This is a genomic window from Fibrobacter sp. UWB2 (assembly GCF_002210425.1).
GTDB classification, from domain to species: Bacteria; Fibrobacterota; Fibrobacteria; order Fibrobacterales; family Fibrobacteraceae; genus Fibrobacter; species Fibrobacter elongatus.
The window spans coordinates 288356-346026 of record NZ_MWQK01000003.1; the positions used below are offsets into that span (position 1 = coordinate 288356).

Genomic DNA, 57671 nt, shown 5'->3' on the forward strand with positions numbered 1-57671 from the left:
ACGTGTGCGTAGTGACGGTTAGCGGTGGTGTATTCGACGTGAGAAGTATTGATCGTGATACCACGAGCCTTTTCTTCCGGAGCGTTGTCGATTTCATCGAAACGCTTTGCAGCGGCGAGACCCTTAGCAGCGAGAGTCGTGCAGATTGCTGCAGTAAGAGTGGTTTTACCGTGGTCAACGTGACCGATGGTGCCGATGTTGCAATGCGGCTTACTTCTGTCAAAATGTTCTTTTGCCATTATTCTATCTCCATTTTAGTGAGAGCCCAGATCGGGAGTCGGACCCGAGACCTCTTCCTTACCAAGGAAGTGCTCTACCACTGAGCTACCTGGGCATAAGCCCTACGATGCCTTAGACACCGTAGGGCTGATTGTCGTGGGCCGTCGTGGTTTCGAACCACGGTAGGCGTAAGCCAACGGATTTACAGTCCGTCCCCTTTAACCACTCGGGCAACGACCCATTATGTAAAGCCAAAGATAGGAATCGAACCTACGACCGGCTGATTACAAATCAGCTGCTCTACCAGCTGAGCTACTTTGGCGCTTCTCGCCTCAGTTCACTTGAGGAACTAAAGCGTGGCAAATTTAATAAGATTTACCTGGTCTTGTCAACAAGAATTGCGTTTTTTCTTGAAAAAAAATGAAATTTTTCAAAATACACGTAAACAAACTAGCGTAAAGAGTGTTAGTTGAGTGTTGATAGATTTTTAAGTGAAAAAATGAGCACTAATTTTTGGAAATTTTTCTATATTTGTCTCGTAAATTACACTAACACAAGGAGATGCCCGCCAATTGCAAGTAATGAAAAATAATGGATCCCCTCCCTCACGGTCGAGGATGACGGGCGGGCTTGATTTCTAATTTGTTGTCTGAACTTAATCCACCCTCTATATAATTACACATGGAAAACAACTTTTCTTTCAAGACCCGCATTCAAGTCCGCTATGCAGAAACAGACGCCATGGGCGTCGTGCACCACGCCACCTACCCCATCTGGTTTGAACAGGCCCGCGTGGACTTTTTCCGCGCTGTAGGCGCCCCCTACGACGAAGTGGAACGCGAAGGGTTCGCAAGCCCGGTTCTCGAACTCAACGTGCAGTACAAGCGCCCGTGCCGTTTTGGCGACTTTGTCGATGTTGAAACAAAGCTCGTACACGATGGACGCTGCAAGTACAAGTTCCTCTACCAGGTGACCTTGAACGGCGAACTCTGCACAACCGGTTATTCCGTACACGTATTCACGAAAGGCGGAGTCCCGACACGCGAAAAGCCTGAATGCATCAAGAAAGTCGAAGACAAGATTTTTAGCGATTAATTTTTATATAGTATAACCATGGACGCCCCTTTAGCAGAACGCCTACGCCCGCAAAACCTGGACGAGTTTCTCGGACAGAACAAGATTCTTGGACAGCAGAGTCTGTTGCGCAAGAGTCTTGAAAACGACTCCATCCCCAGCATGATTTTCTGGGGACCTCCGGGTTGCGGAAAGACGAGCCTCGCCCACGTGATCCGCCAGCATACCAAGAAGCGCTTTGTCGCGCTCTCGGCAGTTGCAAGCGGTGTGAAGGAAGTCAAGGAAGTTCTCGCGGACGCTCGCCAGATGAAGAAGGCGTTCATGGACACAATCCTCTTCATCGACGAAATCCACCGCTTTAACAAAGGGCAGCAGGACGCGCTCCTCGGCGCCGTGGAAGACGGCACGGTAACGCTTATTGGCGCGACTACGGAAAACCCGGGTTTCGAGGTGAACGGGGCTTTGCTCAGCCGTTGCCAGCTGATCCTTTTTGCTCCATTAAGCAAAGAAGATTTGCGCACTTTGATTTTTAGCGCATTGCGAGATCACCCGCGCGGCCTCCAGCTCAAGGATGTTGAAGTTGAAGACGCCGTTGTCGACAAACTCATTGCACAGTCCGAAGGCGATGCAAGATTTTTGCTGAACCAGCTCGAATGGATTGGCAAAAACCTCGGCGACAACAAGAAGATCGACGAGAAACTGCTCGAAGAATTCCAGTACAAAAAACCTCTGCGTTACGACAAGAGCGGCGAAGAGCATTACAACCTCATTTCGGCATTGCACAAGTCCGTACGCGGTTCCGACCCGGATGCGGCACTTTACTGGCTCCACAGAATGTTGCAGGGTGGCGAAGACCCGCGATTCATTTTGCGCCGCCTGATGCGCATGAGCATGGAAGATGTAGGCCTTGCAGACCCGAATGCGCTACTGCTTGCAACAAGCGCTCGCGAAGCATACGATTTTATGGGAATCCCAGAAGGTTTGATTGCACTCGACGAGCTCGCGATTTACTTGGCGCTTGCGCCCAAGAGCAACAGCGTTGAACTTGCGGGAATGAAGGCCGATTCCATCGTGAAGCAGACCGGCACGCTCCCCGTGCCGCGTGCCTACCGCAATTCAGTGACACGCGTCGGGAAGCAACTCGGCTACGGAAACGGCTACGAGTACGATCACGACAGTCCGGGCGGCTACTCTGCGCAGGAGCACTTGCCCACGCAACTTGTCGGGACGACGATTTATGAACCCAAGCCTTACGGACGCGAAAAGGCGCTCGGTGAAAAACTCGCGCAGTTGAAGCAACTTAAAAAGGAACGCAACGAGCGAGAAGGTAAGTAAGGGAGATGCCCGCGCGGTGGCGGGCATGACAACGTTCGCGAGAATCGCGGGCATGACAAGAGGAGGGAAGGAAATGGACTTAACAGCAATCAAGAAATACCCGAGTCAAATCTCGACGGCGTTCAAGCGGTTCCCGCTTGCAGCGGCGTTTGCCATTTTCGCGACCATCGCTTTCATTTACGTTTATGAAGGCAACCATGAGCTAACCGATAGCAAATTACTTTATTGGCTGTCTATTTATCCAACTGCAGCCACGATGATAGCCCTCACGATTTCGCTGGTCCAGGAATCCCGAAAAAAATTCAGCGTCATCCCCCATGCCGTCGCCGAGGCCGTATGGTTAGCCATTTCCATCGCACTAGTCTTTTACCATTTTTCGGCCAACAATGATACCGAACGCACTTATGTCTTGGCTACATGGCTATTTATTTACACTACATCGTTCTTGAGCATTTTCGTAGCGCCATTCTTCAAGCAAAAAGACGAAAACGGATTCTGGATATTCCTGATGAAGAACGCCAAAGCCGCTGTCGTCGCCACCGCCATTTCAGCGGTCCTGCTCGCCGCAATTGATGGACTCCTATTCGGATTTTTTAACCTGTTCGACATCAAGGCGTCTGTAAGACCTTTTGTCTATTCGGCGACTATCAGTTCATGCACCATATTCCCCATCTTGTTCTTCTCCGGCATCCCTTCCATTGACGAGAGCCTGCAAGAAACACCCGCATTGAACAAATTCCAGACCAGCACAAACAAATTCATCTTTTTACCTGTCGTCTCACTCTATATTTTACTTCTTTACGCCTACATCGCAAAAATCATCATCCAATGGGAAATGCCCAAAGGAATGGTCTCCTATCTCGTTTCGGCATCCATGTTACTCATGCTTCTGCGAGTCACTCAGATGCTCCCCGAACGCATCAACCCCAAGCCATCTTTCGAAAAGAAACTCCTGAAAATTCTCCCCGCCGCCTGCATCCCCCTCGTCATTTTGATGTCCGTCGGCATTATACGCAGAATCTCCGATTACGGGATTTCAGAAGGCCGCTATTACATCACGGCAATCAACATCTTCTATTACATCATTATTGCCATTTTGCTCATAGACAAAATCAAGTGCAAATCCAGGTACATTGCCATCGTTTTTTGCAGCATGTTCTTTATCGCCACAAACGGCCCGCTGAGCGCCATTAATGTCACGCACCGCGTATGGATAAATAGCATCAAGACCGCTCTCGTCGAAGAAGGCTACAACAAATTTCCGCTAAACGACGAGGACTCCAGAGAATTTATCAACCGATTAGAGGCCAAGAACAACATCCCTCACATAAAAATGGTCCTTTCGCGAATACAAACACTCAATATAAGAGGTGACAAGGAACTCGCCCAATACGTAGATCATGGCATTGTAATATTACATATTGACAGTCCGCATCACACAAAAAAGCAAGCCTCAGTCCTCAAAGCAGCTATTCGTGAGCCCAAAGACAACTATTTCGACATTCCTCAAAACGTATCCAAAGTCTCTTACTTTTACAAGACCTTCCGTCAAGAGGATTACGAATTCCAGGGCGACACGCTCTTTTTCCAGCTCAAGCCCAAAAACCTCGACAAGACTTTGAAGTTTTTCGTAACAAAAGAAGCACTGGAGCAAAAAAACGTGCGATTCCTTGAAACCGAAGGGGCTAAAATCGGAGTCGAAAAATTAGACGTCAATATCATAAAAGACGACAAAAAAGAGAGCTATTTCAACATCCACGGATTCCTCTTCCTGGAGTAAATTATGGACTTTGCAAAAATCAAGAAATACCCGAACCAAATTTCGACGGCGTTCAAGCGATTCCCGCTTGCATCATTATTTGCCGTATTCTCGACCATCGCATTCTTAATTGTTTGTGAAAGCTTTAACATTCCCAGCGAACAATCCGCCAGATTCATACTCTGGCTTGCGATTTATCCCATCGCAGCTATGTTCATCGCCCTCGACACTTCACTCGTTCAAGAAGCCCTAAAAAACAGGAACCCCAAAATCCAAGTCATCACAGGCATCGCATGGTTTGTCATTTCATGGTTGATAGTCCTCTATCCAAACACATTAAACGATTACGAAATGAGCCAGACCATAGGAGCGCTCGTTTTCATACACACGACAATCTTTTTGGGCCTATTCGTCGCACCATTCTTTAAACAAAAAAACGAAAACGCCTTTTGGGTCCACCTGACGAAAACAGTTAAATCTCTCGTCGTCGCCACAATCGTTGCAGGGCTTCTACTTCTTGCAATGGAACTCCTCTTTCTAGGATTCTTCGGCCTATTTGGTTTTACAGACCCTTCCGAAAGACCTTTCTTATACATATTCATTTTCTGTACGAGCACCGTACTTCCGCTCTTGTTCTTTTCGACACTCCCAACCATCGACGAATGCCTGGAGACAACACCCACGTCAAGCAAATTCGTCACAAGCATTTGCCAATTTTTATTCATCCCGGTACTCGCCGTTTCCATAGCGCTCTTTTACTGCTACATCCTCAAATTTTTCATCATACAGGACATTCCGTACGAAGTCATCATTTGGCTCGTCGTCACCTTCATGGTTTTCATGCTGGCGTTAAACATCGTCATGTACCCGTCTCGCCTGAATTCCAATCCGACTCTTGAAAAGAAAGTCCTCGAAATTTTCCCCATCGCCATATCCCCTCTCGTCCTCTTGATGACCTTATCCATATTCCAGTTGATGTCCGACGAAATAGACGAATTGATCATCTACCTTATCGCGACCAACATTTTTTTCTACATCGCCATCGCCATACTGCTCATCAAAAAAATCGAGTGCAAGTCCAAATACATGGCCATCGCCTTTTGCGCCATACTCCTCATCGTCTGCGTAGGGCCACTAAGCGCACCGAATAGCATCAATTACGTTTGGCAAAATAAAATCAAAAACGAACTTACCAAACAAGGCTACACCGAATTTCCGCTGAACGAAGCAAGCACCGAAAAATTCATACAGATGCTCAGGAACAACAACGATTCCGATTCAAGAAAAATCCTTTCGTATATACTCTCGACAAGTAATTCTGAAAACGCAAGCGTTTCCAAATATTTTTCTACAGACCGATCTCTAGAGGACATCGACCGACTCGTCCGAGATGCCATGAAAAAGAGTGCAAGCGAAGACACCACCGAAATATTCGATTCCTTCGAAGCAGGCATCAGCAACGTCAACCAGAATGCGCTTAAGATTCCCCAAGGCGTAAAACAAGCATTCTTCATAAATCTTGATTTCGATAACGACGATTTCCAATACCGTGGCGACACGCTCTCGTTCTTAATCACTATTACAGATGACCAAGACACTTCAAAGCATTCCACTTACGATTTCCGCATCACCAAGCAAGAACTTGAGATAGATTCCTTAAACACCATCGAAACGGACAGCGCTATAATAGGGATTAGGGAATTGCATACGGAGCAATGGTCCAAAACCGGACAATCGCTCAGAATCGACGGGTTACTGTTTATAAAGTAAATATCTATATTAAAAAAACAAATGTTGAAATTACTCAAAGAATACCCAAGCTTGATTTTGGCCGCGTTCAAGCGGTTCCCGCTCGCCATTGCATTTGCGTTCTTGTCGTCAATTGCGTTCTGCTACTTATTTACAATCAGAGACTATAATTTAGTTTCTATTCGCGATCATTTATTCCCATTCTGGGCCACATTTTATCCTGTCGCAGCCATGCTCATCGCCCTCACGACATCGCTCATTCAGGAGTCGCGAAAAAGCACTCGCAAAACGCCGCAAATTCTTACAAGCGTGAGCTGGCTTGTCATTTCATTTACACTCAGTATTCTTTACGTCTCTACTGATAATTTTGGCGACAAACAATCCATAGGCCATACAATCATATACATTTACTGCATTATTGGATTAGCCGCGTGTTTCGGCCCGTTTTGGAATCAAAAAAACGACAACGCATTATGGTTTTTCCATAACAAGATATGCGCCCCAGTCCTCATGTCTTTTTGGGTTACAGTTTTATTTATCATTGTAACATTTGCACTCTTAGTTGCAATTATCGCATTATCTAATGGAAGCAGAGACCCCGGCTTAAGCGCACTGGCGTTAACATTCTTTTTTTCTGTCTTCACAATATTTCCCGTCCTGTGCATGGCGGGCATTCCGTCCATTGACAAATGCATCGAAGAAAATCCGACTTTAAAAAACTTTACAACCACCATAAAATTGAAGATAAAATCAAGGCAATTCAGCTTTTCTTTTGACGGCATCAAACACATATTTTTACCACTTTACGCCATTTATATCGTCGTCGTCCATATTTATGACATCACAGCCCTGCAACAATGGAATCTCCCAACAGGAACAATCTTTTCCCTGGCATACGTAGCCTTAATTTGCGTGCTCATCATCCAAAACGAATATTATCCAGCAATTATAAAACCCGAACATTCTTCTGAAAAGACAATCGCCAGAGTTCTCTCCTACACTTGCATTTTCCCCTTTGTCACAGCAACAATTGCAATTATCCAAAGAATTTCGGAATACGGCATTACACCTAGCCGTTTTAACGCATTAGCATTTTGCATTTTCTCATGCATAGTCGTTATACTTGACTGCATTACCAAAACCATTCCATCTAAATATGTAGCCATCATTCTCTGCGTGATAGCTACAGTATCCTTGATTGGCCCTTTCAGCGAAACAAATATCATCCGCAACGCGTGGCTCAAAAACATCGAGAAAACGCTCGTAAACGAAGGATACAACAAATACCCGCTCAGCGAAAAAGAAGCAAAGAATTTTTTCTCGAACCTCTGGGAAAAGGACGGACACACGGCAAGCATCATCGCCTACCAAGTGAAGAAACTCCATTACAGATCTATCGAAAAACTTTATCAGTATTTTCCCAAGGAAAGTGATCTGGTGGATATTTCCAAAAAGTACCGTTCCATTAGCAGGACTGTTGAAAACGACAAACTCCACACGATGCCCGAAAATTTCAGCAAATTCGCATACGTGGATTACACGTTCAAACACGAAGACCTCATAACGCGAAACGACACGCTATTTTTCGATTATCCGCTCAAGGACATTGACTCGACAAGCAGCAAGGTTTTCAGTTTCTACGTACCAAAGCAAAACTGGCTTGATAAGGACATAAAGGTCCTCGAAACCGAGGGCGCCCGATTCGAAGTAGAATTCATCAAGTTCGCCCAATGGGAAAACGAAAAGCACCAACGCGAAAGGGGCTTGCGCCTCCGCGGGATGCTGTTCATGGAGTAAATCTTGTCATCCTCGACCAACGGGAGGGGATCCATACGACTCGGATTAAATTTTAGGCTTGACCACATTTATGCATATAACTATATTTACGCATAAATAAGAAATGCGCGGTTTGCAGCTATTACGAGATGGTCGCTAAAACCGTGCCGCAAAACAAAGGATTCTTTATGGAATACAAAATTAAGGATATCAACCTTGCGATCGAAGGCCGCAAGGAACTCGACCTCGCCGAAACTGAAATGCCGGGCCTCATGGCTCTCCGCAAGGAATATGCAGGCAAGAAGCCGCTCGCAGGCGCCCGCATCATGGGTAGCCTCCACATGACGGTGCAGACCGCCATCCTCATCGAAACGCTCGTGGACCTCGGCGCAGACGTGCGCTGGGTCTCCTGCAACATTTTCAGTACGCAGGACAACGCCGCAGCCGCCGTCGTGGTTGGCAAGAACGGCAGCGTGAGCAATCCGCAGGGCGTGCCTGTTTTCGCATGGAAGGGTGAATCCTTGGAAGAATACTGGGAAAACACCGCCCGCGCACTCGTATGGCCGGACGGCAAGACCGCAGACCTCATCGTCGATGACGGTGGCGACGCCACCATGCTCGTGACCTGCGGTGCAGAATTCGAAGACGCCGGCAAGGTGCCCGATTTCAACCCGGAAACCGACAGCGAAGAATGGGGCGTGTTCCTCGCCACCTGCCGCAAGATTTTCGAAAAGGATCCGAAGCAGTGGACCCGCGCCCGCGAAGCATTGAAGGGCGTTTCCGAAGAAACCACCACCGGCGTGCATCGCTTGTACCAGATGGCTCAGGCCAAGCGCCTCAAGTTCCCGGCCATCAACGTGAACGATTCCGTGACCAAGTCCAAGTTCGACAACCTCTACGGCTGCCGCCACTCCCTCATCGACGGCATCAACCGCGCCACCGACGTGATGATGGCAGGCAAGATTGCAGTCGTGTGCGGCTACGGCGACGTGGGTAAGGGCTGTGCACAGTCACTGCGCGGTCAAGGCGCCCGCGTGATCATCACCGAAATCGACCCGATTTGCGCACTCCAGGCTGTGATGGAAGGCTACGAAGTCAAGACCCTCGACGAAGTCGTTAGCTACGCCGACATCTTCGTGACCACCACCGGCAACACCGGCATCATCTCTGCCGCCCAGATGGAAAAAATGAAGAACCGCGCTATCGTCGGTAACATCGGTCACTTCGACAACGAAATTGACATGGCTGGCCTCAAGAAGATTCCGGGCATCAAGAGGAACGAAATCAAGCCGCAGTACGACGAATGGATTTTCGCCGACGGTCACAGCATCCTCGTGCTTGCCGAAGGCCGCCTCCTCAACCTCGGCTGCGCTACCGGTCACCCGAGCTTCGTGATGAGCGCAAGCTTCACGAACCAGACCATCGCACAGATCGACCTCTGGCTCAACGCCCAGGGCAAGGACACTGTCGCCGGCATCAAGTACGAAAGCGGCGTCGTCTATACGCTCCCGAAGATCCTCGACGAAAAGGTCGCACGCCTCCACCTCGAAAAGCTCGGCGTTCACCTCACCCGCCTCACGCAGGCCCAGGCCGACTACATCGGCGTGCCTGTTGAAGGCCCGTACAAGGCTGATCACTACCGCTACTAGTCGAGAGGTCGCCAGCTTCGCTGGCTACAGACGAAAGAAGTGTCATGTGAGAATCGCGGCCGGCAAGTGCCGCGAGACGCAAAAGCGAGAAGCGCCGCGCGTTAACGAGATGCGCGCGGATGTCATCCTGGAGGGTTCGCAGAACCCGATAGGATCCAAAAAATATCCCCCGGTTCAAACCGAGGGATTTTTTCATTTATACGTTAACGATTCCAGCCGGAATGCCCATCTCCATAGACGACACCACCACCGCCATCATCATAACCGCCCAACGACGAAGTGCTTTTCACGCCCAACCACCCGCGCATACGCTTGATACGTGCGGAAGAAGGAGTCTGGGACGAAGCGGCAGAGGCTTGCTCCGAGGAAGCAGAGTCTGCGGCAAGGTTCGTGCCAGTTTCAATGCGCTTTTCGTCAAGTAAATTGGCCATACGTTAAAAAGATAGTTTAATACCAGCCAGAAAAGATTATTTTAAAAGCATGAGCGCAAAAATTCGTAACACCTTTTCTGTGGCGATGTTCGTCATTGCGGTCGCCTCGATTGCCCCGGCCGCATTTGCACAGACGGCGGCTGACACCGTCTCGTTCGTAAACTTCGAGAACCGCGAAGTCGGCGTGTACGGCAATGCTGAGGCCAAGGAAGACTTCAAGCGCAACGATTACGACAAAAGCTGGTGGTACGCCATGGACAAGAATAATGGCGAAAACTCCAAGATCGTTTACGACGGCGAGGAACACGGCAACGTACTGCAACTCAAGTACCCCAAGGGCTGCGTAGGCCCGAACGACAACGACACGCCCGCCTGCGCTGGGCAAATCATCCAGCCCCTCGTGAAAACCGCCGACACCATGTGGAGCGCCTACGACATATTTTTTGAAGACGGATTCGAGTTCCAGCTGGGCGGCAAGCTCCCCGGCCTATGCGGCGGCAAGTGCTACACCGGCAACGCCATGCCCGAAACCGGCGACGGCTGGAGTGCGCGCATCATGTGGCGCAAAGACGGCAACGCCGTGCAGCTCATCTACTTTATGGGGCAAGAGTCCGTATACGGTGACGACTTCAAGTGGGACCTGAACGGCACCATTCCGCAAAAAAAATTCACCACCGGTACCTGGCACCGCATTGTGAACAAGGTAAGCATGAATACCATTGCCTCTCCCGGCAACGGCGACAAGAACGGACGCATACAGACATGGTTTGATGGAGAACTCGCGCTGGATGTAGATACCCTCAGGCTCCGCGACTACGACACCGTGAAGGTCGACAAGTTCTACCTTTCCACATTCCACGGCGGAAGCAGCGCCGAATGGGCCCCCACCCACGACTGCTTTATCCGCTACGACAACTTCACCGTATCGACGGATTCCATCGCCGTGACGGCAAGCGCGACCACTGCGGACTCAAGCGCCCGCGATACCAGCGGCGTCGAGCGAATTTGGACGCAGGCACAAGACCGCGTCACCATCGCCCCCGTTGAAACCTACCGCATCGACGGTACTCTCGTTGGCCGCAAGAACACCCACCCCGACGCCACCACGCACCAGCTCAAGAACGGGAAACGGGTGAAGGTTGTGAGGTAGGGGTTTTTCAGGGTAGTTTTTGAGGTAGTTTTCCGTGAACCACTGAAGGTATCCAAGATTTGCAAAATCTAAAATTATTTCTAAATTTCTATACATTTTGTATCGTTTTTGTAAAATATTTTGCAAATTTACAGCGTCAGATGAATTGCGCTCTCCCCATTTCAACCCCGAATCAGACCGTCAAAAATGAAAATATCATTGACTTTCAATACATTTTGTATCATTTTTCAATAATATTTTCATAAAATTTATCTTTTTTTGATACAATTTGCTATTTTCTGTATAGAAATCGGGAATAACACTATGTCAGTCATACAGATACAGTCCATTACGCTAAACAACTTCAAAAACGTGGTCCATGGTTCCGTTGAATTCAAGAACCACGTTCTGGGCGTTTATGGTCAAAATGGTTCCGGCAAAACGGCGATTATCAATGCTCTTGAATTTTTGCAATGTCTCGCCAGAGGGGACTCCCTGAACCCGAAAGCAGCTCACTATATCTTTCGTGGGCAAAAGTCCTCCGAATGCACGTTCCTGTTCAATGTTTTTGAAAATGATGAAATAGTCAAAACACTAAGCTACACCTTTTCTGTAGAATTAAACCAAGAGAGTGGCTTGCAGGTTGTAGCAGAACAGCTAGTCGAAAAAGTTCCTGACAAAAAGCAAACGACTCTTATCAAGTATGAAAAGAACAACGAAACGCAATGGTTGACTCCGGCCGCAGACTGGAAAGCAATTACAACCAATAAAGATTACGCCATCAAGCTCGGCGTTCTTAAAGAACTCGCCGGCAAAGAAAGGCGGTCGTTTATTTTTTCAAACGACTTTTCCAAAATTGCCAGAGAGTCGCAGCTTGTCGATATTGAACGAATTAACACAATTGAGCTACTGAAACATTTTGCTAAAGAAAATCTCTTTGTCATCAGGAACAATGGCAACGGTCCTTTCAATCTTGATTTCTCATTTCCGTTCAACTTCAAACATAAGGAAAAAGAAAATCTTTCGTACGGAACTATCCAGCTGTCTCTAACTAGCCCGACTGTTACCGACAAACCGACATTCAGCATTATCAATAACACCTTCACCGAGTTAAATATCGTTCTTCAAGAAATTGTTCCCGGATTGAAGGTTGTTGTGCAAAACGAAGGTCCGCAACAGACTCCCGATGGAAAAGAAGGCGTCCGCTTCGAGTTGCTCTCCCAAAGGGATGACAATCCCGCCATTCCGCTCTTGTTTGAATCCGAGGGCATCAAAAAGATTATCTCTATCCTTAGTCTGCTCATCTCAGTTTATAACAATCCCTCGACATTCCTAGCCGTTGATGAACTGGATGCGGGTGTTTTCGAATTTCTGTTGGGTGAAATTCTCGAGATTATCGAGGAGAAGGCGAATGGCAAACTGCTGTTCACCTCACACAACCTGCGCCCCTTGGAAATGATCAAGAAGGAATCCCTAATTTTCACGACGACGAACCCCGAAAATCGTTACACACGACTTTCCGGATTACAAACGAACAACAATCCGCGCAGCGTTTATCTGAGAAGCATCAGCCTCGGCGGACAAAAAGACCCCATTTATCAGGAAACTAACCACTTCAAGATTGCCAGAGCGTTCAGAAAGGCGGGGAAAATCGTCAATGGGAAAAACTAAGAAAGTCATCTTGTTCATTGTCGAGGGGATTACCGACAAGACGGCGTTGGGTACAGTCCTTGACACTATTCTCAGCAATGAAAAGATTCACTTCGCCATCACCGAAGGGGACATCACGACGAAAGACGATGTCAACGCATCAAACGTGATTCGCCGTATCAACGAAATTGTGAAGTCCACGCAAGAAAGATACCATTTCAAGGCTTCCGACTTGTTGGAAGTCGTTCACCTGATTGATACCGATGGCGCATTTATTCCCGATGCCGCAGTCATCAATAATCCCGATGCAGCGCACGTCCAATACACGCTACAGAACATTCAAACCAATGATGTTGAAAAAATTGTAGAACGCAACCAAAAGAAGCAAAGTCTTGTAAAACTTCTCAGAAGCAAAACGGAAATCAACAAGAAACCGTACAAGATGTTCTATTTCTCGCGAAACCAGGAACACGTTTTACATAACGAAGCCAAAGAATTAACTACCAGCGAAAAGAACGCATTGGCCGACCAATTCGATGACCTGTATGGCGACGCTCCAGAAGCATTTCTTGAATTTATCAAGTCCAAGAATTTCGCAGTTCCTGGAGATTATGCAGAGACTTGGAATTTCATTGAGAATGGGACGCATTCTCTAGAAAGGTGGAGTAATTTCCATTTATATTTTGAGTAGGACTATTACATGATAACGTTTATAGTCATTCTCGGTGCAATCGTCTTTTGCATGTGGTTCTTCCAGAACCAGATTGTCGGGCACATCGGCGAGAAACACACGGCAAACAGAATCCGCGCCATCAGCAAGGGCACAGTCTTCAGGGATGTCTATGTGGAAGGGAGCCATGGCGTACAGCAAATCGACATTATCGCCGTGACCGAGAAAGGCATCCTCGTCGTAGAAAAAAAGACATACATCGGGCTGATTGTCGGCAGCGCCTACGACAAGCAATGGACGGTAATCGCGGGCTGGGGCAAAAAGAAGTACTCGATGAAGAATCCGCACCACCAGAATTACGGGCATATCATGGCCTTACGTGAAAAGTTCCCGGCACTCAAGGACAAGTTCATCGACCTCGTGATATTCGGGAACAACGCGAAACTCGGCGACAGAATCCCCGAAGGCACCATCTGCGACAGGGATTTCAAGAAGTTCTACAAAAACCTGTCGACACGAATGAACACCCAGGAAATCGAAAGCGCCGCCCGAAACATTGCCGCCCTTAACAGCGACAGGGCAAGGCTCAAGGCGATGCACAAGCAGAAAATACGAGGAAAGAGGAAAGGCTTATGACCCAAAAACTCTGGAACAAATGCAAGAAGTGCGGCTGCGACAAGCCCGAAGACACCGAGAAACTTTGCGTGCAGTGCAAGGCAAAACGGCGACAATTCTGAAGCGACCTCAAGAAAGTCGGCGGAGTAGCCGCTGGCGCGTTGCTGGTGGTGATTGCTGGCGGGAAGATGAGGAAGAGGTAATCTATTTCATTGGCATGAGCACGAAATCATTGAGTTCCTTGCGGACTTCTTGCCAGAAGGGCATGTACTTGTCGAGCAGCGCGATGTAGTCTTTGTTGTGGTGGCGAACTTTCAGGTGCAGGAGTTCGTGCAGTATCACGTAATCCAGACAGCGGATGGGCGTATGCGCCAAATGCAAATTAAACCAGAGTTTCCCTACAGGGTTGCAACTGCCCCATTTGTTTTGCATAATTTTTGTCTGCCAGCCGTTGCACTTTAGGTGCGTTTTCTTTTCCCATGCGGGCAAGCGTTTTTCAATTTCGGCGACAAGCATTTCACGGAGTTTTTCGTTCACGTAGTTTTCGCGCTGTTGTGCGGTACTTGCTTCGCGAACAGTCAGAACCACATTTTGCCCGTCTATTACAAATCCATTTATGCGGTCATGTTCTACACGCAAATAATACTGGCGTCCAAAAATAAATATGGATTCACCGGAAACATATTCACGTTCGCTCAAGCGCGCCTGATTTGCAAATTTTTCTTGTTGGCGCTTAATCCAGGCAACCTTGGTGCGCACAAAAATCTTGATGGATTCGTCAGAAAGGTTCAGCGGTGCAGAAATTCGCACAGCGCCATCGGGCGGCATCACCGAGAGGTGAATGTTCTTGATATCTTTTTTTGTAACGGCAACTGTAATGCCCGACACTTGCATCCGCATTAGAACTCACTCTGCTTGCTGATGAGTTCATAGACGCGGTCAACTTCTGCATCATCGTCCAAGACCTCGGAAAGAGCGCGCTTAATCTTGTTGATTTTCACCGGGCTGTTGCGGAAATCGGCCTGCATGCTACTCATGACGGCGTTGTAAATTGCATTCGTCAATTTCTCATCATTTCCACAGTTATCGTAAATTGCACGCTTTGCGGCACTTCCCTTGACGGAGACCGGATAATCTTCGCTTGCAGCCGAGGAATTCACCTTCTTGGCAAGCTCAATATAGCGTTCCAGCAACTTCTTGTATTCAATCAAGCCGTTCTTGCGCTCTTCTATCAACTGGTCAAGAATCTCTGACATTTTGTTGTAGTACGCAGGGTTGACATTTATCTGGTCAACGATTTTACGGCGGATGTTATTTTCGATTTTTTCGGCAGCGCTTTCGCGAACCTTCTTCTTGCCAGCAGTCAAATCAAACTTGCAAAGTTCAATAATATCCAGCAAGGTCGTGTCGTCAAATTCAATAATCTTTGTCGAATCGCCAGCGGCAATGTAATTGTCAATAAGGTGGCGCATGTCGGGTTCACAAGCTTTCAAATCAACAAAGTCGCCACTCGCCTGCATAATCACCTGACGCAAATTCACGTAATCATTGGTACGCTTTTCTTTTTCGTTCCATTCGGCTTCGGTATAGGGCAACGACAAAATCTGCGATTTCAACTCGGCAAACGCGCGCGCCAAACTACTCGCCAACGAATAGAATCGTTCACGCAGGCGGGCAAGTGCCTCAAATTCTTCCGGATTGTTCAACCAACTGATATTTTCGCCACAGAAAAAGTGAATGTAGTCCGACTGATCCTTAGGTAGCTTCACGTCTTCACAAAGCGTCTCAATTTCTTCAAGAATCTTGTTGAAATATCTCTCGGCTTCAGTCGCACGGTCCTTAATCAAACCATCGACGTCGCTGTCGTCGTAGCCTTCGAATGCACCCGATGTGTATTTGTTCATACTGTCGGTCACATCGTCGAAAAGTTCCTTGTAGTCGATAATGATACCGAAGGGCTTCGTTTCGTCATCCAAACGGTTCACGCGACAAATCGCCTGGAACAAGCCGTGGTCCTGCATCTTTTTGTCGATATACAGATATGTGCAATGAGGAGCATCAAAACCAGTCAATAGCTTATCGACTACAATGAGCAGTTTCATGTTAGCCGGTTCTTCAACGAACTTGCGTTTGGCTTCTTTTTCAAAAGCTTCCACCTTCTTGTCGATGCGGGATGTATCGTCGCCTTCTTCGACTCCGACCATCTTCAGGTAAATCTGGTATTTCCTGAAAGTTTCCGTATCCTCATCGAGGCTAACCGTATCGGTACGCAAGTCGCCCGGATTCGGCGTGTAAGAAGAAATGATAGCGCATTTCTTAAAACCCAATGCCTGAAAAATTTCGTAGAAGCGGCAAGCCGTAAAAATGGAATCCGCAACAAGGATGGCGTTCCCGCGTCCTTCGGCCAAACGGGCATCCTTCGCAAAATCAAGGATGATGTCGTTTGCTATCGCTTTCAGGCGGTCGTAAGACGAATAAACCGTGCGCATATTCGCCCAACGGGCTTTCAGTTTTGCCTTCGCGACAGGCGTCATGCCACGCGTTTTCAAATCAAACCATTCATCAATCTTTTCACGAGAGCGGAGATCTTGCGGAACATCGCGACCTTCGTAACGCAAGTCGAGAATCACGTGGTCGCGCACACCTTCGTCGAATTTATACGTGTGGATGTAACTTCCGAAAACTTCCAGACTCGTCTTCTTGTCTTTCTTCAAAAGCGGCGTGCCGGTAAAGCCCACGAAAATCGCCTTAGGCATCAAAGCCGTCATCGCCTTGTGCAACTTGCCCGATTGTGTGCGGTGGCACTCATCCACGAATACAACGAAATCGCCTTTCACGCTAAAGTTCGGTGGCAGCGAATCCTTGATTTCCTTCAAGAACTTTTCGTAATCGCCGTCAGTAACTTCACCGCCACGGCGACCAAACTTGTGAACCAGCGAACAAATGATAGAACCTTCGGTAGAATTCAAGCGGTTCAGCAAATCACGACCGCTCTTGGTGCGAATAATCTTTTCTTCCACACCCTTGAACAACTGCTCTATTTGGTCGTCAAGTTCATCGCGGTCAGTGACAATCAAAATTCTGCGACTCGGATTGTTCAGCAGCAGGCGCTTGGCAAGCCAGACCATCGTGAGCGATTTGCCCGAACCCTGCGTGTGCCATACAATACCGCCCTTCTTTTGCGTGGTAATCCTGTTGTACGTGCGGTGAATTGCGTAATACTGATTGTAGCGGCAGACCTTCTTTACACCATTATCAAAAATGATAAAGTTATGAATCAAGTCTAGGAAGCGGACCTTGTTGAACAGCGAATAAAGACTCTCGAAGAGAACGCCGTCAAACGACGAACTCTTATCATCGATAATCAAATCGTTGTCGTCAAGTTCTTGCAAGCGTTCGCGGAACGCCTCTTGCTTCCAGGTCAAATACTTCTTCTCTGGCGTGGCGATTGTCCCGTAGCGGACACCCTCGCTTTCGTTTGCCGCCAGGCAATACTGAATCGTGGTAAAGAACGACTCGATGAATTCCTGCTTCTGGTTCGTCAGGTTCTGGCGAATACCATCGGCAACAGAAACGGAACTCTTCTTGAGTTCAATCACCGCAACCGCAATGCCGTTTATATAAACGACAAGATCCGGGCGCTTGGAACCGAAAGAACTGCTAACGGTCACCTCTTCGGCAATGGCAAAATGGTTGTTGGCCGGATTTTCAAAATCAATGTAATAGACGCTGATATTTTCACCATCCGCATCAGAAACAGGGTGCGAATACTTCAGCAAACTGTAAACCGTCTTGTTCGCAGAATATAAACCCTGCTGCAGGTCGCCCGCCGCATGTTGCAAATTGGCGATGGCCTTGCGTGCGACCGTTTCCGAATAGTGCTGCTGGCCCACCAAGAATGCAAACAGATCGTCATCGCGAATATTCTTGTTCGCAACTTCGCACAAATTGCCCAGGTAATCGTAATGCAATTCGTCCTTGAAGAACTTGATTACCTTCGCCTGCGTCTTGCGTTCGGGAATGTTGATATTCGGTTCGGCCATTGTCTAATTCCAATTTTACCAAAATATATATTTTCGACTACTTGGCAATGCACATTCAACAAAAGGCGACGACAGAATTGCCCGAATTTCACCAAAAACGCTCATTTTGGCCTAAAAGTGTCCGAAAGTATTAAATTTTCTACGGCATATTTGCAAAATTGCCGTAAATTTATTATATTAGGGATATGCCCAAATACGACGGAAAAGAAATTGGCAATACCGAAGGCTTCATGGTTCGCGAAAACATGAGCGCCTACCAGTATCACCAAGCCTTGCAAAAAGTCCAGTCCGGCGAACTGCTCCGCCTTCGCCCCGGAGTGTTTGCGGAGCCCGCCACGCTGGCAGATACCATGCTCGACATAGATGTTCTTGTGCCCGGCGGCGTGCTGTGCATGTATTCCGCATGGGAGCATTACGAGCTGACAACGCAAATTCCCTCCGCATTTTGCATCGCCATCCCGCGCAAACGCAAACTCGTTTTGCCCGAATTCCCTCCCGTGACGCTTTACTACTGGTCAGATCATCTGCTGGAGTTTGGAACTACGACAGCGGAGGTTCATGGTCACAAGGTGCGCGTTACCGACCTGGAACGCTCCGTCTGCGACGCCATCAAATACCGCAACAAAATCGGCTTGGATGTATGCGCCGAAATCCTGAAAGCATACCTGCATCGCACCGACAGGAACATCGCGAAACTCATAGAATATGCAAAAAAACTTAGAGTCGCCGCCACCCTGAAAACATATTTGGAAATTGGGATTTAAGATGGTTCAGGATATTGCAAAATCAGTGCGGAATCGCCTGTTAGAGCAGACAAGAAAAACGCACGGGAACTACCAGCAGGTTCTCATACGCTTCTTTCATGAACGCTTGATGTATCGGCTTGCTAAAAGCAAGCACAGGTCTTCGTTTTATTTGAAGGGCGGTTCATTACTGTTCGCTTTGAATCCTATAATTGCACGCCCGACTTTGGATGTGGACTTGCTTGGCATAAATTTCCCTTCAAAGCCAGAACTGCTCCGCTCCATGTTTGCAGATATATGTTCGCAAACGTGTCCTGAAGATGGCATTACTTTCGACATCGATTCCATTCAAGTTGAAGACATCATGAACGACAAGGAATATCTCGGACTTCATGTGAAAATACAAGCAAATCTGGATTCAATTCGCCAGTGGGTTGCCATCGACGTTGGTTTCGGAGATTCGGTTGTTGGCGTAAAAGAAATGGCATACCCCACACTTCTCGACAATTTGCCTAAAGCGAATATTTTCGTCTATTCAATTGAATCAATTGTTGCGGAAAAATTTCACGCCATGATTGCCCGCGACGAAAGCAATAGCCGGATGAAGGATTTCTTTGATGTCTATCAGATTTTGACAAATCACAAGATTGACAATCAGGTTCTTGAATCTGCCATCAAGGCGACTTTCCGCGCAAGGAAAACGAATTACACTCCCAATGCAAACCTTTTTTCTGCCAAATTCGCCCATGACGAATCAAGACTTGCACTCTGGAAAAACTTCTTGCACAAAATCAAATACACAAATCCATTGAATTTTGAAGACGTAATGAATTTGATTCGTGATAGGCTAGGAATGTACTGGACAAAAGAGATGCTGGAGTAAACATGATCATAGAATTCCCAAACTTAAGCAGCCGCTTACGACGCAGGTAAAAAGAAATAGCACGATTAAGCGGCAAAGCCAAATAAAGTAAAAGCGCATCATTCCTTTCTAGGGAATGACGCGCTTAAGTGTTATGTACCTAATATCCCTAAAATTGGCAAGGGGAGTAAGGTAATTTTACGGTTTGCCAGTTTTTTGCACTCTATATCATTTTCTTAATTTTCTCAATTAATTCAGCGGCAACGATTGACAACGATCCGCCATCATATGTTTTTTCAAGAATGATGTTCGGGGATAATTCATCATAAATTTTGGTTTTCTTATCCCAATTTTCGTCATATTCTTCAACGCCCAACATACCAACATGTTCCCAGCACAAAATTTTATCATGTGCACACCTAATGGTAAAGTCAGGAATAATGGCTTGCTTGCCAGAATAGTGTAATTCCTCTTCGTAATTAAAATGAATACCTGCATCATACAACATATTTGCAATCAAGACTTCCGACATGCTGCGAACCGGAATCCCATTTTTTGTTGTATATACCAAAGGCAAATCAAACTTATTCATTCCCAAATATTTGCCAATTTCCTGATGTATTTGGTTAGATTTTGAGCATTTTTCTAAGATCAATAATAGCAGGTCTAACAAGCCGTTTCTATAATTGATTTTTTTCTCTATTGATTCTGCGATTATATCCAAATCCGATTGTTCAATGGTATCCTTATTTTTTTTGACAATGATACATTTATCAATGGTATTGCCTATACTTGCTTGTCCATTTACAATGCTTGAATACACTAATTCAGTGAGTTTTTTGGGGGTTAGATCCTTATTTTTAAAAAGTGTAAAAACAAAATTTTGCGTACTAGTACTCTTGTATATAGCCATTAATTCAGGATTACTTATTTGTTTTAATCCGCTGAACGAAGAAAAACCTTTGCATACATATTCAATTAAACCAGCTTCAATAAAATACGGGAAACAACTTGTTAAAAGTTCATCATCTTGGAAATTTAAAGGAACGTAATCTCCATTTGTATCCGATATCGTCTTGTAGCATTTTGTCAACTCATCCGGTGTTGGGTACGAGTTCTTGATGAAAAAATTTCTTCTGATATCAATATTTTTTGCCGAATAAAGCAAATAGGCATTTGCATCTTTGCCATCTCTCGCAGAACGACCAACTTCCTGATAGTACTGCTCTAGAGATTCCGGTATCATGAAGTGGATAACTACCCTTATATCAGGGATATCTATTCCCATTCCAAACGCATTTGTCGCAAACACAACATCAATATCATTATTTTTGAATTTTTCAACAATATCCATTCTTGTTTGTGCATCCATATCACCATGGAATGCAGTAGCCTTAAATCCATGAGCAATGGCGTCCTCTGAAAGTTCCACAACGCCTCTCTTGAAGTATTTTCGATACACATATACAAGTGTTTTTTCTCCCTTATGCCTAGACAATAATCTCCATAGTTTTTCGGTCTTTGTATTTTCATCGGAGATTTTTTCCTTGACTAAGTGGATGTTTGGCCTAAAGAGAATTCTATCCTTACAAATATTGTTTTTGGAAACTTTAAAGGAATCACAAATATCTTTTATTTCATATGCATTTAAAGTAGCCGTCATGGCTAATATTTTAGGCCATTTCTCTCCAAAAACATCATTAAGGAAATTTGGGATTCGCTTGTAGAATGGTCTAAAGTTATCTCCCCATTGGCTCACGCAATGAACTTCATCTATCACAACTAAATGAATATCGTCCTTTCGTTGCTTTATGCAATATTCAAGCAAACCATCGCATGCCAACTTTTCGGGACTTGCGAATATGAATCTAGGATTAATTTTTTTGTGTGCGAAGTCTAGCATTAACTGCATTTGATTTTTCACACCGCTATGCAATGCCAAAACTTCAACACCTTCTTTCTCCAACTTACTTTTTTGTTCTTCAATTAGAGCAATCAACGGGAAAATTACTATTGCACAGCCTCCCAATTCCATTGCAGATTCCCAATAAACAGAGGATTTTCCGCCTCCTGTGGGCATTATGCAAAGTGTGCTCGTGCCCTCCACTACTTTTTTTATACACTTTTTTTGAATATCTGAGAGGGAATATTTTTGATTAGGAAAATTCCTTGAAAAGTTTTCCTGAATTTGTTCATAAGAAATCATACATAATCCTCGCTCAATCTTGATTGCAACGTCGTAATATCATATTCATTCCTTTTTGCAATATATTCAAAGAAAGAATCTACATAGGCATACCTGTATTTTTGATCTAGTTCTATTCCCAACGCATTGAAATTTTCCTTTAGTATTTTGTATGTTACCAGTGCGTAATACGAGAAAAGAGAATATGGGTAAAAGTAATTTTGAGAAATCTGGTTCTCTTGAATGTTAACCATTATAAATTCTGAATCCATTCGGCATCCAAAAGAATCTTTATCGGTCAGAAAATAAAGGGCCCAAATCGCATTACGGCTCCTACTCGGGAACCACTGCGGGTTACGCATATAAGCGATTAGACTTTTTATTCCGCCTCCAATAACTCCGGACAATGAACAATCATCGGAATCAAGCCTGCCAAGACCAACATCTTCATAAGAAGAAATGTTCAAATACTTACTTTCATTTTCTTCGCCTTTGTAATCAAAAGCAAAATTTACGATATTATTTACTTTCTCCCAAAGTTCTTTACAGTCAGCTTCATTGAACTTTATCTTGAACTTTTTTAGCCCTTTTTGCTTTGACTGTAATGTTTGTCGTATAATAGGGCACTTGTTTTTCAATGTCGTTTTTTTGAAGGTGTTTCGATCAAAAGATTCTTCTTCCATACGTTCTTTAGTAAAAATGTCATTGTATAATGGGGCTTCAGCCTCATAGACATTCTTAGCATTTTCTACTGTATGGGACGCAATATCTCTAAGCGAAAATTTAACAGAATCTAACTTTTCTATCATTTCCTGCAAATTGCCTTTACAATATTCTTCAAAAGACTCGTTTATTCGCTTTACCAATTTATCTTGAACATTCTTTATATGGTCTTGTTCAAAACAACAAGGCTCAACATTCCAGATTTCAGATCCATTTTCTTGTCTATGCATAAAGATATCTCCCTTATAAAAGTCTAATTTTTCCTGTTAATAATTGTTGCATCATGCCGGTTTTGAGGGTGCGGTATTTTGCGAGTTTGGTTTCGAGGGCCGAGATTTCGGCGTCCATGTCGCTGAGGACGTTTGCGATGGCGGTTTGTTCTTCTTTTGATGGCAATGCAATAAATAGATTTGCGAGAATCTTTAAATTCAAGCCTCCACGGCCACCATCGCCAGAAGACAATTCTCGTAATTCTTCATACCTACTATCAATATTATGATAAAGATATTCACTATTATGCGTTTTTGAAGGGAACATTGCCGCAATGGATTGGTTTGTACACAATTCAACATAGTTAATAGCGGCTGTGCCTCTTGTTTTCCCTTGACCAGCTAAACCAACCAATACACAATTTGGAGGAATTAAATGTGTGCTAGAACTATTTAGACCAAGTTCAGTTATTCTACCTGACACGTCATAAATTCTTTTGTTATTTAGTTCTCCTGAATTCATCCACCTAATATTTCCACCCCAAAAATCATCACATAAGGTTGAAGGAGTTCCTCCTGCTTGTAGCTTTGTAAAATCACCTATTTTTTTCACTTCCCAATCGGTAGGAATTTGACCGATTTCGGTTTGTTTGTAGGTGGGTTTGGCGGGGGCGAATCCGGGGAGGCGTTTCTTGCCGGTGAGGAGTTGTTGCATTGCGCCTTGTTTGATGTTTTTCTTTTTGGCGATGAGTTTTTCTAAGTTCGCGATTAGGGTGTCAACGTCGGAGAGGGCGTTTGCAATGCGTTGTTGTTCTTCAATTGTGGGTGGAAGTGGAATTTTTGATTTTACAGCTTGTGGCGCTGTTAACTGCGGAACACCAGTACTTTCAAATACAAATGGAACCCTAAAATTAATTGTCTCTGATACGAAATAACAATCAACATGTTGCTTTGGAGAAAGAACCAGCAATCTCACAATAGCGTCAAAAGCTTCTCGTCTATATTCCGCATGCCCAAGTGAACCGCGTCCCGTTATGGTGACACAATTGGCTCTATAACGCGGATTAGACGTATATCCATATAAGCCTTTATTTTCCAATGAATTTGAATATATCGGCCATTTTATTGTTCCTGATGGGTATTCTGAAAAGCTTTCCTTTTGTAAATCTCCACCTGCAGAAAAGTCAAATAATTCCCCCAATGTTTTCACTTCCCAATCGCTCGGTATCATCCCGACTTCGGTCTGTTTGAATTTCGTTTCTTTCATAAATTAAGCCCTAGATCCTTCGACTCCGTTACGCTCCGCTCAGGATGACACGAGTGGATCCTATCGCTTCGCTCCAGGATGACAATCTTTCGTCTCTTGTCTTGATCATACCTCAAATCCCATTTCTTTGAGGTGGTTCTTGACCTTGGTTTCGTAGTCGGTGACGGTTGTTTCTAGGTCGGGGAGCGTGTTTTCGTAGCGGTCGGCGAGTTCGGTCACGCGGGTTGCAATTTTGTGGCTGGTGGTGTCGTAGAGGCTCTTGATTCCTTCAAAGATGTCAAAGCTCCACTTCTGTTTTACGAGCAGGTCCTTGATTTCTTTTTCGGTGAGTTCGGCATACTTGTTCTTGACGGATTCGTCCAGCGCCTTGTTCAGTTCCTTGACAATGCCTGTCTGATTTTTCGTGGTGGTGGCAAGTTCGGTATATTTGGCGAGCACTTCGTATTCTTCGCTCTTGTTGCTTGCCTTTTGCTTTTTCAGTTCCTTCAGCTTGGCGGCAATTTTCTTTGCGTCCAGGTCTTCGCTTTCTTCCTTGGCATAGTCGGCCAGCACGCTGCCTTCGCCGCTGTTTTCTTCCACGAATTCTTCGAGCCTGGATTCGCTTTCGGCGACAACTTGCTCGGCACGCTCGATTTCGGCCTGTTCCTTGGCAAAGTAAACGCGTTCGATGACGGTCTTGGGCAAGAGTTTGCCTTCCCAGCCGATTTCCTTGGGCTCGGCCTTTTTCTTGCCGTCGTCCTTCTTGGATTCTTTCTTGAAGAGTTTCACGATTTCGGCACCGGCCATGTAGCCGTCGTACTTGAGCACGAAAACGTCGTCGCTCATGGTCTCTTGCCAGTAGGCGAGCAGCACCTGGTAAACGTCGTAAAAGTCCACGAGTTCAATGTGGCGGAATTCGTCTATCAGCGATTCCGAGAGTTCTATGATAAACTTCTTCACATCTACCGAGCCGTCGATGTTCATCAACTTCTTGGAAGACTTCTTGAGCCATGCGTCAAAGGCGTTGTCAATCTGTTCGGCGTAAGCCTTGAATTCTTCGTCGTTGAAGATTGCGCCACGGATTTCGTCTTTTTCTACCTTGAGCTGGTAATAGCCCGCACGGAATTTCTTGAAGAGTTTGCTCTTGAGGCCCGGGAAAATATCCCAGTAGCGTTTTAAGGAATCCACGTCGCCTGCGGGGATGCCGCCATTCAGATGGGCGTCGATGGACTGCTCGTCTTCGGCGTCACCACTGTCGATGTAACGCGGGATGTTCAGGTTGTAGCCGTTCTTGACCTTGATTTCTTCCATCGGGACAAAGCGCGCGTACTTGGGGTCGTCTTCGATGCGGTTCACGAAAGTCTGCACAATCTTGTGGATGTCGCGTTCGCGCAGGCGGTTCTTGGGGCCGTCTTTCACAAAGTCGTGGCTAGCATCAATCATGAATATGCCGCCGTTATTCCCTTGGCGTTCGGCTGCGTCTTCCTTATCCATCACGATGATGCAGGCGGGAATGCCCGTGCCATAGAAAAGGTTCGCAGGGAGCCCGATAATGCCCTTGATGTAGCCGCGATCGATGATGTTCTTGCGGAGGGATTCTTCGGCGTTGCCACGGAAAAGCACGCCGTGGGGCAAAATCACTGCCGCCTTGCCGGTGGGCTTGAGCGACTTGAGGATGTGCAAAAGCCAAGCGTAGTCGCCGTTCTTTTCGGGCGGGCGATCGTCATAGCCGTCGAAGCGGCCAAATTCCTGCAAGCCGTCGGTCCAGTTCTTGAGAGAGAACGGAGGATTCGCGACCACAAAGTCGAAACGTTTCAACGCACCGTTATCCAAATATTGCGGGTTCGAGAACGTGTTGCCCGACTTGATTTCGCCACTTGCCTTGTTGTGGAGAACCAGGTTCATTTTTGCAAGGCCTGCCGTTGTCGTTTCTTTTTCCTGGCCGTAAATGGCGATATCGAAAGGAGCCTCGTCGGCAGCACGAATGAGGAGCGAACCCGAACCGCATGCAGGGTCGTAAATGGTTGTGTTGCGATTCTTGATGGCCCCAAGGCCGATGACTTTCGCCAAGATGCGGCTCACTTCTGCCGGGGTGTAGAACTGCCCCTTGCTCTTGCCGCTTTCGGTGGCGAAGTTGCGCATCAGGTATTCGTAGGCGTCGCCGAGGATGTCGTCGCCGCCGGCCTTGTTGTTGCTGAAATTGAATTCTGGGCGTTCAAAGATAGACACGAGGCCGGTCAAGGTATCGACCATGTCCTTGCCGTTGCCGAATTTAGAATTGTCGAAGAACTTTGCGTTGTCGATGACGCCTGTCAAGTTGTTAGCTTCGGCGAGTTTCGCGATGGCCTTGTCCATCTTTTCGCCAATGTCCTTGTTGTTCTTGAGCGCGACGAGGTCGTCAAAACTACCGCCTGCCGGGACGTTGATATCGGCGTACTTCTGACCCTTGAACTTGTCGGTCACGTACTTCACAAAAAGGAGCGTCAGAATGTAGTCCTTGTACTGGCTTGCGTCCATGCCGCCGCGCAGTTTGTCACAAGATTCCCAGAGAGAAGAGTAGAGTTCATTCTTCTTGATAGCCATATAAAAACGCTAGGTAGAGAGGAGGTTAGATTGTTTTGTAAATATAAAAATGAAGGCGAGGGAAAATCACACTACACTCACCATCCAATGGAGCCCTAAAGCATTACCCAATCTAACCAACTTATCTTTTTTCGTATCATTATTCATATGACAGTTAACAAAATATCCATTACCAATAGGATGCGATTGACCAGGATATTTTTTGTGACGGCCTTTTTTCAATAAGCATTCCCCATCGCAAATAATATTATTATCTCGCATAACTTCAAGCACATTACTGCTGCCATACAAATCTACAGCATACCTAACAGCCTTGCATAACGTATCATTCGCTTTGGATTCTTGTATAATTTGTCCTTTGGAAAGAACAACTTTTAGACCCGTTGTTTGTCGAGGTGTGGGAGAATCATCGAAATCGAAGTCATTCGGAGGTGGAGGATTATCCGTCCCAGAATATTCTCTATAAGCCTGTTCAAAAAAAGAATTAGCACAACCAAATTTACGTACAAAATAGTCTCTGAGCAAATTTTTTATTAAATCCCCTGTGATTTCGGATTTTATTTTTTCAACAGTTTCTCTTTCTTTTTCCCTTCGTTTTTCAATATCTAATCTTTCCCTATGTTTTTCATTCACCCAATCAACAATTTTGTCCAAATCCATTTCTTGCTTTTGAAAGAAATGAACGAAAGCTAGACCATTTTCGTTGTCTTCTTCAAAAGGAATTTCTACAAAAGCCTGTTCGCAATCATCTAATTTATAATCAAAGGCATAAACATACAGCTTATCACAAACAAGAATTCCCAACCTAATTTTTTTTAGTTGATTTAAATACGAGAACAATTGCGCCTGTCCACCATTATTTCTTGAATGGCTATGCTGTTTTAATTCTATAACACAAAATTCTTCACCATTCTTTTTTAACATGACATCAATCTTTTTATCCGTCGAACCTATTCTAAGACGACGTTGCGAATCAATATCAGATTTATCAAAACCCAAATATTTACGAAGAATCATTTTCTCCCAATCATTTTGGATAATTCTTTCATCTTTAGATTGGTTTTCATGAAACAAATCGACTATTTCATTCCAAATATCTGAGTCCACCATAATTTCTTCCTTTTTTCAAAAAATACATTAAAAAACATAGAGAACAAGCATCGTTTAAAAAACGTAACCATAGTTTCTGGTGAAAAATCAACAAAAAAATTCTCCGGCTCCCTCCAAAGCCAGAGAATGAAATGTTGTACCTAGTGCCGGCGCATCTCGCGAGCAAACCCGGCGCGAATCTTGTTACACTTTTTGCATACGAACCTCTCGCGGAATCTCGCCTATCATTTACTCTACATATTTCTTAATCAGTCTTACCATCAAGTTAGCGAGTCGTTCCACCTTGTGGTCACCCACCGTCGCCTTGATGTGAGAATTTCCAATGCCGCTATCATCAGTGAGGAACACATACGTGCCGCCCGTTGCAAGGTCAAAGAATCTCAGCATAAATTCAGTATCCTTGTCAACACCGCTTGCCGCCACAGGGATCAATTTGATGCCATTTAAGGCAAAAAGCGTGATGGACTTTTGGAGACTTTCAATAACCTGATCTTCATGGTGCGCAGGCGCATCGAGAATGAGGAATGCAACGCGCGCACGGGCCGACTCATCCCAAGAAAGCTTCTTCAGCGCAGTTTCAAGCGCAGAGTGCACAGCTTCGGGGTAATCGCCGCCATCATCAGCATCCTGTTCAGCGACGTAATCCTGAATCACGGACACATTCTTGGAGAAGTCATGATGTCGAGTGAGGTAATCATCGCCCTTGTCGCGGTAGAACACGGCAGCCGTGCGCAACGGGATATTGCTTTCCGAGCTTGCATGGTCAATGATATAGCTGAGGTCCGATTTGAGGAACTTAATCTCGTCTCTCATTGAACCTGTGGCATCTACGATAAACGCAACATCGGCACTGGCTTTGGGGCGCTTCACGTTCTTGTGCATAACAACGTTCATGTTGAGTCGTTCATCGCCTTTAGACGTAACCTGAATTTGTTCCTTGATGAGCGAGCCATCGACAATCAACGTGAGATCCCTAGCCCTGACTTCATCGAACTCGCCATCCATCAGGCCAATCCAACAATAGGCACGCCCGGTATTATCTGTCTTTGTAACAAATTCAACCTTTTTGCCATTGAGGAGAATGACGGAAACGTTTGCAGCGCCTTTGCCATTTTGGTCTACCACTTTGACAGCCACAAGTTTCTTCGGGAAGAACTGCCAGTAATCGGTTTTGTCGCTGAAGTTATCGTCATTGATGATATCGTCCCAGAAATACCAATGTTCCAAATCGTTCCACTCGCCAGCGGTGAGGAGTCCCGACCTGCGTTCATTGGAATCGCCATAGCGTCTTCTAGATTTTCTAGAAGCGGGCTCGTAATCGCGCAACTCGCCACGGTCTTCGCTATCTGACATCAGATAAACTTCGCTACTCGAAGCCTTGGCAAGTTTAGAACTAGCCATCGATATAGACTTAGCCTTGACCGACGTTCTTCGAACAGAACTTCGTGAGTCCGAAAGCATTGAGGCGCTTCCACCCATCAGCCCGGCCAATGCATCACCGATTCCGCCAGAGCCTGCAACACCTTCGTTAAACCCAGCGGCGACTTTTCCGCGGCGGCCACCGAGAGTTGCTTTTCCGGTCGTGCGTATACCTTCTACCTTTTTAAGAACTTTATCTATATCCTTAGCGTACTTAGCATCCGTCGAATATGTCGAGGGCTTCGATGATGCAGCCAACAACTTCAGCGCACCGTCTGCAGGAGCTTTTCGCTCGGCCTTTACCATTGACTTTTCTCTGCGACTAGATTCAGACAATCTAGACCCGTCAACAACCATCGTAGTTGTCAAGGCAACTTCTGATTCACCAGCGCGAGAAAGTTCGTCGCCTTTGTCATCTTTTGACTTTTCGACTTTTGTTTTTTCTGTTTCTTCTGTTTTGTTTTCTTCGCCACAGTTCATGCAGAACAGGGCACTTGCTACTACTGCGATTAAAAGGAATTTGTTTTTCATGATGTCCTCCTTGTTTTCTCTCAAACTAGCACATTCAATTTTGCGAGACCAACAAATCGGCTTCGAATCTGGATAAATGTTTTTTACGTTCTGCAACGAAAAAATTTTTTCATAAAACTATGATGCACTGCTATTTACTATAATTTGGAATATGCCAGAAAAATTTTCAAAATGGGTCGCATGCTGGGGCAACGCCACATCCATCACCGATCGCAAAGAAGCTACTTACGCTAAAGACTTGACACTCCGCTATCCGATTCGCGCCTGCTTTTCAGGGAGCAAGTTGCGTTTCCATTTTTCTAACCTCACGGGCACAAACTCCGTACAAATTAGCGAAGCATACGTCGCAAAGTCCGTGCAATCCCTAGACGCTGCGCAGTCTTCAGCTACATCCGCAAACACTCAAGCATATTCTCCACGCGCAATTACTTTCGGCGGGCAAACTTCTGCCACCATCCCCGCAGGCGAAGAAATTCTGAGTGACGAGATCCCATTTGACGTGACTGCAGGCGAATCATTCGATGTGAGCCTTTACTTTGCAGATTTCACACAAATGAACGCCGGCACAGCTATCACGGGCCCGCTTTCTGGCGGCAAGTACAGCTACGGCAATTTTGCAAAGTCGGCCACACTCCCCGATGACCTCACGCGCAAAACAAACTGGATTTATTTTCTCAACACGATTGACATTTTCACTGAAGAAAAGAACTTCGCACTTGTCTGTTTTGGCGATTCCATCACGGCACAAGATTGGCCCGACTACCTCACGCTCCGTTGCGCACGAGAAGGTTTCAACAACGTTGCCATCATTCGTCGCGCTGTGAGCGGCACACGCATTCTCCGCGAATACAGTTGCATCACCTACGCCGCTTACGGTCTCAAAGGCGCTACGCGCTTCCCGATTGAAATGAATGTCGCAGGTGCCCGCACGGTCATCGTGCAACACGGCATCAACGATATCATCCACCCTGTCGGCGTCGAAGTCAACAAGTTCCGTCCGTGGAGCGATATGCCCACTGCAGACGATCTCATCAACGGTGTACGCTCGCTCTACATCACGCACGCGCGCAAACTCGGTCTCAAGATTTATAGCGGCACGCTCCTCCCGATTTACGGTTGGCGCACCTACAACGAAAATCGCGATATAATCCGCACGGCATTCAATGAATGGCTCCGCACCGCACCGGATTTCGACGGTTGCGTAGACTTCGACAAGGCTGTACGCGGTCACGACGATCCGAAAGCATTCGCAGCCGGATTCGACTCGGGCGATCACTTGCACCCGAGCGCCAAGGCGTACGAAGCGATGGCCGAATGCGTCCCCGAAGAATTGCTGAAATAAATTTGACACCTGACACGTTAATTATTTATTTTAAAAGCATGAGCTTAAAAAAATCCATTAAGCAACTTCAAAAACGGGAGCACATCACGCAAGACGAACTTTTGCGCCGTCTTGGCTGTTCCCGCAGTAGCCTTATGGAACGCAATAGCGATGATGCACAAGCCGCATTCCAACTCGCTTTCGGGAGCGATTCCGGTCGCATCTCCGAAGCCCCGTCATTCAAGAACGAAGAAGAGCTAGAAAAAATTTTAATGTGGGTTCGCAAGTTCCCCATCCGCGCATTGCAAAAGATGGGCCACATTCCCGAGAACGTCAAGGACGCAGACCTCGTTCGCGCGGTGTTCAAGTTTATGCAAATCGGGAGCATTGCCGGATTCGAAAATTATTACTGCGCCACATTGCCATCTGCAAATCCGCAGACATATGCTGCCTGGATACGTCTCGGCGAGCTCCAGGTCAAGCGCTTGGCAACGGAATTCACGCCGGACCGCAACGCCATTATTTCTAACCTGAAATTTTTGCGGACAAATACATTTTTCCACAACAAGGATATCCGCAACATCTCCCGCGAAGCGCTCCACGCTTGCGGTATCGAACTCATCGAAGTAGAACCGTTCCTCACGGCACCCACGCCCATTTGCGCTTTCTACTGGAGAGGCTCACGCCCCGTCATCCAATTCCCGACAACTAAGATGGAAGATTCCAAATTTTTGGATGCTTTGTTCCATGCAGTCGGGCACTTGCTTTTGCACGCGAAGCACACCTCGTGCCTGCAACTCGGCGCACTCTCGCAACAAGCAAAAATTTCTGAAATGCACGCGGCCCGTCCTGAAGAAATTCTCGAACTTGAAGCCGACCGTTTCGCGCAAGACATTCTCCTCTCCGAAGCCGAAGAATGCGAGCTCATCTGCTGCGGCCGTTTTAACGAACGCCGTTGCATCCAGCACTTTTCCGGCGTATTCCACGTGCGCCCAGGCATTCTTGTCGAACGCTTGCAGCAACAAGGCAAGCTCAACCGCCGCACGCTCCTGAACGATTTCAAAATCGCTGTATAAAGGAGAAGCCCGCTCGGAGGCGGGCTTGACAATTAAAAAAAATCGCGCGCATTTCGTATAAAAGAGAAGCCCGCCGGAGGCGGGCTTGACATCATAAAATCGCGAGTATTCTTCGCAAATTAGTAGTTCACAGCAAAGAAGAGGTTCCAGCTCTTGAAGCCCTTGGTAAAGTCAACCTTCGTAGCAAGGATGTTGAAACCAAAACCGGCTTCGAGCTGAACGGCAGAATTGTGGAAGAAGTTTAAACCGACTTCACCGCCCAAGCACATACCGAAAGCACCAATCCAGTCGTCAAAGAATGCGTCAACCTGGAAACCAAGACCAATACCGGCGCCGACAAACGGACTTACGATTTCATCAAGCGGAGAAAAACGTCCACCGATAAGCATATTGCCTTCAAGTTCCCAGTCCGTGCCAAATTCGGCATGCCAGTTCGAAATCGCCGTAATAGCGCCGTGGGTCGTCATTTCCCAAATGTGACCGTAGCGGATAAGCGGAAATGCCGTGACGTGATCCTTTTCAGGATTCTTCACGTCATCCTTATAGTTACTCCAGAAAGAAAGGCCAAAACCAGCCGTCTGGAAACTATAAACCGGACGTTGGAGTTTTTTCTCCGGTTCAATAGTGTCGTAGTTCTGAGCAAATGCCGCAAGGGCGAGGAAAGTAAGGAGTAAAAGTATCTTTTTCATGATAAGAAATATATAAATTTTCTGTCAACATGAATAAAGCCGCTATTATTGTTGCCGTTTCGATGCTCCTGAGCCGCGTACTCGGGATTTTCCGTGAAATGCTCCTTGCCCACGCCGCCGGCGTGTCGCTCGAAAAAAACGCCCTTGACCTCGCTTTCATGATTCCAGACATCCTGAATCACGTGGTCAGCACCGGATTTTTGTCCATTATATTTATTCCGATTTTCACGGGCTACAAAGTCGCAGGTGACGAAAAAGCAGGCTGGAAGTTCTTCAGCAACGTGCTCAACACGTTTGGGCTTGCGCTTTTGATTCTCGTGATTCCGGCGTTCATCTGGATGAAGGAACTCATCTCGCTCTTGACCGTCGATGGCGTGACGCCCGAGCTTTTGGAACGCGCAACTTATTACGGACGCATTATCCTTCCGGGGCAGATTTTCATCTTTGTCGGCAGCATCCTTGTCGCGGTTCAGCACACTCGCAAGCAGTTCCTGATTCCCTCCCTCACTGGTCTTATTTACAACATCGCCATTGTGGGCGGCGGTGCCGCAGGCCTTGCCCTCACGAATTACACCGGCAACGATTACGGTCTCGCCGGATTTGCCTGGGGCGTTCCGGTCGGCGCATTCATCGGATTTTTCGCACTCCAGATTTTTGGCGCCAAACGTGGCGGCGTCCATTATGAATTTATCATTGAACCGAAGCACCCAGATATCGCGCGCTATTTCAAGATGATGCTCCCGATGTCTCTTGGCGTGGGTTCCATGTTCGGCCTTGAATTTATCATCCGTAGCTTCGGTGCAAACTTTGGCACAAGCGGCATTTCGAGCCTCAACTACGCTTACCGCGTCATGTACACGCTCGTTGCCGTCTTTGGATTCTCGGTCAGCGTCACAAGCTACCCCGACATGGCGCGTCTCGTCAAGGAAGGCGACTTCCCACAACTCAACCGCAAAATCTGGAAAAGCCTCTCGCGCATGTTCTGCATTTTGATTCCGGCAGTTGTCGCCGTGTGGGCTTTGAGCTTCCCGGCCGTGCGCATCCTCTTTGAACGTGGCGCATTCCACCGCGAAACGACCGAAGCGATTTCTGAAATTCTCCGCTGGTACTTGCCCGTGAGCCTTGGGCTTTGCCTGCAGGCGGTTCTCGTCCGCAGCTTCTACGCTTGCGAACGCATGTGGGTCCCGACACTTTTGAACACCGGCATTTTTGCAGCGACCATCCCGGCCTACATTTTGCTTGGCGCCCCAGAAGTGGGGCTTGGCATCAAGAGCGTCCCGATTATTGGCGCTACAGGCGCCATCCTGCAAGTGATTTCGATGATTTTCATGTGGGCTAAAAAGAACGGCACCGACGGCATGAAAGAAGCGCTTTTCAACATGGCACGCGCGCTTATCGCATTTGGCATCATGATTGCAGCCGCAGTCGGCCTTGATCACATTTCTGGAGACTTTGTCCGCAATTCAGGATTTGTAACGCTCGTCGTTTACGCCTGCGCTGCAGGAATCGCGCTCTTTACGCTCACGCTCATCATCCAGCGTTACCTCGGCAGTAAAGACGCGAAGGACATCCTGAACGAGCTTTTAGGAAAGGTTCTCCGCAAGCTGCATTTGGCTCATTAATTTTCTCCATCCTTGTACCACATAAAAAGGAGATTCCCGATTAAATCGGGAATGACATCATACTATAATCTACCGCCGTATTCATTATCTCTCTCCGGCGGTAAAATATCTTCTGGCAAGGGCTCTGCTCTTGCCATATTGTCATCTTGAAATCCGTTGAACATCCACTTGAAAAATCCAACGGTCCCGCCGAGAATAGCTCCAATGGCAAAACCTCCGGCTGCAGCCGCAAGGCCTGTCACGCCAAGCCTTTCAATATCTTTGTTGGAATGGTCTTCGTCATCTAATGAGCCCGCCACACACATTACAGCAAAGCCCGGCCCCGCTAACGTCGCCCCCGTATTCGCAGCATAGCGGATTATAGGGTTCGGGTTCCGGCTCACAGCGCAGCCCACAAGGCTAAGCGCAAGTAACATGCAAATGGTAACTTTCAACAAACTCATGACCTTAATATAAAGCAAGCTTTTTAAAACGCCAATAACAACGTTCAAAATTTGCGACAATGTAGCAAAAAGTAAAGATAAAATGCATTGCTACAAACAACCGATGCCGGCTCAAAGGCCGGCATGACATCACAAAAAAAAGCCCGGCAATTTCGCCGGACTCCCAAATCTATCGTATCGAGATTCGCGTCTTATACGAGGTCGTAGCGCCACGAATCTTAACGATGTAGTTACCCGCAGGGACTTCGCTCAGCAAGTTCGAGGACTCGAGCGAACCGTCCGCAGGGTTACCAATTCTACCCTTCCACACGATGTGTCCCGTCAGGTCCACGATGCTGATATTCACAGGCTCGTTCACTCGGGAAATCGAGATAGAACGGCCATCCACCGTGACCTTCGGGAGCGCAATCTTCACATCGCGCATCTTCTTGAGGGCAATAGTACCCGCATTCGAGCCAATCACCGGTTCCGGCTTCTTGTTCATGTAAAGCGGAGCCACGGCTTCGGCCCACAAGCGGTGCATGGCCGCACCACCCGCCGGGTTTGCCGGGTGCACACCGTCTTCAGAAATGAGTTCCGGATGCGCCAAGAAATAGTTGTAGAAGTCCGGTCCCGGAATCAAGTTGTTATCCCTGACCAGCTTATCGATCGCGTCCAGGAATTCCTGGGGGACCTGCCAGCCAGAGTACACCGGGTTTGTCGCAATCATACGGGCGATAATCGGGGTAATCCCATGAGCCTTTGCGGTATCGATAATCATCTGCATGTTCCTCGTGAACTGCTCGACGGTATAATCGTTACCCACCCAGGCGTCATTCGTACCCATTTCAATCGCCCAGTACTTTACGTTACCCGCATATTCCGCATAATACTTCAAAGCATCGGCAACGCCCTGGCTCGTGACGCAAGCGACACCGCCACGGATCATCGCCGGGTAATAGCTCGGGAAACGCGCATGGATCAACTGAGCAAAGTTCGAGTCCACCGCATACTGCTTCATGCCCATCTGCGTGATACTCGTACCCATGAAGAACCATGTATCGTCTCCACCATTGCTTATATCGTATGCACTGACTTCTTCCAAATAAATTGCCGGAGTCGACGCCAAAATACGGAACCAGGACATTCCTTCAAAATCAATGGCTATACCACGGGAGGCTGCACCGCTCTCGCCAATTTCGGCAGCGATTTGCCAGTCACCGTCCACACCGTTTGTGGAATTGGCAGACGTCATGATCTTGAAATTCTGCAACGTGGAACCAATCGCAAGGTTATGCAAGCAACCCTGCGCATACACGTAATCCTGGCTAGCCCACGCTTCGTCACCACGCGTATCCCACGTGATGAACAGCTTGGACGGCCCCTGACCCACGTTCAACGCAAAATCATTCACAATGGTAATTTGGTTAGAATCCAATTTACCATCTGTATAGACCAAAGGATTTAAATCATTGGCCACATCGCCCGCAACGTAGAGGGGCTTACCTATGCTCACATTGGGATTTGCCATAATAGCAAATGCGCTACCACAGGCGACTGCACAACCAAGCGCAGCTCCCCAGAGCATCTGTGTAAATTTAGACATCGACATACCACACCCCATTGTTTTGGCCACCAATCATAAAAATAGGTTATTATGGGGTAAAGTTATAAAATGTATGAAATTTGACATATCAGAAAAGGTGACGCAAGTCACCTTTTGACATTAAAATCGACGAAATTCGGCACAAAATAGAATACTCCAAAAAGGAGTGTTTGCAATTTTTTACTTAACGGATATCTTTGTCGAGTAATTGCTATTTGCACCGCGAACATTCACGAAGTAATTTCCCGCGCGCATTTTTGGAATTCCCGTCGAGCCGTTCCATACGACGTGGCCCATCGCATCCATGATGGTCACGCGGTCATTTTCGCGCAACCCGGAAATTGAAATTTCACGACCACTCACGTTCACGCGCGGCATTGCAAAATTCACATTGTGCATTTTCGGAAGCGAAGTTCCTCCACAGCCAACAACATCTGGCAAACCAGCGCAAGGATCGTACTTGTACAAAGGCGCCACCGTCTCCGCCCACAAACGGTGCATCGACTGTCCGCCCTTAGGCTCTGCCGGGTGTACGCCATCGCTTGCAGAAAGTTCTTCGGGATGTTTCAAAAAGTAATTGTAGAAATCAGGGCCATTCGGAAGTTCGTTATCAAACGTGAGTTTGTCAATGGCATCGAGGTAATCCTGATGCACCTGCCACTTTGCAATTTCGGGATTCGTTGCAATCATGCGGGCGATAATCGGAGTAATGCCATGGGCTTTCGCCGTATCGATAATCGTCTGCAAGTTCTTCGTGAACGTTTCAACATTCGTATTGCTACCGCCCCAGGCATCGTTTGTTCCCATTTCAATCGCCCAGAACTTAACGTTCCCTACGTATTCCGCGTAATACTTGAGCGCATCGACAACGCCCTGGCTTGTGACGCAACCAATGCCACCGCGAAGCATCGCCGGGTAGTAATCCGCAAAACGCGCGTGAATCAACTGCGCAAAATTTGAATCGACGGTAAACTGTTTCATGCCCATCTGGCTGATGCTTGTGCCCATGAAGAACCACGTATCGTCCCCGCCATTGCTGATGTCGTACGCACCGACTTCTTCGAGATTTTTCACCGGAGATTCCGCCACGATGCGGAACCAGGACTTGCCTGCAAAATCAATCGCAAGACCGCGGGATGTCACCCCGCTCTCGCCCACTTCGGCAACCGTCTCCCAGTCGCCATCTACGCCGTTCGTCGTGTTTGCCGACGTCATCACCTTGAAGTTCTTTAAAGTCGCACCTTCGGCAAAGGAATGTTGGCAACTCGCCGCATGCACAAACTCTTCGCTCGCCCATGCTTCGTCACCACGCGTTTCCCACGTAATGAACAGCTTTGTCGGACCCTCGCCCACGTTCAGCGCAAAATCCGACACCGACGCGACCTGGTTAAAGTCGAGCGTTCCATCGGTATAGACTTCAGGTTTCCAGTTGGAATTGACAGCACCCGCCACGTAGAGGTTCTTACCCAGACTCACGTTCGGATTCGCCGTAATGGCAAAAGCACTGCCGCAAGCGCAACCTAGCGCAACGCCCAACACTTGCAAAACTCTTGTGTTTTTCATTTCACACCCCAAAAACTACATATCCTATTTATTAAGGATATGCTTTTCAGAAAATAAATTATTATGGGGCAAATATCTCAAAAAATTGATTCAGGTGTGGACATTTTTGTCGAGAGATGTTCCTTACCTTCCGTTATCTCGCAGGCGATAGAGCACGCACGCAATATCAATCGGACGCGGGAGGCTCATTTCACGGCTCAAGCCTTGCGGCAAATTGCGAAAACCGACGTTCTTGATTTTTTCGCAGAGCGCATTGATACGTTCCATAATCGTCGCCTTCGCAGATTCGCCATTCGCATCGTTGTTGCTTGCGGCATTTTGGCAGAGGTTCAGTAGCATAAATCCTGCACCGAATCGCTGTTGCTTATCCACAAGCGCACCCGCCTTGGACGTATCGGAGACGAGGAAACCGATTTGCAGCAATGTATCGCCCGAGATTTTCACTTTCACCTGGCGTTCCACAGCAGATGCAGGGCGGAGTGACGGGAGCAATGGCTTCACGTATTCCGCAAAGTCGCGGCACTCAGGTTCCACAAATGCGGGCAACCCCGGCACGACTTTCGCGCCATCACCGGCAGCCGAGCCAACAGCACTATCAGAGAGTCCGGCCGCTACATTCTTTCCATTGATTCTTGCGCATTCTGCCTTGTACGATGCCATCACGATGATGTTATCCGCCAAGTCCAAAAAGTCTCCGCAGGCGCCCGCCACTAGAATAAAGCTGCGCCCCTTGATTTCACAGATGCGGTCCGTCAAAGGAATAAGCGGTTCGCGGTCATCACCCAAGAGCTTACGCACACGCACATCGCGAATGAGGAAGTTTACCGCAGAAGAGTCTTCGTCAATCAAAAAGACATCGCTCCCCGCTTCCATCGCTTCCATCAAGTTCGCGGCCTCGCTCGTCGAGCCCGACGCACAAGCGGTCGTAAAGTTCTTTGTCGAGATTCCGCCCGGCAGGTCTCGCACAAACTGCGAAAGGTCCGTGCCACGCACGCTGCGGCCGTCTTCGACGCCCACGCGCACCGCCGATTCGCTCACGACAATGCCTTCGCGGCCATCTCCCGGAATATGCGGGTAAACAGATTTCGTCAAGGCCTGCAAAAGCGTCGATTTTCCGTGGAACGCCCCGCCCGAAATCACGGTAATTCCCTTCGGGATTCCCATGCCGCGAATTTCACGGCCATTAGCAACAAGCGTCACCGCCATTTCTTCGGGCGATACAAACGGGACAGCCCCTTCCATCGGGAGTTCGCTCAGTCCCGATGCACGCGGGAGCACGGCACCATCCGGCACAAACGCACAAAGTCCACGTTCCTCGAGCTGCGACAAGATTTCCTTGCGCTCGGCAAGCACGCGGTAATGTTCGACAAGTTCCGGCTCTACGCCATCCTTCTTCGATTCTCCCGAATTATAGAGAGCCGCCGAAACCAGGTCCGGCAAGACCATCGTCAAAATCTCGGCAGCGGCTTCCGCCTGAATCTTGCGGCCGTCGCCCGGCAAGCGCACCTGCAAGCAAGCACGCAGTTCGCCATTGTCAACCCAGAGCGCGTTTCGCACTAGCATTTCAGGTCCAGCAGTGTCAAAGACGACCGCCGCATCCCTGTCGGGGTACTTTTCACGCACAAGCGCAGAAAGCCTGCGGTAAAGGTAATCGCTCAATGCCAGGCGGCGTTCAAACGAGCCTCCCCATTCGCTCGGGAACCCAAGCATTAACAAACTCGCTTTTATCATCACGCGAGATGCCGGTGCGTACGGGTCTCCCTGCACATGCAGGAATTCCAGCACAAAGTCTCCAAAGTCCCACGAACGGTCCGCCAAGGACTTGTAAAGGCCGTAATTTTTCCCTTGTAAACTGCGAATTTTCTGGTAAAGAGCTTTCATATACATAAAAGTAGTTAAACTAGACCAATTTTACACCTATTATTTACGCACATTTTACGGCACTTTAACATTTGTCTTGTAAAAAAAGAATTAAATTCTAGAGGTGAACTAACTCTTTTACATGCTAATCAGGAGTACAACCCATGAAAAAGCTTTTCTTTTTTGCCTTGATGATGGCATTCCTCTTCACGACCGCCGTCGCTGACGAAGAAGATCCACCTCCGCGTGGCAAGGCCGCAACCATCAATATCATCACCGAACCGCCTAACAGTGACGTGTTCCTCGGCGGTGAACCTCTCGGCAAGAGCCCGATTAAGGACATGCAGGTCAAGTCTGGCCGCCAGACGCTCGTCGTCATCGACCAGGGCTTTGAACTTGTGAACAAGCGCGTGAACATCTGGCCGGGCAAGGACGAACGCAACAACTTCGACTTCAGCACCAAGATTCCGAAGGGCCACATCAAGGTTACGACGAATCCGCCGCGCTGCCTCATCTTCGTCGATGGCGAACAGGCTGACAAGACCGACGGTGCAGAACTCGTTGTCCACAACCTCGATGCCGGTGACCACGTTGTGCGCGCCCAGTGCAGCAACCGCAAGAGCGCCGAAGCCCTCGTGAAGGTTGTCGGCGAAGAAACTGCTGAAGTTCATCTCGACGCAACAACCGGTTCCAAGAAGAAAAAGCGCTAATAACGGTTTTTCACCAAAAATTTTAAAGAACTCCCCATTTGGGGAGTTTTTTTTATGTTTTTTTTGTATGTTTATAACAAAATGTTTCTTATCTAGGAGAAAAAAATGTCAAAACTTTGGATTTTCGCCCTTTGCGTAGGCTTTGCTCTCTTTACCGGCTGCGCAAGCGACGGCGGCAAAAAAGTCACCCGTCTCGATGCAAATACCGTTACCGACCTTTCTGGCAGCTGGAACGACACCGACTCCCGACTCGTCGCTGACGAAATGATCAATGACTGCCTCGGCCGTCCGTGGTACAGCCAGTTCTCCGCACAGAAGGGCTCTGTGCCGACTATCGTGATTGGCAAGGTCCGCAACAAGAGCCACGAACACATCCGCGTCGAAACCTTCATCAAGGATATCGAACGCGCCCTCATCAACTCTGGCAAGGCTGAATTTGTGGCCAACTCCAACGAACGCGCTGACCTCCGCGACGAACTCGCCGACCAGCAGGGCAACGTGACCGAAGAAACCCAGAAGGACGCCGGCATGGAAATTGGCGCAGACCTCATGCTCACCGGTACCATCAACTCCATCATCGACCAGGAAGGTGGCGAACAGGTGGTCTACTACCAGATCGACATGGAACTCACCGACATCCAGAGCCACCGCAAGGTTTGGCTTGGCGATAAGAAGATTAAGAAGTACATGTCCAAGAGCAGCGTGAAGTTCTAGTTTGAATAGTTGGCAGAACTTAGACCGCTACGCTCTTAGAACTTAGTTGCAAAAGCTTACAGAAAAAGCAATATTCTAAGCACTAACATCTAAGATCTAAGCTCTAAGTTCTAATAACTGTAAACGCTCGCACCCGCGAGCATTTTTTATATAAATTTACTTATATGAAACGACTTATTTTACTCCTTGCTACGACTTTATTTTTTATGGCTTGCGCAAACAAGTCCATGACTCGTTACGAGGCTCTCGCCCCCGTATTTGAGCATAACGGCTTCGAAGCCGCCATCAACGAAGTCAAGAAACAGCAAGAAGACCTCTACGGCGAAAAGACCGAGTTCCTCTATTACTTTGACCTGGGCGTACTCTACCACTACAACGGAAACTACAAGGAAAGCGCCCAGAACTTCGACAAGGCCGAAAAGATTTACGACGACCTCTACACGCATTCTGTAACAAACGAAGCCGCCGCCATCGTCACAAACGACAACATCCGCCCCTACCGTGCACGCCCCTTCGAAGTGCTCGTGCTCCACGAAATGCAAATCATGAACTACCTTGCGCAAAGGGACATTGATGGTGCCATGGTCGAAGTGAGCCGCGCACAAAAAGCAATGACGGAACTCTACCAGAAAGACAACGACAAGACAAACGACAACGGCTTTTTGCGCTACCTCACGGCAATCGTCTACGAAATGGCAGGCGAACCGGACGAAGCCGCAATCGCCTACTACAAGACGGTCAGGGCTTACGACGAAAACATCCTGAACCTCCCGAAAGAAGCCCGCGAATTTGTCATTGAAAACTTAATACGCTCCGACCGCGAAGACGACCTCAAAAAGCTCAAGCTCGACAACTCCATCGAAACGACAAAGGCCAAGGCCGCTTACGATCTCGGACAAGAAATCATCATCGTGGGTTACGCAGGTCACGGCCCCATCCTCACCGAACTCAAGATGTCGGGTACTTACGTGAACGGCGGCATGCTGAACCTCACCTACAAAGACAGCAAGACCGGCAAGATTACAAGTTCCAACATCGGCGCCCCACCTGTCGCGGGCGCAAGCAATGGCGAAACGTTCCACATCAGCTTTGCACTCCCCGAAGCGCACTCGTTCAAGAGCCTTGTCCAGCGCTTTAACGTCACTGTCGACAACAAGTCCGGCCTCCGCACCGAAAAGGTGATGGCACTCGACAAAGAACTCGAAATGAACCTCAAGGACGACTTTGCAAACACCATGACCCGCACCGCCATCCGCGTCGTGCTCCGCACTATCGCCGCACAGGCTGCCAAAAAGGCCATGAAGTCGGACAACGCCATCCTCAACCTGTTCACGAGCATCAGCACGGACATTGCGCAAGACCAGATGGAAAAGGCGGACCTCCGCATAGCGCTCTTCTTGCCGAACTCCATCCAGATGACACGTATCCCCGTCGAGCCGGGTTCACACGAAGTCTCCGTTGCTGCAGAAGGCGAAACTGGTACAGTCAAGGTATTCAATTTTGGCAGCGTGCCCGTGAAAAAGGGCGAAAAGAAGTTCATCTTTGTGCCTGCCGTGAAGTAACTTTCACATAATTAGGCGAAAAAGCATCATTTTCTGAAATGTAAATACCACTTTGCTAAATAATTATTTAGTTTGAAGTCAAAAACATTCCTAGGAGCAAAAAATGAACTTCAAATTGATCTTTGCAGCAGCTGCATTGCTTGCTACTCAGTCATTCGCTATCGCCGGTATTGGCGCCCACTACACCCCAGCCGTCGGAACCACCCTCAAGGAAGCTCAGAGAGCCGATATCAAGGGAACTGACGGAAAAATCGGTTTCAGCCATGGTAGCTTCGACTACATCCAGGGTTTCGGTTTCAAGGCCTGGGTCGACATTCTCCCGTTCGTCGATATCGAAGCCACGTTCAACATCCAGTTCGCCTCTTACAACGCCGCTCTCTGGGTAGGTGAAGGCGAAGACGCTCGCAAGATTCCTCTCGAAATTGAACTCGGCGGTACCCCGTTTGCAAAGGCAACTCCGAAGTACATCGCCATGAACGCAGACCTCTCCGTCACGAAGCCGTTCTCCATCCCGCTTTTCCCGATCCGTCCGTATGTCGGTGGCGGTCTCACCATCCACTGGAACACGTTCGTCCTGAACAAGGCTTTTGTTGAAGGCGTGTTCGACAAGGCTTTTGCTGATGGCAGCTATCCTGCAGACGAAAACGAACTCGTAAACGCACTTAAGAGCAAGGTTGTCGACTACGCCAAGGATGAAGGCCTCAACAAGAGCATCGGCATCCACTTGCTCGCCGGTGTCCGCTTCAAGCTCCCGATTATCCCGATTGCAGCTTATGCAAACGTCAAGTGCTACCTCGGCGGTGACTACGATAGCGATATCGACGCCGGCAATTTTGCATTTGAAATCGGTGGCGGTTTTGCCCTTTAATTTTGTAGATTAAAAAAAGTTGGTTAGAAGAGAGTAGGTATACAAGAATGACTCAGAATACAAGCAGCACAAACATCCTCATCATCGAAGATGAAATTGCCATTGCCGAAGGCCTCGTGGACCTCTGCGAGCTCAACGGTTACCGCGTCAAACACGTTGTTGACGGCGAAAGCGGCCTTGCCGAAGCACTCTCCGGACAGTACGGACTTGTACTGCTGGACCTCATGCTTCCGGGCATGGACGGCTTTACCGTTTGCGACAAGATTCGCGAAAAGGACAAGAGCCTCCCGATCATCATCCTTTCTGCAAAGAATTCCGATGACGATATCATCAACGGTCTCAAGTTCGGTGCCGACGACTACATCCCGAAGCCGTTCTCCGTACCGATGCTCCTTGCACGTATCGAAGCAGTGCTCCGCCGTAGCCGCCAGACGATGGAAAATGAAGGCAAGCTTGTTGCCGGCAACCTCCGCGTGAACTTCCGTGAATACACGGGCGTGCGCGGTACAGAAGAGCTGGCATTCACCCGCAAGGAAATTGAAATTCTTGAATACCTCTGGAACAACCGCGACCATGCCATTCCGCGTTCCGAGCTCCTCCGCAAGGTCTGGGGTTACGAAAATGCAGAATCCGTGGATACCCGTACGGTCGACATCCACATCACCAAGCTCCGCAAGAAGATCGAAGACGATCCGGCTCATCCGAAGCTGCTCGTCACGTTCCGCGGTGAAGGTTACCAGATGCGCTCGGCTCCAGAATGCGAGAAATCAGTATAAACAAACTCTCTACATACCTCTCTAGCAAGTACAAGGCTCTTCGGAGCCTTATTCTTGCCTCTAAAGATCGTCTCATTTTTGTGGCGATTTTTATCGTTATTGCGATTCCCGTAATAATGCTTTTAAGCCATTCCTACGCACAGTTGCAAACGTCGTCGCTCTTTGGCTACAAGGAACACGCGTTCTCTGTGCTCCAGAATTTGAACAAGAACATCACCGCAGACCTAGCGATTGAAGACAGGCGCTCTTACGCCGACTACAGATTCATCCGCTCCGTCCCGGTGTTCGGCGGTGAAGAAATCACGATGTCCGAACTTGCGGAATTCCCGCAGAGGAGCCATTACGTCGGGCTCGTCGGGCATTTCCAGCTGGACCCCGCCGGCAACTTGAGTACGCCTGTCCTCCCGGATGGAGTGCTCGAAAGAATCCCCATGGTCGACAGGGCAAAGCGCGTTGCCATCCGCAACAAGATTAGCCTCATCCTCAATACGTCAGGATTCGCGGCCATGTCTTCGCCTGCCATTATCACGACCTCGAGCAGCATGGAAAAGTCTGACTCGACGCACAAGAACGACAGCAGGCTCATCGACCAGATTTACAAGCAGGACATCGACATTGCAAGCACTCGCAAAAAGAAGAAGTCGAGCAAGCACCGTGTCGAACAAATTACAGAAACCGGCGACTTCGCCTTCGGCGTCGAATCGACAAAGCTCGATACGACCGGTCTTCTGGTCCGCCTGATCAACACCGAAACGACTCACTCCATGGAAGCCGAAATTGACTTCTTCCAGGCGATTGTCGATTCGAGCTACATCATTTTCCATCGCACGGTTAGACGCGGCACAGACGTGTTTATCCAGGGCTTTATTGTCGATGCTCGCGCCTACCTCACGAACCTCGTAAAAAACGAAATCGAGAAGTACAAGGGCGTTACCAAGGGCAATCAGCAAGACCCGCTCGTGCTCGCATTCTTCCACAAGAACAAGTCTTTTGTCGCCTTCGGTGAACGCAACAACATTACGACGGAACTCCTCTCCGAATCGTTGCAGGCGCCTCTCTCGGATATCACTTTCAAGATGTACACCACACAGCGCGCCCCGGGCGGAGAATTCGTTTTCTTCATCGGGTTCCTGATGCTTGCGGTACTTGGAATCGGCCTTATCTCGATTTACCATGTGACACAGAGCCGCGTGAAGCTCGCCGCAAAGCGCCAGGACTTTGTCTCCGCCATTACGCACGAACTTAAGACTCCGCTCACGGCCATCAAGATGTACGCCGAACTGTTGCAGAACTCCTGGGTCGCTAGCGAAGAAAAGAAGCAAAAGTATTACGGACAAATCGCGAGCGAAGCCGACCGCCTTTCGAGACTCATCCAGAACGTGCTGAACCTCTCGAAGCTCGATGGCAACCGCTGGAACGTGCAGCTCCGCATGGACAAGCCAAAGCAGGTCCTCGACGACTTCGTCTCGACTTACAGCAAGAACGTCGAAAAGCAGGGATTCGAACTCACGGTTTCTTCGGACACGGATGCAGACAACATCAGCCTCATGATCGACCGCGACGCCATCATGCAGATTCTGATGAACCTCGTCGACAACTCGCTCAAGTTCTCCAAGAACGCAGACTACAAGATGATCAACGTGGAACTGCGCATCAAGGGCACCGACATGTACCTCGCCGTGCGCGACTACGGTCCGGGCATTCCGCCTTCCGAAATGAAGAAAGTCTTCCAGGAATTCTATAGAGTCGAAAATGAAATGACCCGACAGACGAGTGGCACAGGCATCGGACTTTCGATGGTAAAGAAATTGTGCACTTTATGTAATATGAACATAGAATTGGAAAACGCTAACCCCGGTTTGCGCACAAAAATACACTTCCCAAGTCTGTCCATTTAAGTTTTCATTATGTATTTTTAGGGCGTTCCGTCAAGATGGCGGAAACCCCAAAAATCAAAGAGGCGCGGTATGACTCAGGACGACATCATCAAGAATCCGTTGGATTATGATCTTTCCATTGAAACCGTTGGCAAGGGTACGCTTAAGTCCCCGATGAACGGCGTTCCTTTCGTTTCGGAAAACGACAAGGTCAGCCTAACCACTGACGTCAATCTCATCTCTGAATACTTGGCGAAGGGCATCCCGGTACCCTCTCTCGAAGTGGCCGGCCCTCGACAGACAATTTTCCACGACCCCGCCTGGACACGTGCAGGTATCGTCACTTGCGGTGGCCTCTGCCCCGGTCTTAACAACGTGATCAAGGGCCTTGTACAAGTGCTCTGGTTCGACTACGGCGTGAGGAACATCTTCGGTATCCCGTACGGCTACCGCGGCCTGAACCCGAATTACGGTTACTCCCCCATCGTGCTGGACCCGGATGTGGTCGACGCCATCCAGGAAGACGGCGGTACGATTCTCGGTAGCTCCCGTGGCATGCAGGACCCGGCCATCATGGTCGATACGCTCATGCGTTTGAACATCAACGTGTTGTTCTGCATCGGCGGTGATGGTACGCTCCGCGGCGCACATGCCATTGCCGAAGAAGTCAAGAAGCGCAAACAGCCCATCTCGATTATCGGCATCCCGAAGACAATCGATAACGACTTGAACTTGATCGACAGGACGTTCGGTTTTGAAACCGCCGTGCTCAGCGCCACAGACGTAATTACCAGCGCTCACATCGAAGCTAACGGCGCATTCAATGGTCTTGGCCTCGTGAAGCTCATGGGTCGCGACTCCGGCTTTATCGCCGCGTATGCATCGCTTGCAACAACCGTCGTGAACATCTGCCTCGTTCCCGAAGTTCCCTTTACGCTTGACGGGCTCTTCAAGGCTCTCGAAAGCCGTTACGCCAGCGGCAAGACTCATGCCGTGATTGCCGTCGCCGAAGGCGCCGGACAGGAACTTTTCAAGAACCAGGAAGAACGCAGAGATGCAAGCGGTAACATTCTGAAGAACGATATCGGAGAATTCCTGACCCACAAGATTAAGGAACATTTCGATAGCGTCGGCAAGGAAATCAACATCAAGTACTTTGACCCGAGCTACACGGTGCGTAGCATCCCCGCCAAGGGCACAGACGCCATTTTCTGCTTCCAGCTCGCTGAAAACGCAGTACATGCAGGCATGGCAGGCAAGACGGACATGGTCGTTGGCAGCATGAACAACGTTTTCTCGCACGTGCCTATCGAATACGCCGTGAGCGAACGCAAGAAAATCAACCCCAACGGACCCCTTTGGCACGCCGTTCTCGGTATCACGCGCCAGCAGGACTATTTCTCCGGCAAGGGCAAACGCAGCAAGTAACCCTTTAAATAAGTTATCACCATGCTCAAAAAAGAAGAAAAAGTCATCATCCGTACCGCACTCATGGAATACCGCAATCTCTTGTTCAAGACATTCCATGGCACCGACGAAGAAAAGACTCGCATTGCCACGGTGAACAAGTTATTGCAGAACTGGAAAGTCTAAGCGTATTCATGAGGATTACGCGGAACATTGTTTTTGCATTGCTGCTTGCAATTAGTTTTGCAAGCGCAAACGAAGACTTGCACATAGCAGATTCCTGCTATGCGGCACGTGCTGTGCGCGCCAAGGGCGACAAGGCCGACGCAAAAAATGCAAAGATAATGAAGGAATCCTACAAGAAGGCGATGGAAGATTCCACCGTTTTGGAGGCCGCGACCGAAGGCTACGTGAAGACGCTGTACTTCTGCTTCAGATTCGTGCAGTTCGACGAGAAGAAGCGCCAGCTCCATTTGGACACGCTGATGGATGCTAGCAGAAGCGCCTACGAGAAGTTTCCACAGAACAAGGAGATTGCACACGTCTACGCCTCGACGCTCTCGATGTGGGGCTCGGAACGCAACGTACTTTCTTCGCTCAAGGAAGGCATTGCAGGCAAAGTACGCGATGTCGCGACTGCGGCAGAAGACTGGCAGATACTCGGGCGTGCACACTTTGTGCTGCCTTACGTGCCGTTTTTGCTTTCGTGGCCCGACGAAAAGCTTGCAGACAAATACCTGAACATGGCTCTCGAACAAAATCGCAAGGACATTTACAACTACTACTTCCTTGCTGACTTGCGCTATGACCAAGGCCGTTATGACGATGCGATGGAATTTATCGTACAAGGTCTCGATGCAGGCGTGCGCCCCGGATATATTCTTGAAGACAAACGCGCCCGCTGGCATTTGAAAGAGCTCTGGAAGAAAATCGATTACAAGCACAGGGACAAGCTCTCGCCAAAACACCAAGAAGACGGCGAGAACATCCGAAAATCGATTGAAGCGCTGAAAGCCGGAAATAAAAAGAAGAAATAATGGAGATTCCCGCGTTCGCGGGAATGACACATAAACAAAAAGCGGACTTTGAAAGTCCGCTTTTTTGCGTACCGACCCCGGAACAAGTCCGGGGAGACAAATGCAGGGCGCGAGAGCCTCGCGCTTTCCCAATTGCTTATGCTTAAGCCTGAGCTTGCACAGCAGTCAAAGCAATCGTGTAAACGATGTCTTCGACGAGGGCGCCGCGGGAAAGGTCGTTCACCGGCTTGGCCAAGCCCTGGAGCATCGGGCCGATAGCGATTGTGCCGTGAGCAGAGCGCTGCACAGCCTTGTAACCGATGTTACCAGCAGAGAGGTCCGGGAACACGAACACGGTTGCCTTGCCAGCGACCGGGCTGTTCGGGGCCTTGAGGGCACCAACGCTCGGGACTGTTGCGGCATCGTACTGGAGCGGGCCATCGATGAGCATTTCCGGGCGGGCAGCCTTTGCAGCGGCAGTAGCGGCCACGACGAGGTCTGCATCCGGACCCTTGCCCGAATTGATGGTGCTGTAAGAAAGCATAGCAACGCGGCTCGGGAGGCCGAAAGCCTTTGCCGTGTCATCGCACTGAAGAGCGATATCGGCGAGTTCTTCGGCAAGCGGGTTCAGGTTGATAGCGCAGTCACCGTAGATGTAAGTCTTGTCCTTCATGCACATGAAGAACACAGAGCTCACAGACTTGACACCCGGAGCGGTACGGATAATCTGGAGAGCCGGGCGGAGCGTATCAGCCGTGGAGTGGATAGCGCCAGAAACGAGGCCATCGACTTCACCGAACTTGAGCATCATCGTAGCAAGCATTACGTTGTCTTTAAGAGCAGCGCGTGCAGATTCCGGAGTCATGCCCTTGGCCTTGCGGAGTTCCACGAGAGTCGGCACATACTTTTCAGCAAGTTCTGCGCTCGGTTCGATAATTTCGATGTTAGCCGGGAGCTTCACGCCAACAGACTTTGCGGTAGCTTCGATATCAGCCTTCTTGCCGATGAGGACCGGCACGGCGATGTTGCGTTCGACAGCGAGGCAGGCTGCCTGCACGGTACGCGGTTCAGAACCTTCCGGGAGCACGATGCGCTTCACGCACTTGGATGCCTTGGAAAGGAGGCTTGCGCGGAACATGGCCTGGCTTACGCGACGTTCAGCTGCCGGAGCGGCGAGGTCGCCAGCAACGCACTTTTCGCAGCGGAGCAAGCGCTTCGGGCAGAAGAGTTCGGCATCTTCGCCATCGGCAAAAATCTTTGCATCGAGGGCGGAAGCGAGGTCGTCGTTGAACTTGTGAGCAATGACATCGTTCATGCCCGTTGCACCAGCGACGACAACAGCGTCGACATCGTCAAAATCCTGCTTGAGGAAATCGGCGCAAATCTTTTCCATGAGCACGGCAGACTTGCCGGCCTTGATTTCAGCAACGCTATCGGCAGCATTGAAAACTTCGAGCGGCTTATAGACTGTAGCAATGAGGCCCGCCTTGGTAACGGCGTCGACAAGTTCCTGGACTTTGGCTTCCATGTTGGAGGCAGCCGTGGCAACTAGGTAAACACGATTCATTTTAATCTCCAATTTTGAATTTACGAGTGTAAAGGTAGGATTTTTTAGATCGATAGACAGGAGGTGCCCGCTCGGAGGCGGGCATGACAAGCTTCAAAAAACATTTCCACACAACCAATGACTATTGACCAACAACTAATGACTAACAGCCAATATGTTTATTTTGGTTTACAATGCCAAAATCTTTCACAAATTAGCGCATTTTCCGATGTAATATTTCCATAAACTCTATTGACAACATAATTTTATTGTTATCTTTGGCGTTGAAAGTGTATGGGAAAACACTGTGGGATAGGGGAATAAATACTTAGGAGTCACGGATGAGGATCAGTGGGCTTTTATACAGGGTTTTGGTGTGTTTGGCGATTTTCAGTGCCTACGCATTTGCGCAGACGGTTGCTGTCGCACACATCATTTACGAGGGCAACGTCTTGTACTATGCCGACAACGAAAGCAATTTCGTGTACAAGGCCGTTGAGAAAAATTCCGATGGCACTTTCACCATCGAATTCACTAACGAACGTCTTGCTAACGGCAAGAAAGATGTTCGTCGGCTACAGTTTGGAGTAGGCTGTAACGGCAACACATGCCATACGGACTTGAGTCCAAACAATAAGCCATTACTGGGCGAGCTTTTCCCGGGGTACAAGGAAAACGTCACAGACGCTGCAAATATCGAAAAGCAGGAAGTCTGGATTGTCATCAATGAAGACAAGACGTTGACGATTTCCGACACTAAACCGGTGGTCGCGGTCAAGCCTAAAAAGCATATCCGCTTTTTGACGCCGTGGACAAACACGAACGCCATCATGTTCTTGAACGACAGCGAGAACTACATGCACGCCGTGGGTTCCCCTTACTGCGGCTGGTTCGAGGCCGAGGTTTCAAAGCCTTCTACCGCAAACGTCTACTTCAAGCAGACAATCGGTTCGACATTTGTCGGGTCCGACGGCACGACCGAAGACGAAACAACTGTCACGCCAATCAATCTGGATTCCGCCATTGCACTCAGCGATACCATCTGGGTAGTCGCTTACCAGTACGGCGCTCCCGAAGTTCATACAAACTATCCAGGCATCCTTGGCGAATGCCTCCCGAAGATTCTCCCGGTCATGATGTTTGACTGGTACGACGGATCCATGAACTCCGATGGTTCCAAGAACGGCCTCAGCTATGGCGATGGCGGCGCAGGCCGCACAGGCTTTGATGTGCGCGGCGTCCCGATGTTCGGCATAGGCACAAGCGAAGACTTTGGCCCTGACGGCTGCAAGGGAACACCAATGACGGGAATGGTCGAAAAGCAACTCGGCCCGAACGGAGTTCCCGTGAGAGCAAAGAACTTCCCTGAATCCAGCTGCACGAACGCCACCCACCTTAACAATTGGTTCCTCCCCGAAGTCCTTTACAACGACGGCGTAAATACATACACGAACGTCACGTGCCGCGACTTGGAACTCACGCTTACCGATGATGGTTTCTGGCTCGGTCAAAAAGATGACGAAAGCCCGGAAGGCGGTCTCTTCTTGCTCGACGACTTCCGCTGGCTCGACAGCGCACAGACCATAGAAAACCCGCACTACGACTCCCTCAGCGGTGGCGACGATATCCCGGGTTACCACAACTACGGTTTCACCATGAAGATCCAGGCCGAGTTCGTCTACGTCAAGGGCCAGTATTTTGAATTCAATGGCGACGATGACGTCTGGGTATTCATCAACAACAAGCTCGTCGTTGATATCGGTGGCCAGCACAAGAAAGTCAGAAAGGCAGTCAACCTGGATACGCTCAACCTCACGCCGGGCGAGACTTACCCGTTCCACATTTTCTATGCCGAACGCAAGCGCACGCAGTCGAACTTCATGATGAGAACTTCCATTGACTTGAAGGTGGAATCAAGCATGTTCCTCACGGACCACTCGACCGATTCGACACTCATCAAGAAGGAAGTCTGGCAGAACATCCGCGAAAAGACGCTCGCCTGCGACTTCTCCTCGAATTCCGAAACCAAGCGCACGGAACGCGGACCTTCGAACTTCACGTTGTTCGGAAAGAGCCTCCCGATGACGGGCGTCGCCTTGAGCAAGCTCGATACCGCCTACTATAGCGGCATCACGATTACGAACGACTTCACGATGCTCACGATCAACACGACGAACATTTCCCGCATGCAGACACTCCCGCCGGGAACATACTACGTGCGTGTCTCGCTCAAGAACAACCCGAAGGAATACAAGGATGTGTACTTCACCATCCCGCCGACGGAACTTCCGAACATCGCCTTTGCAGACATCATCGACTCGAGCTACTGCTTCATTGCCGACATCATCAAGCAGGACACGCTCTGCCTCGACAAGTACTGGAAGCCGCTTGGAAACGAAATCAGCCGCGACATCAGCAGCGACACGCTCCCCATCAACATGAACAGCGCCGAAAAGCTCTGGGCCGGCCGCATCTACCCCATCAACGTCTCGTTTGTTGAAGAATGGGCTCGCAGTTACAGCGGCATGGTCGTCCAGGTTTCCACAAACGATGCAAAACTCATCCCTTGCGATTCCCTCGGCAACCCCCTTCCGAATAACGAGTTCGTGCTCATCGAAGGCAAGAACACATTCTTCGTGAAAGCGACAGGCGCCGTCAGCAACGGGACAATTACAATTTCTACGTCGGTTGCAAAGAACAAGAGCGTCAACTGGACAAACATCAACATCGCAGAACCGCCAGTCCCGCAAATCGAGACCGCATACATCTACGACAGAAATGGCGACGGCCGCGGTGATAGCGTCTGGGTGAGCTTCAACAAGCCGCTCGGCGGCAACAGCGTGCTCAATACCATCACGTTCACGTTCGGGTATACACACTATGAACTTGCAAACGTAGTTTATGCCGAAGGCGCCCGCGAACTTTCAATCGTCGCTGACGGCGATGGATTCAGCTCGTCTATCTCGACCGGTGGCGCAACGGAGCCCTACTCCGGAAAGATTACCGCCCAGTACACCTACACGAACCCCGAAGACTTTACGGTTTCGAACTTCTCCGTGGACGGCCTCCTCGGTGACGCCATCGGCCCCATCATCATGGCCGCCGAAATCTCCTACACCGCCGACGGAAAGACCATGCTTACGCTCACGTTTAGCGAAGGCCTGAACACTCTGAACGCGAACTCCGACCTGTTCAGCTACCGTAGCTACGGCAGCGGCTCGCTTTCGACCTTCGTGCAAGAAGCGGACTACCTCGCCACCGCACCGGCAAACCGCTGGAAGCTCATTTTCTCGAAGAAGACCATCTCGGATATCATCCCCATCGTAGGTGACTCCATCCGCATCAAGCCGCCTTCCGAAGGCGGACTCGCACTCGACCTTGTCGGCATCCCGGCCCATGACCTGAACCCGTGGGTACGCATCACGGGTGAACAGCGCATCACCGTGACAAGCCCTCCGGTCGTCACGATGGACAAGAACTCGCCGAACTTCGAATTGACCAAGGAAATCGTCCGTAGCGATTCTGCAACCGTCCCGATACTCGTCCAGAGCGATAACCCGCTCACGGCAACGCAGGTCGGCGAAATCTATGGCACCCAGGGCCACTACCTCGGCGACATGAACATGTCCGAACTCGTTGAAAACGAAATCAGCGAAATTGCAAAGGTTGTAAAGACAAGCACGGTCTACACAGACAAGGATGCAGTCAAGAACGGAAGTCCCTCGACAACGGTCACGCTCGAGACGATCATCGGCATGATGGAACGAAATGAAATCTCGCCCAAGGACGCCCAGGAAAGGTTCGGTGTCAGCCAAGTCATCATCAATGCCTACAACAATGGACTTTTGACCAAGGAAAACCTGAACAACTACATGCACGGCACCGATGACGATATCAAGACCATCGCCGAATCCATGGCCGACAAGACGGAACTCAGCTACAAGACGATTTACTTCTCCAGTCTCGGACAATTCGTGAACAGCGACGAAGGAAAAATCGCCTGCAACGACAACATTTTCAAGACGGACGGCTCCCAGAACTGCCTCGGGAACGAAGGCCACCTCTACCTCGCCTGGAACATGCGTTCCCATAAGGGCCGCCTCGCAGGTACCGGAGTCTACATCGCCCGCCTCGAAATCCGCCTCATCGTGAACGGCAAGCGAATCACCAAGCGCACGCAGGACTTCCTCTGGGGATTCCGCCACGGCAAGCTTGCAATCGCAGATTTCGGCCTGCAATAACAGTCAAAAAGTCTACAAAAATATTCCAAAAGGCGCCTACGGGTGCCTTTTTTGTGTAAAAAACGGAACTTTTCACCCTAGATACAAAAACTACGGTCCTTTGTTGCAGTCTTCGCAATTTATTTTACAAACAGGCAAAAAAAATTTGATAAAAATCACTAGATTGAGTGTATTTTCAGTATATGGGTAACATCTTCCGGGAGTCGTGGATGCGGTGTAAAAATATTGTCTCAAGTTTAATTTTCGTACTCTTATGGGCAGCTATTCCGTCGATAGCGGCCGATTACAACATTACCGTCAAGGATGAAAGATACGGTTCGCCCGCAAGGCGCATCTACGTCGTTTTGGAAAAAACGGTAGACGGAGTCACCACATCCAGCAACTGCACACAGCTAACGAGCAAGGCCGACGGCACCTTCAGCGTCAAGGCAACATTGACCGCCGAAACAGAGCCGAAACTGACCTTTTACACAGGCAGGACTTCCTCCGGCAAATGCAACTCTGACATAGGCAGCATTTCGCCTTTGGCTGGCGCAGAACCCGTGGAAAGCGAATTCACCATTACCATTAGCAAAAACAAGGTCGTTACACAGGCAAACGGCACAAACACCACCGAGCCCTCAACCACTCCCGGCAACGATGGCCCCGGCACGCAAACACCTGGCGACAATCCTGGCACTCAGACCCCCGGCAGACCGACCCAGCAGACTAAGCAAAAAGTGATCCGCTTCTTTGTCCCCTGGACAAATACGAACGCCATTCTCTATGTTGCAGGCGGCAAGTCCGATACGATGTCCACCGTCAAGAATTACTGCGGATGGTTCGAATCTAAAGTTACCCCGCCCGATGGCTCGTTCCAGGTCTACTTCAAGCAGACCCTCGGCTACGAATACGTCACGGACATCCACAACTCCACCAAGATTCTCCCGATTGAACAGAGCACGTTGCTTTCTCTCGATGCAGCCGCTGCCGAAGCCGATACCATCTGGGTCAAGGCCGGCAAGGAAATCGGAATCGCGACAACAGTTTACACTAAGTACCCGGGCGTCCTTGGCGATTGCCCCACCAAGACTCTCCCCGTGATGATGTTTGACTGGCTCCATGGCTCAAAGGGCGATGGTGACGGCAAAGGCAAGAACGGCGACCCCGCCAATGGCGTGAGCGCAGACTTCGGTTCTGGCGGATGCTCTGGAAGCAACAACTCCAAGGGCAACATGAACGGGATGGTCGAAGAATACCTCGGCCCGAACGGCGTCCCCGTACCGGCAGCAAACTTCCCTGAAAAGTGCAAGATTACAACCCACCTCGACAAATGGTTCCTCCCCGAAGTCATCACAACTAAGAATGGTGTTCAGTACACCAACGCCACCTGCCGTTCTATCGAATTACAGCTCCAGAATGACGGTCTCTGGCTTGGCCAAAAAGACGATACCAGCCCAGAAGGCGGCCTCTTCTTGCTCGATGACTTCCAGTACCTCGATGCCGAACAGACTATCCTGAACCCCTACTTTGACAATCTCACTAGCGGCCGTAACAAGAGACACAATTACGGCTTTGCCATGAAGATCCAGGCAACGTTCGAATACGTTCCGGGCCAGTACTTCGAATTCCTCGGTGACGATGACGTGTGGGTGTTCATTAACAACCGCCTTGTCGTGGATATCGGTGGCCAGCATCAAAAGGTTTCTGGCGCAGTCGACCTCGACACGCTTGGCCTTCAGGAAGGCGTAAACTACCCGTTCCACATCTTCTATGCCGAACGCCATACATCCCAGTCCAACTTCATGATGAGAACGTCCATCGACCTGAAGACCGAAACGAGCATTCTCGCCAAAGACCTCTCTGCAGCAGGATTTATTAATTACGAAATTTACCAGCGCGTGAGCAAGCAGGCACTCTCTTGCGACTTCTCCGGTGCCACGACGACGGATACAGTCGCCGCTCCTTCGAACTTCACCTTGATCGGTAACGGCGCCTATGCCGAAGGCGTTGCACTCGACAGCGTGGGCACCTGGTTTGGCGGCATCGTCATCAAGCCGGGCTACACAGGCTTTACTATCAACACGGAACAGATTAGAAGCATGCGCACGCTCCCGCCGGGAACGTACCAGTTGCGCTTCGCCCTCCAAAGCGATGAAACCCAGTACGACGAAATTACGTTTGTCATCGACCAGTACGACTCGCCCGAAATCTTCTTCGCCCGCGTCGATAGCCAGAACAAATGGACCATCATCCCCAAAGGCACTGACGGCACCGTTGACGGCTTGGTCGATACGCTCGGCAAGTGGGTCAATACGCGCTACCCCGTGAACGTGACTTTTGAAGAATGGGCCACATTCGATGACATGGTCTACATCGCCACGAACAACACGGCGGTCATCCCCTGCGACGAAAACGGCAACCCCATTACAGCCATTACGCTCAAGAACGGCAAGGCCACATTCTATGTGAAGGCGACTGCAGCAGTCAGCAACATCAAGCTTGTCGTCACGAGCTCCGATGAATCGCAGCAAGCCATCTGGAAAAACATCTCGTTCATGGAACCGCCTGTACCGCAAGTGGTATCCGCAAGCATTTTCGACAGAGATGGTGACGGTCGCGGCGACAGCGTTTATGCAAAGCTCTCGAAGCCGCTCGGCACTTTGAACCAGATGCTCGTCCGTATGGATTCCATCCAGCTGGAATTTGGCGAAACGTTCCCGACAATCATCAGCGGATTTGCAGCAAACGACTTTGACAGTTCTTTGGCCATTGTTGCCGATGGCGGCTTTGGAACCGTTCCGTTTACCGGCGGTGCAGAAAACATCTACAGCGGAAAGATTACGCCGTTCTGGATGTATGCCGAAGGTGGCGTTCCGACAACGATTAGCCTCACAAGCGACGTGTCGGACTCGATTGGCCCTGTAATTACGTCCGCAGACATTGCCTATAGCGATGACGGTTCGACAATCCTCCAGCTCACATTCAGTGAAGGGCTTGATTGCGAAAACGAAATCGAAGCCTCTTACTTCACGTACTTCTTTAAACAGACCGGCGCCATAAGGGACGACATTGTTCCGGACATTCTTCTCAAGGAGAATAAGTC

General features: G+C 48.8%; 42 protein-coding genes, 3 tRNA genes and 1 pseudogene (2 of these 46 running past the window's edge). 27 read left to right on the forward strand and 19 right to left on the reverse strand.

All coding sequences use genetic code 11. The features are described 5' to 3' along the window. The 4 genes from tuf to B7982_RS07355 form a co-directional block, all read right to left on the reverse strand. Positions 1-239 carry the start of an elongation factor Tu gene (gene tuf / locus B7982_RS07340; RefSeq protein ID WP_074209359.1) on the reverse strand. The gene continues 946 nt to the left of window position 1, outside the view, so 239 of the gene's 1185 nt are visible here — the first part of the coding sequence; its start codon is at positions 237-239; its stop codon lies off the left edge, out of view. Between the two features lie 23 nt (positions 240-262). Beyond that, positions 263-334: transfer RNA gene (locus B7982_RS07345), tRNA-Thr, on the reverse strand. Positions 335-376: 42 nt separating this feature from the next. Then, a tRNA-Tyr gene (locus B7982_RS07350) sits at positions 377-459 on the reverse strand. Between the two features lie 9 nt (positions 460-468). Further along, positions 469-541, reverse strand: a tRNA-Thr gene (locus tag B7982_RS07355). A 359-nt stretch (positions 542-900) separates the two neighbouring features. Between B7982_RS07355 and B7982_RS07360 the strand changes: the two genes are divergently transcribed. The 7 genes and pseudogenes from B7982_RS07360 to ahcY all read left to right on the forward strand — a co-directional run bounded on the left by B7982_RS07360 (position 901) and on the right by ahcY (position 9561). Further along, the gene (locus tag B7982_RS07360; protein WP_088630085.1) at positions 901-1314 is read left to right on the forward strand and encodes a thioesterase family protein; all 414 of its coding nucleotides are present in this window, start codon (positions 901-903) and stop codon (positions 1312-1314) included. Positions 1315-1332: 18 nt separating this feature from the next. Further along, on the forward strand, positions 1333-2628 hold the full coding sequence (locus tag B7982_RS07365) for a replication-associated recombination protein A (RefSeq protein ID WP_088660183.1): 1296 nt from the start codon (positions 1333-1335) through the stop codon (positions 2626-2628). A gap of 73 nt (positions 2629-2701) precedes the next feature. Continuing rightward, positions 2702-4408 (forward strand): DUF4153 domain-containing protein, encoded by a 1707-nt coding sequence (locus tag B7982_RS07370; protein ID WP_158212981.1) that lies wholly within the window; start codon positions 2702-2704, stop codon positions 4406-4408. 3 nt (positions 4409-4411) lie between these two features. Next, positions 4412-6157, forward strand: a complete 1746-nt coding sequence (locus tag B7982_RS07375; RefSeq protein WP_088660185.1) for a DUF4153 domain-containing protein — start codon at positions 4412-4414, stop codon at positions 6155-6157. Between the two features lie 489 nt (positions 6158-6646). Continuing rightward, a pseudogene (locus tag B7982_RS15065) lies at positions 6647-7276 on the forward strand (DUF4153 domain-containing protein); the annotation flags it as partial. A gap of 36 nt (positions 7277-7312) precedes the next feature. Further along, positions 7313-7933, forward strand: coding sequence for a hypothetical protein (locus B7982_RS15070; protein ID WP_233138443.1), 621 nt, complete (start codon positions 7313-7315; stop codon positions 7931-7933). Positions 7934-8100: 167 nt separating this feature from the next. Next, on the forward strand, positions 8101-9561 hold the full coding sequence (ahcY, locus tag B7982_RS07385; RefSeq protein WP_088660314.1) for an adenosylhomocysteinase: 1461 nt from the start codon (positions 8101-8103) through the stop codon (positions 9559-9561). A gap of 203 nt (positions 9562-9764) precedes the next feature. Here ahcY and B7982_RS07390 read toward each other — a convergent pair whose 3' ends face one another. Further along, positions 9765-9992: a hypothetical protein gene (locus B7982_RS07390; protein WP_088660187.1), complete on the reverse strand. Its 228-nt coding sequence runs from the start codon at positions 9990-9992 to the stop codon at positions 9765-9767. A gap of 49 nt (positions 9993-10041) precedes the next feature. On the opposite strand from B7982_RS07390, the gene B7982_RS07395 reads away from it, so the two are divergent. From B7982_RS07395 to B7982_RS07410, 4 genes are all read left to right on the forward strand, one after another. Then, positions 10042-11142, forward strand: coding sequence for a polysaccharide lyase (locus B7982_RS07395; protein WP_233138431.1), 1101 nt, complete (start codon positions 10042-10044; stop codon positions 11140-11142). Between the two features lie 303 nt (positions 11143-11445). Then, positions 11446-12792 carry an AAA family ATPase gene (locus tag B7982_RS07400; RefSeq protein WP_088660188.1) on the forward strand — a complete coding sequence of 449 codons (1347 nt, stop codon included), beginning with the start codon at positions 11446-11448 and terminating at the stop codon, positions 12790-12792. Beyond that, positions 12779-13462, forward strand: a complete 684-nt coding sequence (locus B7982_RS07405) for a hypothetical protein (protein WP_088660189.1) — start codon at positions 12779-12781, stop codon at positions 13460-13462. The genes B7982_RS07400 and B7982_RS07405 overlap by 14 nt, the downstream gene beginning before the upstream one ends. A 9-nt stretch (positions 13463-13471) precedes the next feature. Further along, positions 13472-14077 carry a nuclease-related domain-containing protein gene (locus tag B7982_RS07410; protein ID WP_088660190.1) on the forward strand — a complete coding sequence of 202 codons (606 nt, stop codon included), beginning with the start codon at positions 13472-13474 and terminating at the stop codon, positions 14075-14077. 183 nt (positions 14078-14260) lie between these two features. Here B7982_RS07410 and B7982_RS07420 read toward each other — a convergent pair whose 3' ends face one another. Continuing rightward, positions 14261-14956 (reverse strand): M48 family metallopeptidase, encoded by a 696-nt coding sequence (locus tag B7982_RS07420; RefSeq protein ID WP_088660191.1) that lies wholly within the window; start codon positions 14954-14956, stop codon positions 14261-14263. After that, positions 14956-18099, reverse strand: a complete 3144-nt coding sequence (locus tag B7982_RS07425; RefSeq protein WP_088660192.1) for a type I restriction endonuclease subunit R — start codon at positions 18097-18099, stop codon at positions 14956-14958. Before B7982_RS07425 ends, B7982_RS07420 begins: the two co-directional genes overlap by 1 nt. A gap of 185 nt (positions 18100-18284) precedes the next feature. On the opposite strand from B7982_RS07425, the gene B7982_RS07430 reads away from it, so the two are divergent. Both B7982_RS07430 and B7982_RS07435 read left to right on the forward strand, forming a co-directional pair. Then, complete coding sequence (locus tag B7982_RS07430) at positions 18285-18863, forward strand: hypothetical protein (RefSeq protein ID WP_198953242.1); 579 nt, start codon at positions 18285-18287, stop codon at positions 18861-18863. Further along, a complete protein-coding gene (locus B7982_RS07435; protein WP_158212982.1) occupies positions 18853-19725 on the forward strand; it encodes a nucleotidyl transferase AbiEii/AbiGii toxin family protein in 873 nt (290 codons plus the stop codon). Before B7982_RS07430 ends, B7982_RS07435 begins: the two co-directional genes overlap by 11 nt. 202 nt (positions 19726-19927) lie before the next feature. Here the strand turns inward: B7982_RS07435 and B7982_RS07440 are convergent, their stop codons facing one another. The 6 genes from B7982_RS07440 to B7982_RS07465 form a co-directional block, all read right to left on the reverse strand. Beyond that, on the reverse strand, positions 19928-21910 hold the full coding sequence (locus tag B7982_RS07440) for a RecQ family ATP-dependent DNA helicase (protein WP_088660194.1): 1983 nt from the start codon (positions 21908-21910) through the stop codon (positions 19928-19930). Next, complete coding sequence (locus B7982_RS07445) at positions 21907-22842, reverse strand: hypothetical protein (RefSeq protein WP_088660195.1); 936 nt, start codon at positions 22840-22842, stop codon at positions 21907-21909. Before B7982_RS07445 ends, B7982_RS07440 begins: the two co-directional genes overlap by 4 nt. A gap of 13 nt (positions 22843-22855) precedes the next feature. Continuing rightward, positions 22856-24088, reverse strand: coding sequence for a restriction endonuclease subunit S (locus B7982_RS07450; RefSeq protein WP_088660196.1), 1233 nt, complete (start codon positions 24086-24088; stop codon positions 22856-22858). A 105-nt stretch (positions 24089-24193) separates the two neighbouring features. Next, complete coding sequence (locus B7982_RS07455; RefSeq protein ID WP_088660197.1) at positions 24194-26650, reverse strand: class I SAM-dependent DNA methyltransferase; 2457 nt, start codon at positions 26648-26650, stop codon at positions 24194-24196. A gap of 66 nt (positions 26651-26716) precedes the next feature. Continuing rightward, complete coding sequence (locus B7982_RS07460; protein ID WP_088660198.1) at positions 26717-27760, reverse strand: type I restriction enzyme HsdR N-terminal domain-containing protein; 1044 nt, start codon at positions 27758-27760, stop codon at positions 26717-26719. Between the two features lie 228 nt (positions 27761-27988). Further along, positions 27989-29710 (reverse strand): hypothetical protein, encoded by a 1722-nt coding sequence (locus B7982_RS07465; protein WP_088660317.1) that lies wholly within the window; start codon positions 29708-29710, stop codon positions 27989-27991. Positions 29711-29861: 151 nt separating this feature from the next. On the opposite strand from B7982_RS07465, the gene B7982_RS07470 reads away from it, so the two are divergent. After that, entirely contained in the window at positions 29862-31052 is a 1191-nt protein-coding gene (locus tag B7982_RS07470) for an SGNH/GDSL hydrolase family protein (RefSeq protein WP_088660199.1), read from the forward strand. 38 nt (positions 31053-31090) lie between these two features. Then, on the forward strand, positions 31091-32107 hold the full coding sequence (locus tag B7982_RS07475; RefSeq protein WP_144065932.1) for a hypothetical protein: 1017 nt from the start codon (positions 31091-31093) through the stop codon (positions 32105-32107). Between the two features lie 119 nt (positions 32108-32226). Here the strand turns inward: B7982_RS07475 and B7982_RS07480 are convergent, their stop codons facing one another. Further along, positions 32227-32796 (reverse strand): hypothetical protein, encoded by a 570-nt coding sequence (locus tag B7982_RS07480; protein WP_088660201.1) that lies wholly within the window; start codon positions 32794-32796, stop codon positions 32227-32229. A 29-nt stretch (positions 32797-32825) separates the two neighbouring features. Here B7982_RS07480 and murJ point away from each other — a divergent pair, with 29 nt between their 5' ends. Continuing rightward, positions 32826-34418 carry a murein biosynthesis integral membrane protein MurJ gene (murJ, locus tag B7982_RS07485; RefSeq protein ID WP_088660202.1) on the forward strand — a complete coding sequence of 531 codons (1593 nt, stop codon included), beginning with the start codon at positions 32826-32828 and terminating at the stop codon, positions 34416-34418. A gap of 62 nt (positions 34419-34480) precedes the next feature. On the opposite strand, the gene B7982_RS07490 is transcribed toward murJ, so the two are convergent. The 4 genes from B7982_RS07490 to B7982_RS07505 form a co-directional block, all read right to left on the reverse strand. Then, positions 34481-34861, reverse strand: coding sequence for a hypothetical protein (locus tag B7982_RS07490; protein ID WP_088660318.1), 381 nt, complete (start codon positions 34859-34861; stop codon positions 34481-34483). 169 nt (positions 34862-35030) lie between these two features. After that, positions 35031-36452, reverse strand: a complete 1422-nt coding sequence (locus B7982_RS07495; RefSeq protein WP_088660203.1) for an SGNH/GDSL hydrolase family protein — start codon at positions 36450-36452, stop codon at positions 35031-35033. 174 nt (positions 36453-36626) lie between these two features. After that, positions 36627-38009, reverse strand: coding sequence for a hypothetical protein (locus B7982_RS07500; RefSeq protein ID WP_088660204.1), 1383 nt, complete (start codon positions 38007-38009; stop codon positions 36627-36629). A 123-nt stretch (positions 38010-38132) separates the two neighbouring features. Next, positions 38133-39890: an ABC-ATPase domain-containing protein gene (locus B7982_RS07505; RefSeq protein WP_233138432.1), complete on the reverse strand. Its 1758-nt coding sequence runs from the start codon at positions 39888-39890 to the stop codon at positions 38133-38135. A gap of 143 nt (positions 39891-40033) precedes the next feature. On the opposite strand from B7982_RS07505, the gene B7982_RS07510 reads away from it, so the two are divergent. The 9 genes from B7982_RS07510 to B7982_RS07545 all read left to right on the forward strand — a co-directional run bounded on the left by B7982_RS07510 (position 40034) and on the right by B7982_RS07545 (position 48820). Then, positions 40034-40579 (forward strand): PEGA domain-containing protein, encoded by a 546-nt coding sequence (locus B7982_RS07510; protein ID WP_088660206.1) that lies wholly within the window; start codon positions 40034-40036, stop codon positions 40577-40579. Between the two features lie 105 nt (positions 40580-40684). Continuing rightward, positions 40685-41293 (forward strand): penicillin-binding protein activator LpoB, encoded by a 609-nt coding sequence (locus B7982_RS07515; protein WP_088660207.1) that lies wholly within the window; start codon positions 40685-40687, stop codon positions 41291-41293. Positions 41294-41457: 164 nt separating this feature from the next. After that, the gene (locus B7982_RS07520; protein ID WP_144065933.1) at positions 41458-42855 is read left to right on the forward strand and encodes a hypothetical protein; all 1398 of its coding nucleotides are present in this window, start codon (positions 41458-41460) and stop codon (positions 42853-42855) included. A 103-nt stretch (positions 42856-42958) separates the two neighbouring features. Further along, on the forward strand, positions 42959-43723 hold the full coding sequence (locus tag B7982_RS07525) for a hypothetical protein (RefSeq protein ID WP_088660209.1): 765 nt from the start codon (positions 42959-42961) through the stop codon (positions 43721-43723). Positions 43724-43770: 47 nt separating this feature from the next. Then, positions 43771-44499, forward strand: coding sequence for a response regulator transcription factor (locus tag B7982_RS07530; RefSeq protein ID WP_014546027.1), 729 nt, complete (start codon positions 43771-43773; stop codon positions 44497-44499). Continuing rightward, positions 44481-46397: a sensor histidine kinase KdpD gene (locus tag B7982_RS07535; protein WP_088660210.1), complete on the forward strand. Its 1917-nt coding sequence runs from the start codon at positions 44481-44483 to the stop codon at positions 46395-46397. The genes B7982_RS07530 and B7982_RS07535 overlap by 19 nt, the downstream gene beginning before the upstream one ends. Positions 46398-46466: 69 nt before the next feature. After that, on the forward strand, positions 46467-47804 hold the full coding sequence (locus tag B7982_RS07540) for an ATP-dependent 6-phosphofructokinase (protein ID WP_014546029.1): 1338 nt from the start codon (positions 46467-46469) through the stop codon (positions 47802-47804). A 21-nt stretch (positions 47805-47825) separates the two neighbouring features. Beyond that, positions 47826-47969 carry a hypothetical protein gene (locus B7982_RS14895; protein WP_015731986.1) on the forward strand — a complete coding sequence of 48 codons (144 nt, stop codon included), beginning with the start codon at positions 47826-47828 and terminating at the stop codon, positions 47967-47969. A 38-nt stretch (positions 47970-48007) separates the two neighbouring features. Beyond that, positions 48008-48820, forward strand: a complete 813-nt coding sequence (locus tag B7982_RS07545) for a hypothetical protein (RefSeq protein WP_233138433.1) — start codon at positions 48008-48010, stop codon at positions 48818-48820. A gap of 142 nt (positions 48821-48962) precedes the next feature. On the opposite strand, the gene pta is transcribed toward B7982_RS07545, so the two are convergent. Then, positions 48963-50366, reverse strand: a complete 1404-nt coding sequence (gene pta, locus B7982_RS07550) for a phosphate acetyltransferase (RefSeq protein WP_088660212.1) — start codon at positions 50364-50366, stop codon at positions 48963-48965. A 353-nt stretch (positions 50367-50719) separates the two neighbouring features. Between pta and B7982_RS07555 the strand changes: the two genes are divergently transcribed. Both B7982_RS07555 and B7982_RS07560 read left to right on the forward strand, forming a co-directional pair. After that, on the forward strand, positions 50720-54586 hold the full coding sequence (locus B7982_RS07555; protein ID WP_233138441.1) for a fibro-slime domain-containing protein: 3867 nt from the start codon (positions 50720-50722) through the stop codon (positions 54584-54586). 209 nt (positions 54587-54795) lie between these two features. Then, positions 54796-57671, forward strand: partial view of a fibro-slime domain-containing protein gene (locus B7982_RS07560; protein ID WP_088660214.1) — the 5' portion only. It continues 922 nt past the right edge of the window; the window shows 2876 of its 3798 coding nt (coding positions 1-2876); it begins with the start codon at positions 54796-54798; its stop codon lies off the right edge, out of view.

Coding starts and splice junctions, on each gene's coding strand:
- B7982_RS07495 (WP_088660203.1), bottom strand. CDS start 36,452: ATGTCGATGTCTAAATTTACACAGATGCTCTGGGGAGCTGCGCTTGGT.
- B7982_RS07445 (WP_088660195.1), bottom strand. CDS start 22,842: ATGCATAGACAAGAAAATGGATCTGAAATCTGGAATGTTGAGCCTTGT.
- B7982_RS07365 (WP_088660183.1), top strand. CDS start 1,333: ATGGACGCCCCTTTAGCAGAACGCCTACGCCCGCAAAACCTGGACGAG.
- B7982_RS07505 (WP_233138432.1), bottom strand. CDS start 39,890: ATGAAAGCTCTTTACCAGAAAATTCGCAGTTTACAAGGGAAAAATTAC.
- murJ (WP_088660202.1), top strand. CDS start 32,826: ATGAATAAAGCCGCTATTATTGTTGCCGTTTCGATGCTCCTGAGCCGC.
- B7982_RS07470 (WP_088660199.1), top strand. CDS start 29,862: ATGCCAGAAAAATTTTCAAAATGGGTCGCATGCTGGGGCAACGCCACA.
- B7982_RS14895 (WP_015731986.1), top strand. CDS start 47,826: ATGCTCAAAAAAGAAGAAAAAGTCATCATCCGTACCGCACTCATGGAA.
- B7982_RS07480 (WP_088660201.1), bottom strand. CDS start 32,796: ATGAAAAAGATACTTTTACTCCTTACTTTCCTCGCCCTTGCGGCATTT.
- B7982_RS07405 (WP_088660189.1), top strand. CDS start 12,779: ATGGGAAAAACTAAGAAAGTCATCTTGTTCATTGTCGAGGGGATTACC.
- B7982_RS07530 (WP_014546027.1), top strand. CDS start 43,771: ATGACTCAGAATACAAGCAGCACAAACATCCTCATCATCGAAGATGAA.
- B7982_RS07460 (WP_088660198.1), bottom strand. CDS start 27,760: ATGGTGGACTCAGATATTTGGAATGAAATAGTCGATTTGTTTCATGAA.
- B7982_RS07390 (WP_088660187.1), bottom strand. CDS start 9,992: ATGGCCAATTTACTTGACGAAAAGCGCATTGAAACTGGCACGAACCTT.
- B7982_RS07465 (WP_088660317.1), bottom strand. CDS start 29,710: ATGAAAAACAAATTCCTTTTAATCGCAGTAGTAGCAAGTGCCCTGTTC.
- B7982_RS07425 (WP_088660192.1), bottom strand. CDS start 18,099: ATGGCCGAACCGAATATCAACATTCCCGAACGCAAGACGCAGGCGAAG.
- B7982_RS07400 (WP_088660188.1), top strand. CDS start 11,446: ATGTCAGTCATACAGATACAGTCCATTACGCTAAACAACTTCAAAAAC.
- B7982_RS07375 (WP_088660185.1), top strand. CDS start 4,412: ATGGACTTTGCAAAAATCAAGAAATACCCGAACCAAATTTCGACGGCG.
- B7982_RS07525 (WP_088660209.1), top strand. CDS start 42,959: ATGAACTTCAAATTGATCTTTGCAGCAGCTGCATTGCTTGCTACTCAG.
- B7982_RS07450 (WP_088660196.1), bottom strand. CDS start 24,088: ATGAAAGAAACGAAATTCAAACAGACCGAAGTCGGGATGATACCGAGC.
- B7982_RS07440 (WP_088660194.1), bottom strand. CDS start 21,910: ATGATTTCTTATGAACAAATTCAGGAAAACTTTTCAAGGAATTTTCCT.
- B7982_RS07475 (WP_144065932.1), top strand. CDS start 31,091: ATGAGCTTAAAAAAATCCATTAAGCAACTTCAAAAACGGGAGCACATC.
- ahcY (WP_088660314.1), top strand. CDS start 8,101: ATGGAATACAAAATTAAGGATATCAACCTTGCGATCGAAGGCCGCAAG.
- B7982_RS07490 (WP_088660318.1), bottom strand. CDS start 34,861: ATGAGTTTGTTGAAAGTTACCATTTGCATGTTACTTGCGCTTAGCCTT.
- B7982_RS07500 (WP_088660204.1), bottom strand. CDS start 38,009: ATGAAAAACACAAGAGTTTTGCAAGTGTTGGGCGTTGCGCTAGGTTGC.
- B7982_RS07455 (WP_088660197.1), bottom strand. CDS start 26,650: ATGGCTATCAAGAAGAATGAACTCTACTCTTCTCTCTGGGAATCTTGT.
- B7982_RS07360 (WP_088630085.1), top strand. CDS start 901: ATGGAAAACAACTTTTCTTTCAAGACCCGCATTCAAGTCCGCTATGCA.
- B7982_RS07395 (WP_233138431.1), top strand. CDS start 10,042: ATGAGCGCAAAAATTCGTAACACCTTTTCTGTGGCGATGTTCGTCATT.
- B7982_RS07420 (WP_088660191.1), bottom strand. CDS start 14,956: ATGCGGATGCAAGTGTCGGGCATTACAGTTGCCGTTACAAAAAAAGAT.
- B7982_RS07540 (WP_014546029.1), top strand. CDS start 46,467: ATGACTCAGGACGACATCATCAAGAATCCGTTGGATTATGATCTTTCC.
- B7982_RS07370 (WP_158212981.1), top strand. CDS start 2,702: ATGGACTTAACAGCAATCAAGAAATACCCGAGTCAAATCTCGACGGCG.
- B7982_RS07510 (WP_088660206.1), top strand. CDS start 40,034: ATGAAAAAGCTTTTCTTTTTTGCCTTGATGATGGCATTCCTCTTCACG.
- pta (WP_088660212.1), bottom strand. CDS start 50,366: ATGAATCGTGTTTACCTAGTTGCCACGGCTGCCTCCAACATGGAAGCC.
- B7982_RS07520 (WP_144065933.1), top strand. CDS start 41,458: ATGAAACGACTTATTTTACTCCTTGCTACGACTTTATTTTTTATGGCT.
- B7982_RS07535 (WP_088660210.1), top strand. CDS start 44,481: ATGCGAGAAATCAGTATAAACAAACTCTCTACATACCTCTCTAGCAAG.
- B7982_RS07515 (WP_088660207.1), top strand. CDS start 40,685: ATGTCAAAACTTTGGATTTTCGCCCTTTGCGTAGGCTTTGCTCTCTTT.
- B7982_RS07410 (WP_088660190.1), top strand. CDS start 13,472: ATGATAACGTTTATAGTCATTCTCGGTGCAATCGTCTTTTGCATGTGG.
- B7982_RS07430 (WP_198953242.1), top strand. CDS start 18,285: ATGCCCAAATACGACGGAAAAGAAATTGGCAATACCGAAGGCTTCATG.